Source organism: Pseudorhodoferax aquiterrae, from assembly GCF_014652235.1.
GTDB classification, from domain to species: Bacteria; Pseudomonadota; Gammaproteobacteria; order Burkholderiales; family Burkholderiaceae_C; genus Pseudorhodoferax; species Pseudorhodoferax aquiterrae.
This window is the reverse complement of sequence record NZ_BMYK01000013.1, coordinates 56,614-112,819: the sequence shown is the minus strand read 5'-3', so window position 1 is coordinate 112,819 and position 56,206 is coordinate 56,614. Positions and strand designations below refer to the sequence as shown.

Sequence of the window (56,206 nt, the reverse complement as noted above, 5' to 3'; positions counted from 1 at the left end):
CATCGTGGCCGGCCTGGGCCAGGCGGTGCGCCTGCGGCTTGGTGATCGCCGCGTCGGTGGCGATCACGGCCAGCGTGGTGTTGGTGCCGGCCAGGATGGGGCGGGGCGCTTCGCCGGCCAGCAGCGCGCGGCGTGTGTCCAGCAGCGCGCGGCCATCGGCCGTGCGTGCGCCGGCGACCACGCGGCCCGTGGCCGGATCGACCACGTCACCGAGCGGGTTGGCCGCCACCAGCGCGCCCACCGTCACGCCGTCCACGCGCACGCTGGCCGTGCCGATGCCGCCCTTCATGGCGCGCGCCGCGCCGAACACCTTGCCGACCATAGCGCCGGCTCCGGCGCCCACGTTGCCCTGGGCCGGCACGTCGTGGCTGGCGGCGGCGCAAGCGGCATAGCCGGCGGCGGCGTCGGGGCGGATGCGCGCGTCGCCCAGCGGCAGGTCGAACAGCACGGCGGCCGGCACCAGCGGCACGGTCGCGAAGCGCACGTCCAGCCCCACGCCTTGCTCCTCGAGCCAGCGCATGGCGCCGTCGGCCGCGGCGAGGCCGAAGGCGCTGCCACCGGCCAGCATGACGGCGTGCACGCGCTCGACCAGGTTGGACGGCGCCAGCAGGTCGGTCTCGCGCGTGCCGGGTGCGGCGCCGCGCACGTCCACGCCGGCCACGGCACCGCCGCGCGCCAGCACCACGCTGCAGCCGGTCGGACGGCGGAAATCGGTGAAATGACCGACCGCGATGCCGGCCACGTCGGTGATGGCGCCGGCAGGGGCCGGCCAGGTAGGCGAAGACATGGGCGGCGATTATGGGCGGGTCCGCACCGGGCATTCGTCCTCAAATTGGTGATAAATGCGCGGATGAATAGAACGGTAATGGCAATAATGAAGCCTTCGCCACATGCGCCCGGACCGTACCGGGCGGCACGGTTCGATGCGCTTTCTTCCCACCTCCTACGATGTCTGGGGCGTCCTGGCCTCGGTGCTGATCGCCAGCGTGGCGTCCTATGTGACGCTGGACCTGGCGCGGCGCGTGCGCCAGCCCGATCGGCTGGCGGCGCTGCTGTGGTGGAGCGGTGGGTCGCTGGTCATGGGCACCGGCATCTGGTCCATGCATTTCGTCGGCATGCTGGCGTTCTCGCTGCCGATTCCGCTGGGTTACACGCCCGGACTGACGGCGGCCTCGTTCGTGGCGGCGGTGTTCACCTCGGGCGTGGCGCTGGGCATCGCCAGCCTGGGGCGGCTGGGCCTGGCGCGCGTGCTGGTCGGCGCGGGCGTGATGGGCCTGGGCATCTGCGCCATGCACTACACGGGCATGGCGGCGCTGGACATGGCGCCCGGCATCGTCTGGAACATGGGCTGGGTGGCGGCCTCGGCGGCGATCGCGGTCGGTGCCTCGGGCGTGGCGCTGTGCCTGTTCTTCTGGCTGCGCGGCTTCCAGGGCCTGCGCGGCTGGATCTACCAGATCGTGGCTGCCGCCGTGATGGGTCTGGCGATCGCCGGCATGCACTACGCGGGCATGGCGGCCGCCTCCTTCCCGCTGGACGCGGTCTGCCTGAGCGTGGACGCGCTGGGTGGCCGCGGCCTGGCCATCGCGGTGGGGGTGGCCTGCGTTCTGTTGCTGCTGCTGACGCTGGCAGTGTCTTCCTGGGACTACCGCGTGCAGCGCCGCACGGCCCGGCTGTCGTCCTCGCTGCAGGCGGCCAATGCCGAGCTGCAGTCGGCCAACGATGAATTGCACCGGCGCGCCTTCAGCGACCCGCTGACCGGCCTGCCCAACCGGCTGCTGTTCGAGGACCGGCTGGCCCACGCCCTGTCGCGCCACGAGCGCGCCGACGAGAGCATCAGCCAGCGCAAGGCCGAGCGCATCGGCGTGCTGTTCATCGACCTGGACGGCTTCAAGCCGGTCAACGACATCTTCGGCCACGCCGCCGGCGACGCCGTGCTCAAGGCCGCGGCCGGCCGTCTGCAGCAGCTGGCGCGCAGCAGCGACACGGTGGCGCGCGTGGGCGGCGACGAATTCCTGCTGCTCGTGGAGGACGCCGGCAGCGTGGCCGACTGCATGACCCTGGGCGGCCGCGTGGCGCAGGCGCTGAGCCAGCCCTTCGAGGTGGCGGGGCGCAGCGTGCAGATCGGCTGCTCCATCGGCGTGGTGGTCTACCCGGACCAGGGTGAGCGCAACAAGCTCGTGGCGAACGCGGACGCCGCGATGTATGTCGCCAAGCGCAATGGCGGCAACAGCTGTGCGCTGTTCGAGGCCCACATGGACCGCAGCGCGGGCGAGCAGCTGAGCCTGCTCAGCGACCTGCGCCAGGCCCTGGCGCGCGGCCAGCTGGTGCTGCACTACCAGCCCAAGATCGACGGCAAGCGGGGCCAGGTGCACGGCGTGGAGGCCTTGCTGCGCTGGCAGCATCCCGAGCGCGGCCTGGTGGAGCCCGAGGAGTTCATCCCGCTGGCCGAGCGCTTCGGCCTCATCAACCAGCTGGGCGGCTGGGTCATCGACGAGGCCTGCCGGCAAATGCATGCCTGGGCCGACCAGGGCCTGCGCATGCGCGTGTCGGTCAACCTGTCGGTGCACCAGCTGCGCGAGAGCGATCTCGTGCGGCGCATCGAGCAGGCCTTGCAGCGCAACTTCGTGCCGCCCTCGCAACTGCTTTGCGAGATCACCGAATCCGTGGCCATGGAGGACATCAAGGCCACGCAGCGCACCTTCGACAACCTCGCGCGCATCGGCGTGTACCTGTCGATCGATGACTTCGGCACGGGCTACTCCAGCCTGAGCTACCTGCGCCAGCTGCCGGCGCGCCAGCTCAAGATCGACCGCAGCTTCGTGCAGGACCTGGAGCACAGCAACGACGCGCGCGCCGTCGTCGACGCGGTGATCCGCCTGTCGCACGCGCTCGGCCTGCGCGTGGTCGCCGAGGGGGTGGAGACGGCGGCGCAAAAGGACATCCTGCTGCAGATGGGCTGCGACGAATTGCAGGGTTACCACTTCGCGCGACCGATGTCTGCGCAGGCCCTGCAGTCCTGGGCGCAGGACGGCGACGACGACCGCACGCCCGGCAAAGGCCCGCTAGCGTTCTCCGACTCCGTGCTCGGCCATGCCTGATGCGATGTGCTCGCGATCCGGCACCAAAGTTGCACCTGAAAGGCACGATTTCAGTAACAATTAGAAACTGCGCCCTGCGCTGCGCGCGGGCGCACGAGGAGGAGTGTGCCGATGCTCTATCTCCCGACTTCGTACGACCCCTGGGGTGTGCTGACCTCGGTGGTGATCGCGGCCCTGGCGTCCTATGTCGCGCTCGACCTGGCCTCGCGCGTCCACCGCCCGGAGCGCCTGGCCGCGTTGCTGTGGGGAGCGGGGGGCTCGCTGGTGATGGGGGTGGGGATCTGGTCCATGCATTTCATCGGCATGCTGGCCTTCTCGCTGCCGATCCGGCTCGGCTACAGCTATGGCCTGACCCTGGCCTCGCTGTGCGCCGCCGTGCTGACCTCCGCCGTGGCGCTGGGCGTCGCCAGCCAGGGACGGCTGGACATCGCCCGTCTGGTGGCCGGCGCGCTGGTCATGGGCATGGGGATCTGCGCCATGCATTACGCGGGCATGGCGGCGCTGGACATGTCGCCCGCCATCGTCTGGGACATGACCTGGGTGCTGGCTTCGGCGACGATCGCCGTGGTCGCCTCGGGCGTCGCGCTGTGGCTGTTCTTCTGGCTGCGCAGCTTCGACGACCTGCGGCGCCGGCCCTACCAGATCGGCGCCGCGGCCGTGATGGGCCTGGCGATCTCGGGCATGCACTACACGGGCATGCAGGCCGCCGCCTTTCCCGAGGGCACGCTGTGCCTGAGCGCGGATGCGCTGGGCGGCTCCGGCCTGGCCCTGGCCGTGGGCGTGGTCTGCGCCGTGCTGTTGGCGGCGACGCTGGTGCTGGCCGCGCTGGACAGCCGGGTGCAACGCGACAACGCTTCGCTGGGCGCGGCCCAGGCGCGGCTGCGCTCGGTGGAGTCGGACAACGATGCGCTGCACCGGCGCGTGTTCAGCGACGCGCTGACGGGCCTGCCCAACCGCCTGCTGTTCGAGGACCGCTTGCAGCACGCGCTGCAGCGGCACGACCGCGCGGCCGAGCGCGGCGGCGGGCGCAAGCCGGAGATGATCGGCGTGCTGTTCATCGACCTGGATGGCTTCAAGCCCGTCAACGACACCTACGGCCATGCGGCCGGCGATGCGGTGCTCAAGGAGGCGGGCGAGCGCCTGCAGCGGCTCGCGCGCAGCAGCGACACCGTGGCCCGCATGGGTGGCGACGAGTTCCTGATGCTGGTGGAGGATGCCGGCAGCGTGGTGGACTGCATGGCGCTGGCCGGCCGCGTGGTGCAGGCGCTGGACGCGCCCTTCGTGGCAGCCGGACGCACGGTGCGGGTGGCCGGCTCGGTCGGCGTGGCGGTCTATCCGGAACATGGGCAGCGCGACAAGCTGGTGGCCAATGCCGATGCGGCCATGTACGCGGCCAAGCGCAACGGCGGCAACGGCTGCGCACTGTTCGAGTCGCACATGGACCTGAACGCCGGCGAGCAGATGAGCCTGCTGGCCGACCTGCGCCAGGCCGTGGCGCGCGGCCAGCTAGTCCTGCATTACCAGCCCAAGGTGGACGGGCATCGCAGGCTGGTCCATGGCGTGGAGGCCTTGCTGCGCTGGCAGCACCCGCTGCGCGGCATGGTCGAGCCGGACCGCTTCATTGCATTGGCCGAGCGCTTCGGCCTCATCAACCAGCTGGGCGCCTGGGTCATCGAGGAGGCCTGCCGGCAAATGGCGGCCTGGGCGCGCGAGGGGCTGCACATGCGCGTGGCCATCAACCTTTCGGTGCACCAGTTGCGCGAGAGCGATCTCGTGCAGCGCATCGCTCAGGCGCTGCAGCGGCACGCCGTGCCGGCCGCGCAGCTGCTGTGCGAGATCACCGAGTCGGTGGCCATGGAAGATGTGCAGGAGACGCAGCGCGTGTTCGACGACCTGGCGCGCATCGGCGTGTTTCTCGCCATCGACGATTTCGGCGTCGGCTACTGCAGCCTGAGCTACTTGCGCCAGCTGCCGGCGCACCAGCTCAAGATCGACCGCAGCTTCGTGCAGGATCTGGAGCAGAGCCAGGACGCGCGCGCCGTCGTCGATGCGGTGATCCGGCTGGCGCATGCGCTGGGCCTGCGCGTGGTGGCCGAAGGCGTGGAAACCGCCGGGCAGAGCCAGATCCTGGTGCAGATGGGCTGCGACGAACTGCAGGGCTACCACTTCGCCCGGCCGATGCCGGCGGAGGCGCTGCTGGGCTGGGCCAGGAGCCAGGAAGCGGCACCGGCGCCGCTGCTGTTCTCCGCATCCGTGCTGGGCGCGCTGTAGCGCGCGGCCCGGGCGGCTTCAGCGGTTGCGCGACTTCATCGCCCGTTCGACCTCGCGCTTGCCTTCGCGGTCCTTGATGGTGTCGCGCTTGTCGTGCTCGGCCTTGCCCTTGGCCAGCGCGATCTCGCACTTGACCTTGCCGTCCTTCCAGTGCAGGTTGAGCGGCACCAGCGTGTAGCCCTTTTGCTCGACCTTGCCCGTGAGGCGCTTGATCTGCTCCTTGTGCAGCAGCAGCTTCTTGGTGCGCACGCTGTCGGGGTTCACATGGGTGGAGGCGGACTTGAGCGGGTTGATCTGGCAACCGATCACGAACATCTCGCCGTCGCGCACGACCACGTAGCCGTCGGTCAGCTGCACCTTGCCTTCGCGCAAGGCCTTGACCTCCCAGCCTTCCAGCACCATGCCGGCCTCGTACTTCTCTTCGAAGAAGTAGTTGAAGGCGGCCTTTTTGTTGTCGGCGATGCGGGAGGAAGTTGCTTGCGGTTTCTTGGCCATGGCCTGTACAGATGGGGACGAAGGCCCGCCAAGCAAGCCTGTCTAGAATCCGGCGGAATCCGCGATTCTATGAAAACCGTCCAGAAGTCCGTCCTGATCTGGTACAGCGCCGAACAGATGTTCGATCTGGTGGCCCAGGTCGACCAGTATCCCCAGTTCCTGCCCTGGTGCGACCGCGCCGCCGTGCTCGAGCGGCACGCCGACGGCATGACGGCCGAAGTCGGCATTGCGTTCGCCGGCATCCACCAGAGCTTCACCACGCGCAACACCCACGTGCCGGGCCGGCAGATCGGCATGCGGCTGGTCAAGGGGCCGTTCTCCAAGCTGGAGGGCGACTGGACCTTCCAGCCCGTGGGCGACGGCACGCAGGGTGCCTGCCGCGTGGGTCTGGAGCTGCGCTACGGCTTTTCCAGCATGGCGCTCGCGGCCGTCGTCGGCCCCGTGTTCGACCGCATCGCCGGCAGCCTGGTCGACGCCTTCGTCAAGCGCGCCGAGCAGGTCTACGGCGGATGAGCGCCGCTCCTACCATCACCGTGGAGGTGGTGGCGGCCGCCGGCCCGCGGCAGGTGATCGAGGCCCGTATGCAGTTGCCGGCCGGCGCCTGCCTGGCCGATGCCCTGCGTGCGGCGCAGGCGCTGGCGGCCTTCGAGGGCCTGGCGCTGGCCGACATGCCCACCGGCGTCTGGGGCCGCAAGGCGACGGCCGCGCAACGCTTGCGCGAGGGTGACCGCGTCGAGTGCTACCGGCCCTTGCTGGTGGATCCCAAGGTGGCGCGGCGCGACCGCTTCGCGCAGCAAGGTGCCCGCTCCACGGGCCTGTTCGCCAGGCGCCGGCCCGGCGCCAAGGCCGGTTACTGAAGCTGCGCGCTGGGCGTGCAATCGCGCGCGATGATGTCCTGCGTGCGGCGCTGCTCGGCGGCACGCTGGGCATCGTCGAGGAACTCGCGCTCGCCCTGGGCGTTGGTGCGCGTGATGCGGATGCCCGAGTCCAGGCTGGCCTTGTTCTGCCGGGCGCGGGCGCAGTTCTCGGCGCGGGCCTTGGCCTGCACCTCCTGCGCGGCTTTCTGCCGGGCGGCTTCGGCGGCCTCGGCCTGCTGGCGGCGCTGCTCGAGTTCCTTGTCCTGGCCACTGGGCGGCGCAGGCGTGGCGGAGGCGGCTGGCGCCGATGCAGGAGCAGGCGGCGCAGCGCGTGCCGCACCGCTGGGACGCTGCACGATGTTCCGGTCGGGAATGTCGGCCGGCGGCGGCCTGTCGCTGAACACCGGCTTGTTATTGGCGTCGCGCCACATCCACTGCGCCGCGGCCGGCCAGGACAGGGCCGTTCCCAGGATCATCAGCAGAGCAACCACGGAGCGCATCGGGCCAGTGTAGCGGCCGGCTTCCGCGCAAATCGCACGCGGGTACAATCTTTTTTTTGGAGCTTTCTCATGCGCCTCCTCGGAAAAGCGCTCACCTTCGACGATGTGTTGCTGGTGCCGGCGTACTCCCAAGTCCTGCCCAAGGACACCTCCCTCGCGACCCGTTTCTCCCGCAACATTGCCTTGAACCTGCCCCTGGTGTCCGCCGCCATGGACACGGTGACCGAGGCGCGATTGGCGATCGCCATCGCGCAAGAGGGCGGCATGGGCATCGTGCACAAGAACCTCACGGCCCAGCAACAAGCGGCCGAGGTGGCGCGCGTCAAGCGCTACGAATCCGGCGTGCTGCGCGACCCGGTCGTGATCACGCCCGAGCACACGGTGCTGCAGGTCATGCAGCTGTCCGAGGAACTGGGCATCTCCGGCTTTCCGGTCATCGAGGCCGGCAAGGTCATCGGCATCGTGACCGGCCGCGACCTGCGCTTCGAGACGCGCTACGACGTGCCCGTGCGCGACATCATGACGCCGCGCGAACGCCTGATCACGGTGCCGGACGGCACCACGCTGGTCGACGCCAAAGCCCTGCTGAACAAGCACAAGCTCGAGCGCCTCCTGGTCGTCAACGACGCCTTCGAGCTCAAGGGCCTGATCACGGTGAAGGACATCACCAAGCAGACCAGCTTTCCGAACGCCGCACGTGACGCCTCGGGCCGTTTGCGCGTGGGCGCGGCGGTCGGTGTGGGCGAGGGCACCGAGGAGCGGGTCGAGGCCCTGGTCAAGGCCGGTGTGGACGCCATCGTCGTCGACACCGCCCATGGCCACAGCAAGGGCGTGATCGAGCGCGTGCGTTGGGTCAAGCAGAACTATCCGCAGGTCGACGTGGTCGGCGGCAACATCGCCACCGGCGCGGCCGCGCTGGCTCTGGTGGAAGCCGGCGCCGACGCGGTCAAGGTCGGCATCGGCCCGGGCTCGATCTGCACCACGCGCATCGTCGCCGGTGTCGGCGTTCCCCAGATCATGGCCGTGGACAACGTGGCCACGGCGCTGGCCGGCTCGGGCGTCCCGCTGATCGCCGACGGCGGCATCCGCTACAGCGGCGACATCGCCAAGGCCATCGCCGCAGGCGCCTACACCGTGATGATGGGCGGCATGTTCGCGGGCACGGAAGAGGCCCCGGGCGAGGTCATCCTGTTCCAGGGCCGCAGCTACAAGAGCTACCGTGGCATGGGCAGCATCGGCGCGATGCAGCAGGGCAGCGCCGACCGCTACTTCCAGGAGTCGTCGACTGGCAACCCCAACGCCGACAAGCTCGTGCCCGAGGGCATCGAAGGCCGCGTGCCCTACAAGGGCTCGATGATCTCCATCGTCTACCAGATGGCCGGCGGCGTGCGCGCCAGCATGGGCTACTGCGGCTGCGCCTCCATCGAAGAGATGCGCAACAAGGCCGAGTTCGTCGAGATCACCACGGCCGGCATCCGCGAGAGCCATGTGCACGACGTGCAGATCACCAAGGAAGCGCCGAACTATCGGGCAGAATGATCCGCGCCCTCTAACCGTATACAAGGAGCGATCCATGGGTCTGATGTCTTTCATCAAGGAAGCCGGCGAGAAACTGTTCGGCAAGAAGCCCGAGGTGGCCGCGGCCGCCGCCGAGCCCACCAGCCAGGAAAAGCTGGCGGCGGCAAATGCGGTGGCGTCCAAGGCCATCGGCGACTACATCCGCGCGCAGAACCTGCCGGCCGACGCGCTGACCATCGCCTTCGACGGCGCGACCCAGATCGTGACCGTGTCCGGCACCGTGCCCACGCAGGAGATCAAGGAAAAGATCGTCCTGTGCTGCGGCAACGTGGAAGGCGTCGTCGGCGTCAACGACGAGATCGTCTCGACCGAGCCGGCCGACCTGAGCCAGTACCACACCGTGGTGCGCGGCGACACGCTGTCGGCCATCGCCAAGAAGTTCTACGGTAACGCCAACGCGTACCCCAAGATCTTCGAGGCCAACAAGCCCATGCTCTCGCACCCGGACAAGATCTATCCCGGCCAGGTGCTGCGCATTCCGCCGCAGGCCTGATTCCAACCGCATCTCCACGGCACGGGCAGCACACGCTGCCCGTTTCACTTTCGCAAGCCATGAACCACGACAAGATCCTCATCCTCGATTTCGGCTCCCAGGTGACGCAGCTGATCGCGCGCCGCGTGCGCGAGGCCCATGTGCTCAGCGAAGTGCATCCCTGCGACGTGACGGACGAATGGGTGCGCGCCTACGCGGCCGACGGCCATCTCAAGGGCGTGATCCTGTCGGGCAGCCATGCCAGCGTCTACGAGGACACCACCGACAAGGCGCCGCAGGCCGTGTTCGAGCTCGGCGTGCCGGTGCTGGGCATCTGCTATGGCATGCAGACCATGGCCCACCAGCTGGGCGGCAAGGTGGAGGGCGGCCACAAGCGCGAGTTCGGTTTCGCCTCGGTGCGTGCGCGCGGCCACACCAGGCTGTTCGAGGGCATCCAGGATTTCGCCACGCCCGAAGGGCACGGCATGCTGGACGTCTGGATGAGCCATGGCGACAAGGTCACCGAGCTGCCGCCCGGCTTCAAGCTCATGGCGAGCACCGACAGCTGCCCCATCGCCGGCATGGCCGACGAGGCACGGCGCTTCTATGCCGTGCAGTTCCACCCGGAGGTCACGCACACCAAGCAGGGCCACGCGATCCTGGAGCGCTTCGTGCGTGGCATCTGCGGCGCGAACGCCGACTGGATCATGAAGGACCACATCGCCGAGGCCGTGGAGCAGATCCGCGCGCAGGTCGGCGACGAGGAGGTGATCCTGGGCCTGTCCGGCGGCGTCGACTCAAGCGTGGCTGCGGCGCTGATCCACCGCGCCATCGGCGACCAGCTGACTTGCGTGTTCGTGGACCACGGCCTCTTGCGCCTGAACGAGGGCGACATGGTCATGGATATGTTCGCCGGCAAGCTGCACGCCAAGGTCATCCGCGTCGATGCCAGCGATCTGTTCCTCGGCAAGCTGGCCGGCGTCAGCGACCCCGAGGCCAAGCGCAAGATCATCGGCGGCGAGTTCGTCACGGTGTTCAAGCAGGAGGCGGCCAAGCTCGTTGGCACTGGTGCCAAGGGGGCGAAATGGCTGGCCCAGGGCACCATCTACCCCGACGTGATCGAGTCCGGCGGCGCCAAGAGCAAGAAGGCCGTCACGATCAAGAGCCACCACAATGTCGGTGGCCTGCCCGAGCAGCTGGGCCTCAAGCTGCTGGAGCCGCTGCGAGACCTGTTCAAGGACGAGGTGCGCGAACTCGGCGTGGCACTGGGCCTGCCGCCCGAGATGGTCTACCGCCACCCCTTCCCGGGCCCTGGCCTGGGCGTGCGCATCCTGGGCGAAGTGAAGAAGGAGTACGCCGACCTGCTGCGCCGTGCCGACGCGATCTTCATCGAGGAGCTGCGCAACTTCCGCGACGAGGCCACCGGCAAGACCTGGTACGACCTGACCAGCCAGGCCTTCACCGTATTCCTGCCCGTCAAGAGCGTGGGCGTGATGGGCGACGGCCGCACCTACGACTACGTGGTCGCGCTGCGCGCCGTGCAGACCAGTGACTTCATGACGGCCGACTGGGCCGAGCTGCCGTATGCCCTGCTCAAGAAGGTGTCCAGCCGCATCATCAACGAGGTGCGCGGCATCAACCGCGTGACCTACGACGTGAGCAGCAAGCCGCCTGCGACGATCGAGTGGGAATGAAATCAGGTCCTTCGGGGACTATCGTGATCTATCGAAAAACTGACGTAACGTGTTGATTTAAAAATAAATACGTCACGGCAGCTATCGGTGGCTATCGCCGGCCAGCAAAACGGATTGGCGGTAGAGGTGACGGTAGAAACCGGAGGCCGGATTAAGACCCTCCCGTTTACTATCCAGACCAAACCGGTCTTTGACGGTAAATCGCTCCTCAGGAAAGCTTGTTTCATGCGGCTTTCCGAGCATCAGCAGGTCTCCTGGCCCCTGACGGTAAAAGCCGTCACGAACAGGAGGAAAAACCTCGATGCTTACCGACACCGCACTGCGCAACCTCAAGCCTAAGCCCAAGGTTTATAAGGCTTTTGACCGCGATGGCATGTACGTGACGGTATCGCCCGTCGGTACCGTCACCTTTCGCTACGATTACCGTCTCAACGGCCGCCGTGAGACGCTGACCATCGGCCGCTACGGGCCGGCAGGCATCTCGCTGGCCCTGGCCCGCGAAAAGCTAATCGACGCCAAGAAGGCCGTCGCCCAGGGTAAATCCCCCGCGCTGGAAAAGCAGCGCGAGAAGCGTCGGCTGACCGCAGCCAAGACCTTTGGCGACATGACCGAAAAGTGGCTGGCGGGCGCCCGGATGGCCGACAGCACGAAGGCGATGCGCAAGAGCATCATCGATCGGGACATCCTGCCGGCGTTCCAGAATCGGCAGCTCAACGAAATCGCGGCCGATGACCTGCGCGCCCTCTGCAACAAGGTGAAGGCGCGCGGTGCGCCTGCCACTGCGGTCCACATCCGCGACATCGTGAAGCAGGTCTACGCCTTCGCCATCCTGCACGGCGAGAAGGTGGACAACCCGGCCGACGACGTGGGCGCGGCGTCGATCGCGACCTTCGTGCCGAAGGATCGTGCCTTGTCACCGCAGGAGATCCGGCTGATGTCGCGGCAGATGGAGTCGGTGGCCACCTATCCAACCATCCGGCTGGCGTTGCGCATGATCGTCCTGACGCTGGTGCGCAAGAGCGAACTGATCGAGGCCACCTGGGACGAGGTTGATTTCGAGAGCGCGACCTGGACGATCCCGAAGCAGCGCATGAAGGGGCGCAATCCGCACGTGGTCTATCTGTCGCGCCAGGCACTCGACATCTTCGTGGCGCTGCATACCTGCGCAGCCGGCTCCAAATTCGTGCTGCCGTCGCGCTACGACTCCGACCATTGCATGTCCCACGCGACCCTGAACAGGGTCACGCAGATCGTGGCAGAGCGGGCCAAGGCCGCCGGCCTGCCGCTGGAACCGTTCACCGTGCACGACCTGCGTCGCACCGGCTCGACGCTGCTGAACGAGGTGGGCTTCAACCGCGACTGGATCGAGAAGTGCCTGGCGCATGAGGAAGGCGGGCGCTCCTCGCGTTCGGTCTACAACAAGGCCGAGTATGCCGAGCAGCGGCGCCACATGCTGCAGGAGTGGGCCAACATGGTCGATGCCTGGATCGACGGGCAGACCTACGTGCCGAAGCTGATGCCGGACAACGTGGTGGTGCCGGTGTTGAGCGCGACGGTATGAAACGGCGGCAAGGTTGTCGCTTGACAACCTTGCCGGTCATCCCGATACTGGAGATCACTGATGGCCCGTCCCTCTCATCCGAAGAAAGAGGTCGAGGAAGCTCTCAGGCACGCCGAAGGGCAGGGCTGGCGCGTCGAAGTCGGCGGCAGCCACGCCTGGGGCCGGATTTATTGTCCGTACAACGATGAGGAGTGTCGCTGCGGCGAGTTCTGCATCACCAGCGTATGGAGCACGCCGAAGAACCCTGGCAACCATGCACGCGCTCTGCGGCGCGTCGTGGACAACTGCACCACGCATCGCAAGCAGCGCGAGGCTGAAGGCGGCGCCGAGGAGTAGCACGATGGAATACACCTTCACCCTGAAATACCAGCTTGCCGACGATGATCACGCCCCCGATGCGCTGGTAGAGCGCTTGGGCGAGGCCGGCTGCGACGACGCCTTGATCGGCATCGGGCAGCCGGGGCGGCTGGCCTTGGAGTTCACCCGAGAGGCGGACAGCGCGGACGCGGCCGTGCTCAGCGCGTTGGCCGACGTGCGCAGCGCCGTACCGTCGGCCAGGTTGATCGAGATGGCGCCGGATCTAGTCGGGTTGACCGATGTGGCCGAGATCGTCGGCGTGTCGCGGCAGAACATGCGCAAGCTGATGCTGGCCCATGCGGGCAGCTTCCCGGCGCCGGTGCATGAAGGTAGTGCGTCGATCTGGCACTTGGCGGACGTGCTGGCCTGGTTGCAGGCCAAGGGCAGCTATTCGCTGACCAGGGACGTTCAGGAGGTGGCGCGGGTGGCCTTGCAAGTCAACGTGGCGAAGGAAGGCCGCCGGTTGCTGCGCTCGGCGGCCAAGGAGCTCGAAGCCTTGGTGGGATAAGTGCTGTGGCTCGGCTTTATTCCTCGCTTGAACCCGCCCGGACAGGGCGGGTTCTTCGTAAGTGGACATCGGGCTTCGAGACGCCGGTGCGCGGAGCATGCTTTCGTTCTTCGACCCACGCTTCCACTTCAGCCAAGTCCCACACGACACAACGCTGCGTCAGGTTGAAGCGACGCGGGAACTCGCCGCGGCGCTCCATTTCGTAGATCGTCGTTTCGGCCAAGGGGACGATCAGCCGCAGCTCCTGGCGGCGAATGGTGCGCCGGAAGGGAAGGGGACTGCGCTTCGGGAATTGCGGCAACTCCTCGTAGGCTCCCGTTCCCGGCAAGGGGAGCGCGTCGGATGTTTGTGAGAGCTGTTCCACCTCGGACTCCATGGGTACGCTGCATGGAGACATGGTGAAGTTCAGTACCTATCGAGACAACTTGTTGTAGCGTAGAAGGGCAATTTCCATGCAGCCAAGGCCGATCGCTTCATGAATACATTGCTGATCCTGCGGACCAACGCGGTTCTGCTCAGCGCGACGGCGACGTTCAAGAAGTATCTCTAACCGATCACTGGAGTGGCGCTACACACTACGAGCTTCATCGACCCCCGGGTCATGGCGACGTAGAGGTTCTGCGCACTTATGCCCTCGATATTTAGCAGCACCGCGACTTCGGCTTCCAGCCCCTTGAGCAACAGCGTGCTGCCGACGGCGCGCTTTGGTAGCGGGCGCCCCAACAGCCGGTTTTCTTCCCGCACGCGCCGGGCCGCTTCTGTCAGAGGGACGGCCCCCGACGAGGCTTCTCGGAGCGCCTTGAGCACCCCGTAGAGGATGGCCGGCCGATGCACACGCACGTTCGGCAGTGCCCGCAGCTCCGACAACAGCGCGGCGGCCGCAGCGAGAGAGGGCGCGCGCCCGAACGCCAGTGCGCGGCTTTCTGCCTCGTTCGGAGGATTCCTTGCAGTTCCCTTTGCCAACGACTCCAGGCGCCGCGTCAACTCCGCCACGCCCACATTGGTCATGACGCTCTGCGCCAGCGCCAGCAACTGCGCGAGGGCATTCTGTGCCCCCGCATCAAAGTTGCTGGCGAAGGCGATGAGGTCTTGCAGATCGACGGCCTCGACCGTCGAAGCGCCTGGCGTCTGGCTCGCAAAGTTCTGCTGTGCTGCTCGGTTGCGGCTATCGGCGATGATGAGCACGCGCCCGTCAGAGGTTGGCGATGCCGTCCTCGCAGCGGCTAGGCGCTGGGCATGGTCGTTGGGTGGTACGGCCTGCATCCAGGTCACATGCTCCGGTGGCCCACTACGCAGATCCACCGACTGCCCCACCGCCAACAACCGGCGGGCCTCCAGCAACCATTGTCCCAGCGCTTCCGCGCCGACGTTGCGCCATCGCCAGGGCGTTGCCAGTTCCCCGACGACAGGAAAATGCGCGCACACCTGCTGGTTCCAGTCGGCCAGCGCATTGCCCCGGAATCCGAAGATCGCCTGCATGGGGTCGCCCAGCACGCAGGTCGGCAAGATCAACGAGAGGAAATAGACGATGTAGTGCTGGGGCACCGAACAATCCTGGTACTCATCCACGATCAGATGCGCATATGAGGCTTTTAGCACCTCACTGACGTGCCCGGCTTGCAGGAGCTTCCAGGCGGCGTCGCGGATTGCCGGGTAGTCCCGCGCAGGTGTAGCCAACCGCAGAATCTCCGGATCGTGGGCGCTGCGGCCGGGAAAGGTCGAGATGAGCCGGATGGCCCAGCCATCGATCGTGCTCAATCGATAGGCGCTGGCTGGCACACCGGCGCCGTCCAGCCGGCCACGCAGGGCCGCGACCCCGGCATTCGTGTGTGTCAGCACGAGGATGGGCTTGTTGCCCCGATGCCCGGCAAGCGCGTGGGCAATCAACTGTGTCTTGCCGCAGCCGGCCGGTGCGGTGACGGTTCCGCGTTCGATTGCACGAAGGTCGATTTCAACGTGGTCCATCAGTGGCCCACCCGAATACCTGGTCCATCAGAGCACGGAAGCCCTGATCGCAAAGATGCAGGTCCGGTGCAACGATGGTCCTAGCCACATCCTCCATCCACGAGATGGACTTGAACCAGCCCGCCTTTCGGATGCGCGCCGCCTGACCAAGGATGGCCCGGCATTCGGCCGACAGGTGGCCGGTGTTCTGGATCTCGTCCCAGACCTGCTGGAACGTGAGCGTGTTGTTCGAGACGGTGCGCAGGTGTTCGACGATCAGGTCGCCATGCAATTCGTTGGCGTAGCCGATCAGCCTCTGGCAGGCTGCCGGCGTGAGACTGCCGAACAGCTCGTCCTCCAGCGCCCGGCCCGCTCGGTAGGCGACGACGGTGCCACCGTTCTGGACAAAAGCCTGCTCGATAGCAGGTGTGGGCTTCTTGTCGTCGTCGCGCAGCACCATCACCCGGTAGCCCAGAGACTGGAACGCTGCGGCGCGGGCATACGGTCGATCCGGCTCCCCGCCACCGCAGTCGACGAGGGCCACGCCCAATGCAGCCAGTGACGCATTCCCCTGGTCAAGCCTGTACAAGTCCAGGCCGCGCAGCAGGCCGATCTCGCTGGCTCCCTCGCACACGACCACGGAGCCAGCCAGGAAGGCCTCGGGGTAGAGGCGGATCGTGCTCTGGATGTCATTGTCGGCGCCGACCAAGCGAGCCTCATGGCCGAGGGGGCCGCGGCGCAGCACGAAGAGCTGGCCGCCCGACAGTTCTCTCAGCGCCACGGGTGAGTGGGTGGTGAGGAACACCTGCAGCGGAGCAGCGGCCTCCTTGGCGCCGAGGGAGCCCAAGAACCTCGCGATGCGGTGCGGCTCCAGCCCGTACTCCAGTTCGTCCGTGAGGACGATCGACGCCTGACCGGCCGCCTTGCGCTGCAGGCCAGCGACAAGCAGACGCGTGGACCCGACGCCCAGGCTGCGAAGCGGGATGCCGCTTTCGTTGTGCAGGGAGATGGTGCCACCACCGAACGACACCGAATGCGAATCCAGCAGCGCCTTGGCCTTAGCGCCGATGTTGACGCCCAGCTGCTGAGCAGTGGTGGTGACGATCCCCAGCGCTTCTCCCAACTGTTGTTCGGCCTGGTCTCCGAAGGCACTGCGCGCATCCCTTGCGGCCTTGACCAGAGCGGCTGAAGCGTCGGCTCGCTCCTCCGAGATGCGGTTCAGTACGGAGCCGCGCTGCCATCCCAGGTTGAAGTCCGCTAGGGCGCCGATGCGAGTGGGCGCCAGGGCGACGCGATCCTTCCATGCGAGTGTCTTGATGATGCCTTGCTGTGCGGCGCGGTCGGAGACAAGGGTCCACGAGGGCTCCAGGTCACTGGCGACCGTCAGGTTCAAGCAGAGCACAACCTCCGCGTCGGCAGAGGGCTCGTCCTCGACGACGCCAGTGTTGGCGTGGTATCCGCGCAGGTATGCACCAAAGCCCTCCAGCGTCCGCATGCTGTCATCGAGGTCGCCGAGCGTCAGCGTGATGCTGATTGGGGTCGTGATGTCCAGTCCGAAGAAGTCCGCATCAGAGAACTGGACATTGCGCCTGGCTCCCAGGCATAGATCGATCGCGTCCAGTACCGTGGACTTGCCGCTGTCGCCCGGGCCGATCAGGCAGTTGATGCCAGGCGTCGGGCACCAGGCCAGCAACTGGATGCCGCGGAAGTTGGCGATTTCGATCTTTCTGATTCGTGCCATGGGCTGCTTCTCTGTGATCGTGCGGCCGTGGCCACGACGGTTGCGCACCGAAGTGCCCGGCGAAGTCCATCATTCCCTTCGCCTGGGTGCCTCGCCGGAATCGGTCTTGCTCACCAAAATCGGTCGAGGGCATCTCAATTAGCCTTGACCTCAAAGCGCAGGTAGTCCGCGAGCCGTTTCGACTCGCTGACTTCGTCATGGGGCACCAGCAGGTACCTCCAGGGCTTGGTGCCTACGCTCGCCGCGTGATCAGATGCGTGCTTGCACCAGCGCATGGCGGCAGCGGCCTTGGCCTGAACCTCTTGCGTGTTGATGTCGGCACGCGCCTTGGTCTCCACCATGAAGATGATCGCGTCCGTCTCGGCAACGAAATCGGGGATGTATTCCGGCTGCTCTGTGCCGAGCTTGTAGTAAATCTGGAACTGCCCCTTCGCGGGCTTGAACCACTTCGATGTGTCGCGCTCCAGAATGACGGCAAAGCGCCGCTCGGTGTCTGAATCGAACTTCTGCAACGGGTACAGGCAACGCGAGAAGCCACCGAAGAGCATCTGCTTGATGCGACTGGTCTCGGTCACGGTCTCCCGGAAGTGGCGGGCGGTCTGGCCGGCCGTGGCGGTGTAGTTGCAGGGCTTGAGTTCGGTGAAGCCGCGGCTCACCTGCACCTCGTACTCGGTCGCCTCCTCCCAGAAGTGGGTCATCATCTGCGCGTGAATCTCGCGCGCGATCAAGCGGCGGTCCCGATCCAGCACGCTGATGGCTTCTTCCTCGGACAAGTAGCTCCTCAGATGCTGCACCATCTGGCCCGCAAGGTCATAGAGCAGGTCCGCGTGGGTGAAGTAGTCAATGTCATCGAAGTCCACGAGGGCATGGACGATGTAGTCCTCCGGGCGTTGTTCCCGCAACCCGATCTCGGCGGCCAGGGTGAACTGCTCGTTCGTGCGGAGCATCTGTCCGACGATCTCCCGTTGGCCAGGCTGGAGGTGAAGTTGGCTCACGTCCAGCTTGAAGGCATGGAAGCCCGTCGTGACCTCACCAGCGGGCACAACCGCGATGCGTGGGATGTCGATGGTCTGCTGAACCACGATTTCTGTAGTTCTGGCGACGACGGCAGAAAGGTCGAGCACCGGAGCGACTTCATCCACGCCGGCCAGCAACTCGCCCTGGAGCGGCTTCAGGCGCTCGGCCACCTCCGCCAGGATTTCCTGCTGCACCTCGGGCTTGAGCAACGCGCTGCTGGTCGGCACAAGGTCTCGATTGACCTCGTACTTGCCGATGACGTCCATCACTACGCGCGCGGCCTGCTTCTCCGCTTCGGTAGTGAAGATCGGGACTGGCACCACTGTGGCCTCGACAGCGTGCGTTGTTCCGGTGGCGCCTGTTTCGGCAATCGGTGCACTGGTCAGGCCAAGGCGAGCGGCAATGCCAGACACGACCTGAACACTGACCTTCTTCTCCTCTGCATTCGGCGCATCGAGGATGACACGCGCCAGGCGGATCGGCGAATCACCCCGGTTGGCCTCGTCGATGATCTCCTGGAACTTGTCGTGGGCGACGATGTTCAGGCGATCCACCGCCGCCACGCCGGTGCGTTTGCCGTAGGGCAAGCGCAGACCGCGACCAATGCTCTGCTCGATCAGCGTGCGTGCATTGGCGGCACGCAGCGGCACGATGGTGTAGAGGTTGGTCACGTCCCAGCCTTCTTTGAGCATGTTGACGTGGATCACGATCTCGGTCGGCTCGTCCACGCTCTCGACGGCCAGCAGACGGGTGATCATCTCTTCTTCTTCAGCACCTGTGCGGCTGGAGTCGACCTGGATCACCTTGCCGGCATAGCGGCCCTCGTAGAACTGCACGGATTCGATCAACGCCTTCAGCTGTGCCGCGTGCGTGGTGTCTCGCGCGATGACGAGCATGAAGGGCTTGACCGGCTTGACGCCATTCTCGCGAGCGTAGGTGAGCAGCTCCACCTTCGTGGTTTCGTGCAGGCGCACACCATCTTCCAGCTTGGTCTTTTCGACTTCCTCCGGCGTGTGATCGCTGGCCTTGAAGTTGCGCTGGGTGACGACCGCCGGCTCCTTGACGAAGCCATCGTCCATCGCCCGTGCCAGCGGGTAGTCCATGACCACGTTCTTGAACGGCACCGGGCCCTTGCTCGATTCCACGAACGGCGTCGCCGTGACTTCGAGTCCGAACAGCGGCTTCAGCTCATTGATGGACCGGACGCCTGCACTTGCTCGATAGCGGTGCGACTCGTCCATTAGCAGCACCAGGTCGGGAAGATTCGCGAGATGGTTGAAGTAGCTGTCGCCCAGCACCTCACGCATGCGCTTGATGCGCGGCTCCTTGCCGCCGCGCACTTCGGAATTGATCTTCGAGATATTGAAGATGTTGATGCGCACGTCGTGCGCGAAGCCCTGGGGCTGATCGTCAACCGCCGCGCCGCTCTGGTCGTAGTTGTCGCCTGTGATGATCAGCGGTGGCTGTTGCGCGAACTCAGCGATGCCCTTGAACACATACTTGGGCGTGTTGCGCGTGAAGTCCGTGATCAGCTTGTTGTAGATCGTGAGGTTGGGTGCGAGAACAAAGAAGTTGTTGATGCCGTGTGCCAGATGCAGGTACGCGATGAACGCGCCCATCAGCCGCGTTTTGCCCACGCCCGTAGCCAGCGCAAAGCACAGGGAGGGAAACTCGCGTTCGAAATCCTCCAGGGTGGTGAACTCGGCTTTCAACGTGGCGAGGATGGAAGCGACATCCCGCTCGTGGCCCAGCAACTCAGGCGCAGCATCGATCGCGCGCGCCAGCTTGGTGAGGGATTCCGCCTGAGGCGGGCGAAGGGACAGGCGACCAGTGACGGCATGCAGTGCGCGGCTGTTCATTATTCGTTCTCCCCGAACAGACCGCCTTGCCCAGCAGCCACTTTTCTGATCTTTGATTTCTTGGCCACATCGGCTGGCAATGGCAGCTCAATCGGGTCAGGCTCTGCCATCGGCAGGTTTGCAACGTTGAGGCTGTAGTCGTCGTGGCCCCATTCGCAGCGGGCCAGCACCATCCTGGGAATCTTTTTCAGCGTCAGGTTCGGCCACCGTTGTGCGGCTTGCGCCGCAGTCACGCCGCGAAACGCAGAGCAGCAGACCAGTAGGCTCTGATCGGAGCCAACTTCATCCGACAAGGCTTGCAACTGATCGGCGGACAGGTTCTGCGTGGTGACGCAAATGAAGTCCCGTTCGCTGGAGTAGCCGTGCCGCCACCAAAGCGTTTCCGACGGCGCGTAAGTAAACCCCTCCAGCTTGGCCAAAGCCTCGGCCAGCTGCGCTCCGTTGTATTCGGGATTGATCACAGGATTGCCCCAGCGATCATTGACGATCAGGCTAGGCGCGAGGCTGTAGTAGCGGAAGCCGCCGCCACCTTGCCATCCAACGGCCTTCGAGATGCCGCCTTGATCGTCGCCGTTGATGACAGCTTTAAGGCGAGGAATGACGTGGGTGTGGCAATGGTCGCCCAGTTCAACCATGATCCACCGACGCCCCATCTTGTGGGCCACTGCACCAGTTGTTCCCGAGCCTGCAAAAGAATCAAGGACGATGTCCCCAGGCTTGGTGGCGAGGTCAAAGCATCGCTTGATAAGCGCCTCCGGCTTCTTGCCCTTCGGGAATTCAACGCCACCTTCGTTGTGTAGGTTGTTGGAAAGGATGTCGTCCCACAGGCTGGTGAGCGGCTCGCCGGCCACATACTGGCCATCAATCAGCTTTAGCTTGTCCGAGTAGAAAAGGATTCGCTCCCCGTTGCTGAAGTACATATTTGAATGTGCTTCACGTTCAAGTAGCAATACTTCGCCGGGCGTTGTCTTGGATTGGTCGATCATGCCGCGAGCCTCACTACTCACGGCGTTGTAGTCAGGGCGCGCGAGACGAACCACCTGCTGAGCGTGCCTCATAACGAAATCCGACAGGAGGTCTTCGTACTGATCACCAAGAGCCTTCTTGATTCCCTTTTCGGAGATTCCGAGGCTTTGCGCAAATGCCTTTGTTAGTGTCGTGAAGCGCCACCCTGAATACGGTTCAGCGAAGTTTTCAATGAATTGCCCGTATCGCTTGTCTCGTTCTGCGCGAGCCGTGAATACGCGATTTGGAGCCCACGCCGACTTATTCTTGGCGTAGATGAGGATGAAGTTCGTGGTGCTTACGACTCCAGGGTTGATCGACTTGTGTCCGGTTGCAGATCCCTGTTTGAATGAGACAACCGACACTCGGTTGGCGCGACCGAAGACTTCGTCAAGCAATACGATCAGGTACCCCAACTCGTTATCGTCGATGTGGACGAACAAGGTGCCATCGTCAGACAGCAAGCGCCGGAGTGCTTCAGCACGATCTCGAATCAATCCGAGCCAAATGGAGTGTTCGTATCCATCATCGTAGTGCTCAAAAGCCTGCTGTGTATTAAACGGAGGGTCAATGTAGATGCACTTCACCTTGCCTGAGAACTCCTGTTCCAACGCCTTCAGCGCCAGCAGGTTGTCTCCGTAGATGAGTCGATTGTCGAAAATGTCGTTATCCGCGACGCGACGTTTGGCGTGGTACGACTTCTCCGGATCTTCGAGCAGGATGCGCGGTTCCAGCTTTGGCCGCTTCTCCTTTCCGATCCAGGTAAGTTCTAGTTTTTGCTTGCTCATGGTCATGCCACCTTAATTCTTGTGCAGGCCAAGCTTGTCAAACAGGATGCGATTGCGGCGTTCTGCATCCTTGATCAGCTTGTCGTAGGAGAGGATTTCGATATACCCGTTGCCAGTCGCCAAGGGAGAGAAGTAGCCCTCGTTGTCAGCGGTCCGGTGATAGCGGCCGAACACTTGCCGATGCAATGACGGCGTCAGGTCGGCAATGAGATAGCCGGTGTATCGCAGGTTGGCGGGATTGATCTGGCGCCCATCAACGTCCGTGACGCCACCCTCGGCGATTTCTCTGAACCGTTGGATGACCTGATCGGCAGGGTCTTTGTCGTAGTTGTCCCGCCCCGGCCGCTTGAACTCGATGATGACGACGCCACCGCCCGGCAAGTTGTCGGCCTCGGCAACGCCGATGGGCGTGTCATAAAAGAAGGCAAAGATGTCCGGCTCGCGGCCGGAGGTTTCATCCAGGCCCGCAACGCTTTTCAACTTCTTGTCCGAGGTGAGCAGCGTGTGGTAGCACAAGCGCTCGTCGATTACCCAAAGGTTTTGCTGCTCGAAGAAGATGTCCTTCGAAGTCACCCCCATGGGGAAGATCATCTTGTGCAAGACCCGCTCCAGCGGATACTTGTCGTCGGTGCGCTTTTTTCTGAGGCTGTTGTTCACCAAGTCAAGAATCGTTCGACGGTGCGCGATGTAGGCGGCGAGCTGCGCCTTCCCGATCTCGTTGGCCTTTTCGGCGATGTCCTTGAACTTCTCTTGGTACTGCTCAAAGGTTTCGGTTTCGAACAGCGCGGCGACGTGCCTGGCCTCTTTGCGAACTTCGTCTTCAACGGTTCGCTTCACGCGCAGCAAGGCTTCATCCAGCTTGTCTTGTGACAGGCCGGGTTGAATCATCTGCTCGATGACCTCCTTGTAGCGGGGGTGGGTGAGCGCCCGGTACTCGGGAGCCTGTTCGACAAACTTCTCGATCTGGGCGCGTTTCTCGTCATTGGTGGACTGCAGGTCGCCCGTCAGCAGTGGCCGCAACGCGCCAGCGATGCCTTGATTCAGGGCTCGCCTTGATACGAGGGTCTGCTCCAGTTCCGGCTCTTCATCGCTCTGGAAGGCGATGCGCGTTCGTTCCTGGTTGGCGTGGTCATCCAGATACTCCCCGGTGACCAGCACAATGAGGGTGTAAGGCGCCTGTTCCTCATCAAGAAACTTCTCGGGCAGTTCCGGCAGGAGGTCCCGCAGTTTCGTCGTGGTGACTTCGCGCCCGTTGGCGCACAGGTTCAGCTCGTGGCGCGAGCGCCCATCGCGATGACGGTAGGCTTGCAAAGCAAAGGTGTGGCCGGAAACCTCGAAGAACTGCTCTTCGATGTGCGCTAGCACCGTGGACTGGAACAGGGCGTGCAAGTCGATCGGTGCGTGTCCAGGCGACTCCAGCGTCATTGGTGGGCAGGACCGCGCCGCAAACCGGATGAGGAAGTGCGCAATGATGCGTTCGGCGATGGTTTCGGGGTGGGTGGGCCACCCAGCACGATATTTGTCGTCCATACCTCGTAAGGACGTCTGGGTGCCGCACGCTTCGTGGACCTCCGACGTGACGTCCGCTCCCTTCAGTTCGTCTTCGATGCTGAAGTCGAACTCGCGAAGCAGATTCTTGCCGTCGCTCTTGAAGACGCTGCGGATGCGCACGGACGAAAAGACCTTCAGGAAGGTGAAGCGGCCAACACCTCGGCCGCCAACCTTTACCTTGGACAGCGTGTGGGCCTCCTTGAACGAGGCCAGGTTCTTGTGATTGAAGCCAACGCCGTCATCGATGACATCAAAGCCGTCCACGACCAGAGTGCCGTCCCCGGCTTGATGGGCAAGATCGTTGGCTGCCACCAGCCGGATGCTAATCGAGTGATTGATGAAACCATCCTGATGCTCTTCGATTGCGTCGAGTGAATTTGAGATGGCCTCATAGAGAGGCATCATGGCCTTGGCCTGGGAAAGCTCCAGTCGGTCGACAAGACCCTTGATGTTCGCCAGCACTACGGATTACCTCCCTGGTTATGTTGCGCCAAGGCCGCCATCAGTCGACCTTTCACGGATCGACAGTCCGCCTTGTTCTCGAAGACACTGCGCGCTTGCTTGTTCCATTGGACGGCCTGCGCAGCGTTGACCAACCGATCTGCGACCAGGTCGATCTCGCGAGAGAGCGTCGTCAGTTCATCCGGACTGAGATTCAGCTCGGGTCCGTTCTGCAACTGCAGCCTGATGAAGATCACGTGCAGGACCAGCCAGGCGCCGTGGCTGAGAATCTCTTTGGCGGGCAGCGTGCCTGCAGGCAGGCCTAGCGGATCGGCCTCGGCGCTGGCGCGATCACGAACCTTGCCGACAACCGCCCGACCAATCTGCGCGATGCGCCACATCTGCTTGGCCGTCAGCGAGTCGGCAAACAGACGCTCGTAGGACTGGCGCAACGGATCGGTTGCAGGCACAAGGCCTTCTCGACCGAAGAGCTTCTTCTTGTCCGACTTGGCTGCGACCAGGTAGTCGGGCCAGTCGTTGGTGGTCACTGTGCAGGCCAGGTAGGGGGCCAGCTCGCGAGCACCGAAGCTTGTGGGAGATGGGGGAGGATCATCCTCGCCATGCTTGACGACGTAATTGATGCCGGCCATCTGCAGCGTCTGCTGCCACATGGTCTGCCGCTCGTCCAGCGCAGCGAAGTCCTCCAGGTCAACTGCGTTCTGCCGGTTGCGGGACTGTGTTACACGGTCGCCGAATCCGTCGGGTGCATTGTCCAGACATACAAAGGTCGCCATGACCATGGCTGGATTGGCGTCGTAGTGCGCTATCGGTTCCTTGGCGATGGCACCAGCAGTCTGGGCACCATTGATGATGGAAAGCCCGCGGACACGAAACCTCCCAGTCTCCCGATGGGGATCGCGAGGATGCTGCTCGTTGATGGCCTCGCAGAGGAAGGTGACGCCGTTGTTGAAATAGAAGAAGTGTCGGGCTTCCTGCTGCAACGTCTCGGTCAAGCCGGCGTTGACCGTCGTCGTTCCTTTGAAGCGCCGGATATTCCTGTCGACCAGACGTTCTTCGTGCTGCACCCACAACTCTGCCAGCCGTTTGGCGTCCATGCGGCCATAGAAGACCCGATAAGGCTCTTGCGTATGGCCGAAGTCCTTTAACTCGATATCGGCCTCGATCGCCTGGGCCGATACGCCGTCCAGATGGAGGTCGTGCAGGGTGGTCAGCCCATAGGCATGACAGCGCAGAAAGCCGGGATTGGTGCCATTGAAGGCGCGCTCAAGGTCGGAAAAGATGTCTCGGCGGTCATCGGATACGGCTGTGCCGGAATAGGCGAGGACGACTTTGATCTTGCAGATGCCGCTGTTCAACGCATCGGTAATTGCCAGGCTGCGATTCTGGAGTGCGTTGTTGAAGCGCTCCCAGCGACCTCGGACAAGGTCGGTCACGCCATCGCGAAACTTGGAGACATCGCCAAGTTCGGGTTCACCGGAACCTGTGTCTTTGTACTTGGACTGGACCAGCCAGATGGTCTGATCATTGGCGACGAACACCGAGTCAATGCCGTGATCAAGGCCCCCGTCGATGCTGGCCGCAACGGACTCTTCCAGCGTTGCTCCGGCCGCTTCATGCAGTACAAATGCCGCAATGGCTTTGGACAGAAAGTTGCTACGACGGGACTCAGGGCTTGTGCCCGATCCGGTGATGAGGGCTGCGTAGTCCGCGTCCAGCTTCTGGCACAGCAGGTCCAGCTCAAGAGGACGAATGGGTGCTGTCGCCATCAGATCAGCTCCCATTCCACGGTGAAAAGCGTCTGCTCGACCACGTGTTGCTGGAGCTGGATCTCCAGTTGGCTGATGAGGGAATTGCGCTGTTCCTCCACCTCGTCCTGCCGGGCGAACAACTCCCGCCGCAGCTTGCTTCGCTTGCCCTCAAGCTCCCGTTGCTTCTTTTGCCAGGACAGCTTTTCTTCCAACGTCGGCGCGATGGCGGCAGTGCTGCGCACCTCCTTGATTTGCCGGTCAATCTCTCTGATTTCCTGCTCAAGGCCTAGCTTCAGGTCGTCGGCCCACGCATCCAGCTTCTGTACTTCTTGCTCGAAGTAGCCGAGATTGCGCTGATTGATCTCACGCAGCAGGTCGGTCTTGCGGACCTCGACGTTGGACGACAGCGCGGAGTCCGCCGCGCTGCGGAACAGGCTTGGCGGCTGGGCAACGGCGGGCAGGCGCAGGAGCTTCCTGGGATCGTCTTCCAGCAGAGTGATGCCGTCCGACGTGATGGCCGTAACCAGCAGGTGCTGCTCCTGGTTGCCCAACGCATCGACTTCAATTAGCTTCAGCGTGAGCCATCCCGCTTTGCCGCGATAAGGCTCCAGGGTGCTCACCTTGGTGCCGTATGCGTCGTAGTCGAAGACGAGCTTGGCACCGTCAAGCGTGCGGGCCTTGGCCTTCTCGGTGACCCACGAAGCCAGCGGGTGATGGATTCGGTACAGGTGCGCGTCGCCGGAGCGACGGGGCAACTCATAGCGCCCCAGTTCGATACCAGCGCGCGCGCTGGCATCGATGCCGTCCGGCACTCGCTGCAGGTGGAATCCGTCGTCATCGAAGCTTGCGAATTCGCTCAGTTCCGCCCGGCTCAGCTCCATCAGCATCCGTTCGAATCGACTCCGGGCGCTGCGGCTGTCTTCGGCACGGACGCGGAGCTTGTCCTGCACTTCCTCGTCGAAGTTCTCCAGGAGGAGTTGGCGCGTCTTGACCATTGCCTCGTTGATCTCGCCAGAGAGGTCGAGTTGAAGCTGCTCGAAACTGGCCTTGATCTCGGCAGGCTCTCGACAGTTCTGATAGATCTCGGCAATGCGTCGTTCGAAATCGACGCCCGAGCCGATGGCACCGAGCACCTCGTCGCTGGCGCCAAACACGCCTTCGAAGAGCTGAAACTTCTGCGCCAGCAATTCATACACGCGGGCGTCGGCCTCGTTACTGCGATCCACGAAGTTGACCACCACCACGTCATGCTTCTGCCCATAGCGATGACAGCGGCCGATGCGCTGTTCGATGCGCTGAGGGTTCCAGGGCAGGTCGTAGTTGATGACCAGCGAGCAGAACTGGAGGTTGATCCCCTCGGCCCCGGCCTCGGTGGCGATCATGACCGTTCCTCGCTCCCTGAAATGCTCGACGAGGGCAGCGCGAGTATCTGCAGTCTTGGAGCCGGTGATGTGATCCGTGCCCTCGTGCCGCTTCAGCCAGTCCTTGTAGATGGCCTGTGCACGCGGGTCGCTATTGGTGCCGTTGAAGAGGACAATGCCATCGCCGTAGGTCGTCTCACCCAGCAGGCTCAGCAGGTAATCCTGTGTGCGCCGGGACTCGGTGAAGATGATGGCCTTCTTTGCAGCGCCAAGCCGATCTAGTTCGACGAAGGCGCGGTCGAGCGCCGTCAGTAGCGCCATCCCCTTGGCGTTGTCGCGAATGCTGGTGGCCAGGGTCTTGAAATGGCGCAGCTCGTCAATCTCGCTTGCGATGGCATCCCGCTCGCCTTGGCTCAGTGCCGCGGCATCCAGCACCGCGCCGTTGTCGCCATCGGAGAATTCTTCTGCAGTCTCGTCGAGCGACTCGTAGTCCTCGTCCAGCTCCTCGGTCAGATCGACCACCGGGGACGCTGCGAGCACGCCTTGCAGGCGCTTTGACATCGTTTCCAGCGCGCCGGCGATGGCGTGCGTGCTGGACGCCAGCAACTTCCAGAGGACGAGCGAAATCAGTTGGCGTTGGCTCTGCGGAAGCGCCTGAAGATTCGGGCGCCGCAGGTAATCAGCGACCAGCCTAGACAGTTCCTGCTCTTCGGCGGACGGCGTGAATTCCTGAACGATGGCTTTGCGCGCGGTGTAGGAAACGTAGGGCTGCACCTGCTTGCGCAAAGTGCGCTTGCAAACCGCCGAAATCCGCTCGCGAAGGCTTTCAAATGATTGCCCTCGGCCGGTGAACTGGGAACGGAAACTGTCCAGGTCGCCGAAGACGCGGTCATCGATGATGCTGACCAACCCATACAGTTCCAGCAGCGAGTTCTGCAGGGGCGTGGCTGTGAGCAGCACCTTGGAATGGACATGCGCCATCGCCTCCTTGAGCGTCTTGCCGATGACGTTGCTGGTCTTGTAGACGTTGCGCAGGCGATGCGCTTCGTCCAGCACGACCAGATCCCAGGGGATGGCCTTGATGTCGTTGGCCTTGGTCTTGGCGAACTGATATGAGCAGATGATGGGACCTGACTCCGCCAAGAAGGGATTCAGCTGCCCCTGCTTGCGCGCCGTGTTGTAGCTCTTCGCTTCGAGAATCAGTGCCTGCAGGCCAAACTTGTCCTGCAGCTCCTGATGCCACTGCTTGCGGAGGTTGGCCGGCACGATGATGAGCATCTTGCGTCGCCGCTCGGCCCAGCGCTGCGAGATGACCAACCCCGCTTCGATGGTCTTGCCGAGCCCCACCTCGTCAGCGAGGATCACTCCGCGTGACAGGGGGTTATGGCAGGCGAAGAGGGCCGCATCGACCTGATGCGGATTGAGATCGACTTGGGAATCGACCAATGTCGAAGCCAGCGATTCCACGGAATCGCCCGCCGCGCGGCGTGTGAGCAGCCAGGCAACGTACTGCCGCTGGTGCGGTGTCAGAAGCTGTGGTGTCGTCAACGCCGGTTCTCCCCTTTGTGTTCCATAAGCGACTGGCCCCGATCCAAAGCTCAGTCTGCCTCTGGTTTCTTTTTGCCGATGCTGTCAGCGATCCAGGCATCCAATTCAGACCGCCGGAAACGCCATGTCCCTCCCAACTTGAACGCCGGAATCTCTCCTTTCTGAGCCAGGCGATAGACCGTTCGTTTCCCGGCTTTGAGATAGGCCGCGACCTCTTCGAGCGTGAGGATCTCGCTGTCGACTTCAGTCATTTGGAATCCATGAAGGGCGGCCATATTCGATTGCCAAGTCTGGCCAATTCTACCAGTTAGCCTCACACTCAGGCCAGGTGTGACCGCGGTTGGTACGGCTCGACGGGGAAATATCTCGAAGAATGCCGTTTTCGAGAGTCCCCAGCCGGGCCGTGCTGTCGTGCTCCGTATCGAGCCCCGCTGCGCGGGGCTCGCCCCTTTGGGGCTTCCATCGCCCTCTCGCTCCACTTGGCTCACGCCTCCGGCCCTGGCGGGCCTGCGCGCTCCGCTTGCCAAGGGCCGGGGTGCGAGGGAGTGGGGCGGTCTTGCTGTTTCCCTTCACCGTACCACGGCGTTCTCGCCGTCAAGGGCGGCGCGCGCGGTGCGCGCTGGCGTCCTGGCGGCCGGCTTCGCCCCCTGACTGCTTGCGCTGCGCCGTGCTGGCGCCGGTTTCGGGCAATTCCGCCCGAGCAACCGGAGCACGATCATGTCGCAACTTTCCCTCTCTTCCGATGCCTCGCTGCTGGTGCGTGACGGCCGTGGCCGCTACCTGCCGGCGTCGGCCGACCAGATCCTGGACGCTGCGCGTCGGGTCATCGACCAGAAGATGCAGCGTGGTGCCGAGTTCAGTTCGCCGGCGACGGTCAAGGAGTACCTGTGCACCAGGCTCGCGGGCTTCGAGCACGAGGTCTTCGCGGTCCTGTTTCTCGATACGCGCCATCGGCTGATCGAATACGTCGAGATGTTCCGTGGAACAATCGACGGCACCGAGGTTCATCCACGCGAAGTAGTCAAGGAAGCGCTGCAGCACAACGCGGCAGCAGTGATCTTCGCTCACAACCACCCAAGCGGGAATCCCGAGCCGAGCGCTGCTGATCGAGCGCTGACCCAGCGGCTCAAGCAGGCGCTGGCGTTGATCGATGTGCGCACGCTGGACCACATCATCGTCGCAGGGGGCCAGACGACGGCTTTCGCCGAACGCGGCTGGCTGTGAGAAAGGGGGCTGCGCCCCCCTTTCTTTGCTGCGCCCAGCGGCGCAGCTCCAGCCCGTGCCTGCCCGCGCTCTGCGCTTGTCGAAAGCCGGAGTGCGCGGAGGTGCGGGGGGTGGCGGTCTTGCTGTTCCCTTCATCGTGCCACGGCGTGCTCGTTGTCAAGGGCTGCGCGCCGATGGCGCTTGCGTCCTGGCGGCCGTCGTTGACCCCTGACTGCTTGCGCTGCGCCGTGCCCCGGAAGGGTCGGGCAATTCCGCCCGGCAACCTTTCAGGAGTTCATCGTGAACAACGCACTCATCACTGACGAGCAGCGCATCGTGCTGCTGGCCAACGGCCGAGAATCCTTGGAGAACGCGGACTTCGATCCGGCGCCCGTGGTCAAGCTATTCACGCCGGATGCCGGCGCGACCTGGCTGCTGACCGAGATTGATCCCGACGACCACGATCACGCCTTTGGCCTTTGCGACCTGGGCCTGGGGATGCCGGAAATCGGCTGGGTCAGCCTGGGCGAGTTGGCGACGGTGCGCGGCGGGCTGGGGCTGCCGATCGAACGCGACCTGTCGTTCCGTGCCGAAAAGCGGTTGAGCGCCTATGCGCGCGATGCGCGGCTGGCCGGGCGAATCATTGAATGATCTCGCGCGGGGCATCGCAAGATGCCCCGTTCAAGGTCTCAGCAGATCCGGCAGGCAGTCGGCGAATGCCGGCTGGATCTTGCTCACCGGCTTGGCCACGGCTTCGTCGCCGGTGAGGACTGCCATCGTCATGCCGGTCATGGTCGTCAGACCGTTCGAGCTGCGCAGCACTTGCAGCGCAAGATCGACTGGGAAGCCGTCGGCACTGCGCCGCAGCGGATGAATGCCGCCATGCACGAATGAGTTCATGCCGTGCCAGGTCACATCCTTGAAGTGCGACAGCATCTGGTGCGCGGCTGCCGGCGCGCCTTGTCCGACTCGCTTGCCGATCTGTTCGATCATTTCGCTGGCGCCAGGCAAGTTCTTGGCTGCCTGTTCGCTCTGCTGCGTCAGTGGCGCCAGCAACTTGTCGATCGCTGCGTCGCTGGCCGCGTAGAGCAGCCACATTGCCCGCGTCAGGGCCTCGAACTGCAAACGCATGAGGCCGACCGCGGACGTGGGCAGTCGCAGCGACATCAATGCTCGCATTGCCGCCGCATGCTCCATAGCGACCAAGCACATGCCGAGGGTTGATTCACCACGGGGCGATCCATCGAACTCGGCATCGCGCAGCAGTTCGTCCAGCCGTTCGTGCAAGGCATTGGAGCGGTGGAGCATGTTCTCCAAAGGGGCGTCGTTGTTGATGATGGTTTCCTCCACAGTGGGATGGTAGGACGATCGTGCGTCCCCGGCCAAGCAGACATGGCCGGTCGCGCTGTCGTGCTTCGCATCGAGCCGCCTGCGGCGTCTCGCCCCTGACGGGCTTCCATCGTTCCCTCGCTCCGCTCGGCTGACGCCTCCGGCCCGGCTTCCAGCTTCGGGCCTGCGCGCTTCGCTTGCCGTGCGGTCAGCGCTAGGGGAGGGCCGTTGCCATGTTCAGCCGTCCCCCTGACTTCATCACCTTCACCGCGACTGTAGCCCGCGGCCGGGTGCCGTCAAGGCGCGCAGGGCCGTGTCCTCGACTGCGCCTGCGGGCCGCACCAACCCCTGCGCTTGCCTCCTTGACGGTCCCCGTCTGCGCGCTCCTGACCGTCGCGGGCGATGAACTCAGGAAAGACGGTGGCAACAGGGCCAACCGGGTTCCTCGTGCCGACCGCACCGAACAGCCGAAAGGCTGGGCTCCGAATCTAGGAATCCGGTGTGCGGTGAACAGCAAACCCTTCTTTCTTTCTCAGGAGAAATGCCATGCAACTCGCATCCCGCTTCGCTTCCCGTTCCCCGGTGCTGCGTTCGGAACGTCCCTTGTCCGATGACCAAATTCGGGCCGTGGCCCCGTCCATCTTCGCGGACGCCCCGCACGAAAGCCGCTCCGAGCGGTACAGCTACATCCCCACCGCGACCGTGCTGCAAGAACTGCGCGGGGAGGGTACGAGCCTTTCATGGTGACGCAGACCCGCGTGCGCCACGACGACCGCCGCGATTACACGAAGCACATGATCCGGCTGCGCCACGCCAGCCAGATCAACGGCCGCGAGGCCAACGAAATTATCCTGCTGAACTCCCATGACGGCACCAGCAGCTATCAGATGCTGGCCGGAATGTTCCGCTTCGTTTGCAGCAATGGCCTTGTCTGCGGCGACACCGTGGCCGACGTGCGCGTGCCGCACAAGGGCGACGTAGCCGGGCACGTCATCGAAGGCGCTTACGAAGTCCTGCACGGCTTCGACCGGGCGCAGGAATCGCGCGATGCCATGCGCGCCATCACGCTCGACGCCGGGGAATCGGAAGTGTTCGCCCGCGCCGCGCTGGCCTTGAAGTACGACGAGGACAAGCCCGCGCCCGTCACGGAATCGCAAATCCTGATGCCGCGCCGCCATGACGACGACCGCCGCGACCTGTGGAGCGTGTTCAACCGCACGCAGGAGAACTTGACCAAAGGCGGCCTGTCCGCCCGCGCCGCGAATGGCCGCCGCCAGACCACCCGGCCCGTGCAGGGCATCGACCAAAGCGTGCGCCTGAACCGCGCCCTGTGGCTGCTGGCCGATGGCCTGCGCCAGTTGAAAGCCTGAATCCCCACGCGGCAGGGGCAGGCAGCAGCCCTTGCCGCTTCTCTCGCTGCTGCATCCCAACCGCAAGGAGTTATCACCATGAACGCCGTACTCAAAACCGAAACCGTCGCCATCGAAACCGCCGCACCGCTGGAACTGGCCGACCCGACCAAGAACCTGATCTTGGTTCCCCTCTCGCAGTTGCTGCCGCGCCGCTCAAAGCGCAATGCCCGCAAGATGCCGCGCCTGTCCATCCCCGAACTGGCCGCGAGCATTGCCCGCATCGGCCTGCTCCAAAACCTTATCGTCATCCTTTCCGCCGATGGCGAGACTTACGAGGTGGTGGCCGGTGAACGCCGCCTGACCGCCTTGAAGCTGCTGGCGAAGAAGAAGCGCATCCCCGCCGACTACGAAGTGCCGTGCCTGCTGGTGCCCGATGCTTCGGCCCGCACCGTCAGCCTCGCGGAAAACCTGATGCGCGAGCAGATGCACCCCGCCGACCAGTTCGAGGCGTTCGCCGCGCTGGTCAAGGAAGGCCGGCCCATCGAGGACATTGCCGCAGACTTCGGCGTGTCCCCGCTGGTGGTGCAGCGCCGCTTGAAGCTCGCCCACATCGCGCCGCGCCTGATGGCCGACTACCGGGTCGGTGGCGTGACGCTGGAACAGTTGATGGCCTTGACCATTACCGACGACCACACCGCGCAGGAAGCCGCGTTCTATGGCGCGCCGGAATGGCAGCGCAGCCCGTCCAAGCTGCGCGAGCGCCTGACCGAGCGCGAAATCGACGCCACGCACCCGCTGGTGCGCTTCGTCGGGCTGGACACCTACCGACAGGCAGGCGGTGGCGTCCGCCGCGACCTGTTCGCCGAAGGCGATGCCGGAACCTACCTCACCGATACCGCAATGCTGGAAACGCTGGTGCGCGACAAGCTGACAACGCTGGCCGAGGACGTGCGCGCCGAGGGTTGGGCATGGGTGGAGGCCGTACCGCATCTGGCCTACGAGGAACGGCACGCGTTCCAGAACGCCCCGCACCACCGCCGCGAGCCGACGACCCGCGAGGCCCGCCGCATCGCCTCGCTGGAAACCCGCCTCGAAAAGAACGACGCCGAACTGGAAGATGCTTGCGACGCCGACGCCGACGCCGACGCCGACGCCGACGCCGACGCCGAGGACGAGGCCAAGGCCGAGAAGCTGGAACAGTGGCGCGATCAGGTGGTCGGGGAATTGCAAGACGCGGAGGACGCCTTGCAAGGCTATGCGCCCGAGGTGCGCGACGTGGCCGGGGCCATCGTCACCATCGACCGCAACGGCGAGGCCGTCATTCATCGCGGCCTGCTGCGCGAGGCCGAAGCGAAGGCGCTGCGCGCGCTCGACAAGCTGCGGCGCGGTTTCGGCAGCACCGAAGGCGAAGCCGCCAACGACGAGCGCGAGGACGACGACAACGACGCACCCAAGGCCGCGAGCCTGTCCGATCGCCTGGCGCAGCGGTTGAGCGCCCACCGCACCGCCGCGCTGCAAATTGAAGTCGCCCGGCATCCGCAAGCCGCGCTGGCTGCGCTGGTGCATGGCATGGTGCAGACCGTCTTGCAGCCCGACGCCTACGGCGATGGCCTGCCGTTGGGCTTGCGCCTCACCGTGCAAGACCGGCTGGAAGGCATGGCCCCGGACTGGCCGGAATCGCCCGCCGCCGTGGCGCTGCGCGAACTGCAACAGGTGGCAGGTGTTGCCTTGCCGGACGACAGTGCCGAAATGTTCGCCGTGCTACTGGCGAAGCCGCAAGACGAACTGGTGCGCCTGCTGGCGGTATGCGTGGCCGCAACGGTGGACGTGGTGACGCCCCGCGCCACGACGCACCAGCGCGGCGAGGAACTGGCGCAGGCCGTGGGCCTCGACATGGCTGCATGGTGGAAGCCGACCGCAGAAGGCTACTTCAAGCACATTTCCAAGGCCGCGATTCTGGATGCCTTGGGCGAGTACGCGCCCGAGCAGGTCAACCGGCTGGCGAAGCTCAAGAAAGCCGACATTGCCAGCGAAGCCGAGCGGCTGGCCGATAGCACGGGCTGGATGCCCGCCATCTTCAAGGCCGCAGGCCCGCAGGACGCCGTGCGGGAAGCAGGCCCAAAGCAGGACGCCCCGGAGGATGCCGACGCCGTGGCGGATGAACCCGCCGAGGCACTGGCCGCTTGACCCGCGCCGAAGGCAAGCGCCCCGGCCTCGACCGGGGCGCTTCGCTGGAAGGAGAGCCGCCCATGACCCGCACCACGACCAGCCGCCCACGCATGGCGGCGACCTATGCCCCCGGCACGGTACGCGCCCGCCGCTGGCACGGCGAAGGTGACGTGCGCGGCTACCGTCCGCCCTCGGGCTGGACGGCCTGCGCCGACCTCACCGACATTCACCTCATCACGGGCCGCGCCTTGCCGCGTGCCGTGTGGTGGCTCATCGAGACGAAGGAATAGCAGCAGCATTCCCCGGCACATTGAGCCGGGGGATGTTCCAAAATCCGGGCGCGGCGGTGGCCGCGCCCGGCTCCAACATCCAAAACAAAATCGCCCGGTCGCCGCCTTCAGCCAGGCGGCGACCGGGCGAGCGCGCAACAGCCTTGCGCGCGGCACGGCAATCGGTGCCCGCTGGCGCGGGCGAGGTTTCGATGGCGCCCCGCCGCGATGGGCAGTGCTTGTGGGGCTGCGCCCCGGCTTGCTGCGGCAGGTTGTGCGAAAGCGTGCCGTCCTCGACGCTGGCGATTCGTTGCCTGTCCATCACGAAGGACGGTTCACCGACAGCCGCGCAGCCTCGCTATGGAGCTTCCATGCCACGCCTCAAGCATGTGGCCGCAATCTGCGGCAGGGACGTTCTTGCCTTGTCGTCGGGGCATTGACCTGGCCCGTGTCAGGACGCGCGCCGGTGCAGCCTTCGTGCGGGGATGCCGAGTCGGCCCTGTCTCCTTTCGCGGGTGGGTCGGCCCAAGGCGTCCTTGTCTCGTTGTGAATCCTGGCGGTGGCGCGGCTGCGCCTCGGGCTTCATGGCTGCAACCGTCCGGCGAAAACAATTTCCCCTGCGCTGCGCGCATTCCTCACGGGGCAAATTCTTTTCGCCTCCCGGTTCTCCACTACGTTGCGACCGCAAGCGGTGCAGCCAGCCCGTCCCCCGCCGGCCGGATTACAACAAGGACGCGATGGGCGCGACCCTTGTTCAACCGAAAGGAGAAAACATCATGGCCAACATCGGCACCTTCACCGCAGATAAAGACGGCTTCACCGGCACGCTGCGCACCCTGACGCTCAACGCCAAGGTCAAGCTGGTTCCCAACGACAAGGGCAGCAGCGAGAACGCCCCCGACTTCCGCCTCCAGGCCGCAGGCCACGACATCGGCGCGGCATGGAAGAAGACCAGCGAGGCCGGCCGCGAGTACCTGTCCGTGACCCTCGACGATCCTTCGTTCCCGGCAGCGGTCTATGCTCGCCTGATCGAAGGCGAGGACGGCACGCACGACCTGATCTGGTCGCGCAGCAAGCCCCAGGCGGCGTGACCGCAGCAGCGCCCCGCCCATCGCGGCGGGGCGCTGTGCTGCTGGTCGCAGCAAATCATGCGCGCGGCTTCGCCGCGTCGCGTTCCTTCAGCACCGCCTCCAGCTCCCGGCGCACCTGCGCCAGCAGCTCGTCGGCCTTGCGCGGGCTATCGCCCGCGTAGGCCAGCGTCAGCAGCGTGAGCGGGTGGATCTCCATCACCTCGCACAGCTCGGCCAGCTTGTGCAGGGTCGGGCTTTTGAGGTCGCGTTCCAGGGTGCTCATGTAGGTGCGGCTGGACACGTCAGAGAAGGCTTCCTGGCTCAAGCCACGCGCCTTCCTGACCGTCTTCAACGCCTTCGCCAATGAGTTCCCAGCCGCCACCTATGGTTTCCCTCGAGAAACCAAGATGACAGCCCATTGCGCCCTATAGAGCTACAATCTATAGTGTTCATTTGATGTTATTCTTCGTCTCTGTGCCTTTACGGAAGTCCGCATCAGCGGGTTTCAGCAAAGCCACGAAACCGCATCCGCGCTTGCGCACGAAGGCGCAAATCCGGCTTAGCGGTTCCGCGCTTCGGCGTGAAGCCGCATTCGTGCATCATTGGATTTGTGGGATTGCCGACCATGCCCCAGTCACTCACCACCGCCCCGGAGCGCGCGCAACTGCTCGCCAACGGCGCGGCCCGCGCCGCTGGGCAAGCCATCGACCCGGTGCCCGTCGTGCGTCTGTTCACGCCGGACGCGCATGTGACCTGGCTGCTGGCCGCGCTCGATCCCGCCGATGGCGACACTGCCTGGGGCCTCATCGACCTAGGGATCGGGATGCCGGCGCAGGGCACCGTCAAGCTGTCCGAGCTCGCCGGCATCGTCGGGCCGCGCCAGCAGCCCGTACTACGCGACCTCTATTTCCGACCCACGCGCACGCTGTCGGAATACACCTGCTTGGCCGAGCAAGACGGGGCTATCCCGGACTGAGCACAGCCTACTGTGACTTTTTCAGTCTGGTGTCATACCGGGCAGGTCTCAATCAGCATTCTTGCGGCGCAGCCGCACCAGTCTGATTCAAATAGACATGATGCCCGACGCGGGCTGCGGCAGGCTGGTCTGTACGGCGCCCCATTTCGGGGCGTTGCCGCCGCAGCATTGAGACGAATACCGCAACGCATCGGAGCCAATCGGTCTTGACACCCACCAGCCACCTTGCAATCCCTGATGTTCTGACGATGTAGCGCGTAGTCCTTTCGTGGCGGCCAGTCCTGTTCGCAGGGAGATGGCGTCATGGTCGATCGCAGCGCCGAGCCTTGGTATCCGACAGCCGCGTACCTGTACGCGCTGCATCTGGACGACCTTGCGCTCGCTTGGGAATACCTGCGCAGGAACCCCGACTACCGGCTCGACTGGCTGCGTCGCTATCGCCGGCCACAGACGGCACAGGGAGCGGCGCATCGCTGGGGCCTGCGCTTGCTGGAAGACCCAGCCCTGGATGCGCGTGACGCGCATCCGGCTTGGCTGCCTGGCCATGCGGCCGTGGTGCAGCTCTATCCCGATGCCGACCCGCCGCAGGATACCGCCACCTTCGCGTTCTGGCGCATCCCCGGCCACAAGCAACTGCTGCACGACGGTAAGGGGCTGGCGCTGATCGCGCGCAGCCCTGGCCGTTGCCTGCGCTTCGCGCTGGCGCCCGGCCTGGAAGACGGCATGGCCGTGGCTTATGCCCATCGCGGCGGCGCTGCCGCGCATGCGCGTCGCCATACGCCCGGCACAGCTTTGGCCGACGCCAAGCCCAGGCCACCACCTGCCGCGCTGCTGGAGCTGCATACCTTGCAGGCGCTCGACGCGACCCTGGCGGGCGCGTCCTTGCGCGATGTAGGCGAAGGGCTGTTCGGTGCCGACGCCGCGGCCGATTGGTACAGCGACGGCGGCCTGCGCTCCAAGGTGCGCCGCCTGGTGCGGCGCGGCGATGCGCTGATGCGTAGCGGCTATCGCCGGTTAGCACAGCTTCCGCCGCTTGAGAAGGGTCGTTTTGATGCGGACGCAAAACGGCCCTGATCGGAAACCCCTCGCTTCTTGAGACTGCCTCCATCCGGTCGCGCTGTGTGGCCGGGCGTTTTCAAACGATGGAGGTTCACACCATGCGTCCCGCTCCTTTGCGGCCTGCCGCCACTGTCTCGACCGCTGCCGCGCAACCTCAACGCTATCTCACCAACGACGAAGCCGCCGAGTACCTACGCCTATCGCCGCGCACGCTCGAAAAGCAGCGCGTGATTGGCGGTGGCCCGCGCTTTCGCAAGTTCGGCCGCCGTGTCATGTACGCCGTGGCCGACCTCGATGCCTGGGCCGCCGACCGCAGCTTCGAGACGACTTCCGATCCCGAATACGCCGAGCACCACTCGGCCGACAGCCGTGCGCGCTGATCGGCGGCGCGCGGCAGGCCATCGCCATGTCCAGCACCGCGCTGCCGTCCCGGCAGCGGCCGTTGCAAGAACGCGAACAGCTCGACCTGTTCCGCGCCTTGCCCGGCGACATGGCGCCGCGCGACAGCCAGGACTTGATGGCCTATCCGTTCTTCTCGCTGGCGAAGTCCAAGCGGGTCAAGCCCATCGACTTCCGTGCCGGCAACGTCACGATCCGCGTGGAGGGCACGGCCGAGCACGGCATCGCCACGATTTGGGATGCGGACGTACTGATATGGGCGGCCTCGCAGATCGTGGAGGCGCAGGACGCGGGCCTGCGGCCGTCGCGGCTGATGCGCGCCACGCCCTACGAGATCCTGCGCTTCATCGGGCGCGGCAAGTCGCTGCGCGACTACCAGCGCCTCAAAGCCGCGCTGGATCGCCTGCAATCCACCACGGTGGCCACGTCCATCCGCGAGACGACCGGGCGGCGCCTGCATCGCTTCTCGTGGATCAACGAGTGGAAGGAGCTGGCCGACGCCAGCGGCACGCCGCTGGGCATCGAGCTGATCCTGCCGGACTGGTTCTATGCCGGCGTGCTCGATGCCGCCCTAGTGCTGACCATCGACCCAGCGTACTTCCGGCTGACCGGCGGCATCGAACGGTGGCTGTACCGCCTGGTGCGCAAGCACGGCGGGTGGCAGGAGCACGGCTGGCAGTTCGACTTCCGCTACCTGCACCAGAAATCCGGCAGCACCGCCAAGCCCTACGACTTCGCCTGCGACCTGCGCGCGCTCGCCGCGCGGCAGTCGCTCCCCGGCTACGTCTTGGGCATCGAGCGGATGCCGGACAGCGGTGCGGAACTGCTGACGTTCCGGCCCGTGCCGCCCACGGCACGGGGATAACTCCGGGACAACCTGTGAATGGTGTCGTGCTATCAGGCGTGCGGGGTATCGTGCTATCAGGCGTGGCACTATCGTGCTATCAGGCGTGCCAATCGACTGCAAACCCGCGCCAGCATTTGGTTTGCGCGTCCTCTAACTACCTAACTTCAAAATCTCTAACTTGTAGTAGAGCAGCGCCGTTTCGGTGGACAACTTCCGAAAGGCAAAAAGCGCCGCAGTCTCGAAGGCAAGAACAGCCCCAAAACCAACCCCGTTCGGCAGGGCAAGAACAGCCCGGTTCTCCAAACTGGAGGGCCGCGCCATGATCCTCGCGGTTCTCACGCTCGCCACGCACATCGCGGGTGAACTCGCGCTGCGCGGCCAGCACGTCATCCTGCTCGATGCCGACCCGCAGGGTTCATCGCTGGACTGGACGCAGCGCAGAAGCCAGCAGGGCTTGCCACGGCTGTTCAGCGCCGTAGGGCTGGCCCGCGAGACGCTGCACCAGGAAGCGCCGGAGCTGGCCCGACGCGCCGATCACGTCATCATCGACGGCCCGCCGCGCATCGCCGCCCTGGCGCGCTCCGCGCTGCTGGCGGCCGAGCGCGTGCTGATCCCGGTGCAGCCCAGCCCCTACGACGTGTGGGCCAGCGCCGAGATGGTGGCGCTGATCCGCGAGGCGCAGGTGTTCCGGCCTGCGCTGCGCGCAGCCTTCGTCATCAACCGGCGCATCAGCACCACCATCATCGGGCGCGAAGCGCGGCAGTCGCTGGCCGAGCAACCGCTGCCGGCGCTGCACGCCGAGGTGCGCCAGCGCATCGTCTTCGCCGACAGCGTGGCCGCCGGTCGGCTCGCACGCGAGACGGCACCCGACAGCGCCGCCGCACGCGAGATCGCCGTGCTCACCGATGAACTGCTGCGGTGGCCGACATGACAGCGAAGCGGCCACCGAACAGCAAACGCACGGCCAAGCGCGTCGGCATCGGCGCGCGTCCGCCTGCGAATCCGCACGCCGAGGCGTGGATTCGCCAGGGCGACGCCGATGCACTCAACAAGGGCGACCTCTACACGGCCCGCCTGACGCTCGACATCACGCCCGCCATGCGGGCGCGCATCAAGGTATCGGCATTCATGCGAGGCGTGACCGTGGCCGAACTCTTGCGCGCTCTGCTGGAACGGGAATTCCCCCCGGAGAGCACGCCATGAACGTATCCGCTTTACCTGCGGCGCACGCGCCCACGGCTACATCGCAGCCCGCGCTTTCGACACTCGCCGTACAGGCCGGCAACGTGCCGCTGACGCGCGTCTCGCTGGCCTACATCGAACCGCGCTTCAAGCTCTACCTGCGCTTCGGCGAACCGGCCCGCACGCTCCAGCTCGACCGCTGGCGGCGCTGCGCCGTGTTCCTGCCGAACGCGATGCTCTGCCGCATCCGCTGGCAGGCCAACGACTACGGCAGGATTCGCTGGCAGCTCATGGTGATGCAGGCCGCCACGCCGCTCGATGCGGTGCAGCGCATCCCCGGCGTGCAGCCGGGCGCGCGCCTGCTGCTGCACGCCGAAGGCGATGCCAACGTGCGCGCCGTGCTGAAACGCATCGACGGCATCGAGGCGCTGGGCATCGCACCCGCCGCCACGTCGCCCGCGTACTGGCACACGCTCGCCAACCGGCTCGCGGCGCGCTCGCCGCTGCCCGAATACACGGCGGAACGGCACGCCGCCTGGCTGGCTGGAAAGGTGTTGTCATGACCGTCCCGACCACCACGGCCAACGCGCTCGCCGTTCCGCCGCGTCCTCGCCCGCGCCTGCGCGCTCGCATAGTCGTGGCGACACTGGCCGCCATCGGCTTCGCTGCGCTCGCCTGGGCGGCTTTCGTGTCGCCGCTGCCGCGCCTGACCTACAACCCGTCCGACAGCGTGGCGGTCGGCTGGTATCGCATCGAACAGTTCGCCCCGCGCACCGCCTCGCTGCCAAGTCCGCTGTCCGTGGACAGCATCGTGTTGGTGCCGCTGCCCGCCAAGGCCGCCATGCTGGCTGCGCAGCGCGGCTACCTGCCGACGCGCGTGCCGTTGCTCAAACGTGTGGGCGCGGCCGCGCCACAACACGTCTGCATCGTCGCCGGTCAGGTTCACATCGACCGCGTGCCGGTGGCCGCCGCGCTGCTTGCCGACCGGCAGGGCCGGCCGCTGCCATCCTTGCAGCTTTGCCGCCGCCTCGAACCGGGCGAGCTGTTCCTGTTGAGCGCGACCAACCCGGCGTCGTTCGACAGCCGCTATTTCGGCCCGGTCAGCGCATCCGCCGTGATCGGCATCGCGCATCCGGTCTGGCTGGAGTCGCGCCCATGATGGCCGACTCGCTGCACGTTGCCGTGCATCTTGTCGTGCCATCGGGCGTGTCGTTCTACTGTTCGTCGCCGTGTCGTCGCGCGTGCAGTGCGGGTGCATTCGCAACGCACTTCGCGCTGCCTTCGGCGCAGCCGTCCAGTGTGCAGGCGTCTTGCCTCGAACGTGCCTGGCCTGCGGCCATCGGCGCGTTCGCCGGCGGGCTGGCTGCAAGCAGCGCAGCGCCACCGGGCCGCCGACGCCCGGAGCGACAGCGAGGGGCAAAGGCGGAAGGCAAGACAAAAGGACGCGGCACCGGGCCGCGTCGAAAGCCAGTCTGCACGTGGGGGTTGCGCGGCACGCAGCGGCTTCGCCGCCGTGCCGCTTGTGGCGCGAGGCCCGCGCCAATGCAGGCATGTCCGCGTGCTTCACACGACCGGACACGCCAGAGCTTGCAAGGAGCGCAGCCATGACCGACCGCCGCGACGACGATTTCCGGGTGCGCCCCAGCGCTCCGAAGAACCGGGGCAAGGGCCAGGGCCAGAGCTTCGTCTCCAAGGTGCTCAAGCAGGCGGGCAAGGCCAGCAGCGGCAAGTCCTCGTTGCGCCGTCCGGTATCGGCGCGTGGCACCGGCCAGCGGCCCGGCTCGCGCCTGGGGCGCGGGCACACGGCGGCGCGCTTCGCGGGGGCGAAGCTCACTCCCATGTCGCGGCGCGTGACCATCAAGACGCTGCTGGTCAACCAGCGCCAGGCCAGCCCGCAATCGCTCGCCAAGCACCTGCGCTACATCGAGCGCGATGGTGTGGGCCGCGATGGCGAACCGGGCCAAGCCTACGGGCCGCAGACCGATGCGGCTGACCTCGACGCCTTCAAGGAACGCTGCGCCGACGACCGGCACCATTTCCGCTTCATCGTCTCGCCCGAGGACGGGGCCGAACTGGACGACCTGCGTACCTACACCCGGCATCTGGTGAACCGCATGGAGGCCGATCTGGGCACGCGGCTGGATTGGGTTGCGGTGGATCACTGGAACACCGACAACCCGCACACCCACCTGATCGTGCGCGGGCGCGACGACACCGGCAAAGACCTCATCATTGCCGGCGACTACATCGTCCACGGCTTCCGCCACCGGGCCGCCGAGCTGGCGACCGAATGGCTGGGGCCGCGCACCGAACTGGAGATCCAGCAGACCTTGGGGCGCGAGGTGGAGCAAGAACGGTGGACGGGCCTCGACCGGACTCTGCAACGCGAGGCCGGCGATGACGGCCGAGTGCAGATCGAACGCTTCAATGAACCGAGGCTGCAACGCCAACGCCTGCTGCTGATCGGCCGCCTGCAACGCTTGCAGCGCCTGGGCCTGGCCGACGAGATGCAGCCCGGCACCTGGGCCATTCATGCCGATGCCGAGAAGACCTTGCGCGCCCTGGGCGAGCGTGGCGACATCATCCGCACCATGCAGCGCGCCATGAGCGGCCAGCCGCGCGAGCTGGCGGTGTTCGAGCCGGGCGACGACGGCCGCACCATCGTCGGCCGCGTCGCTGCCAAAGGGCTGGCCGACGAGCTGCACGACCGCGGCTATCTGGTCATCGACGGCGTGGACGGCAAGGCCCACTACGTCGCGTTGAACGCCCGCGACGAGCTGGCGAACTATCTCACCGGAGCCGTGGTGGAGGTACGCGGTTCCACCGAGGTGCGAGCGGCCGACAGGAACATCGCCACGCTGGCGAGCGATGGCCTGTACCGCACCGATCATCACCTGGCGATCGAGCAGGGCCGGGCCAAGCCCGGCCGCGACCCGCAGGAAGTCGTGGCGGCGCACGTCCGCCGGCTGGAAGCCCTGCGCCGGGCCGGCATCGTGGAGCGCGTGGCCGATGGGCTCTGGAAGGTGCCGGACGACCTGGCCGAGCGTGGCCGCCAGTACGACGCGCAACGGCTGGGCGGCGTGGCCGTGGAGCTGAAATCGCATCTGCCCATCGAACGGCAGGCCCGCGTGATCGGGGCCACCTGGCTGGATCAGCAATTGATCGGCGGCGGCAAGGGCCTGGGCGAGTTGGGCTTCGGCGGCGAAGCCCGACAGGCGCTGCAACAGCGCGCAGACTTCCTCGCCGAACAGGGGCTGGCCGAGCGGCGTGGGCAGCGCGTGATCCTGGCGCGCGACCTGCTAGCGACGCTGCGCAATCGGGAATTGGCGCAGACCGCGAAGGACATTGCTGCCGAAACCGGCCTGGAGCATCGGCCCGTCGCCGACGGTCACCGCGTGGCCGGCATCTACCGGCGTTCGGTCATGCTCGCCAGCGGTCGCTACGCGATGCTGGACGATGGCATGGGATTCAGTTTGGTACCGTGGCGGCCGGTAATTGAACAGCGGCTGGGGCAGCAGATCTCTGCGATGGTGCGCGGTAATGGGGTGTCTTGGGAAGTCGGACGGCAGCGTGGAATTTCGATTTAACAGGTCGGCTGTATAGCGACTAATACCGCTACAGGAGGAGCAACGAATCAGGGGCTGGGATGTCGTTGCTGGTTGCTGGAATTCGGTGCGTGCTGCTGCATCAGCTCAATGATCCAATCAATAAAAACTCGCAGCTTGGCACTGACATGGCGGTTCGGTGCAAATGCCAAGTACAGCGGCATTGGATTGAACCGCCATTGTTCAAATAGCGGAATCAAGGCGCCACAAGCCTGATGTGCTGCCGCCATATAAGTGGGCAGCGCAATCACTCCTAACCCCGCTAACCCCGCTTCGAGGTAGGCATTTCCATCATCCACTGCGAGCACATAGCTGCTCCTGATTTCAATACGCTCACTCTCACGATGCATTACCAAAGGATCAATCTTACCGGTACGTGAGGACAGAAATCCCACTATGCGATGGTTGGTGTTTTCCAACTCTTGCGGATTCGCGGGAGTGCCGAGGCGTTTCACATAACTCGGTGCGGCGTAGGCGGCGATTTGCAAATCGCCGACATGGCGTGCGATCAGGGATTGATCGTTGATTTCACCACCACGCAAGACGCAATCCACGTTGTCGCTGATCAGATCCACCGCTCGGTCGCTCACGCCCATGTCGAACTATCAGGGTAGCGCGCGTGGAAATCCGGTAGCGCCGGCACCAGGACGAGGCGGGCCAGCGGACTGGGCACATCCACACGGAGGCGCCCTCTGGGCGTGATCGTCGCACTGGACAAGCTGGTTTCGGCATCCTCCATGTCTGCCAAAAGGCGGACAACACGCTCGTAGTACGCCACGCCATCGGGAGTAACACCGAGCTTGCGGGTGGTGCGATGGAGCAACTTGACGCGCAGGCGTGCTTCCAACTGCTGGATGAGCTGCGTCACCGTGGTTTTGCTCATATGAAGTGTTTGGGCAGCCTTTGTGAAGCTACCCGCCTCCACCACACGAGCAAAGGCGCGCATCGCGTCGAAGCGATCCATTCTTCATCCTCTCTTTCCGCAGATTGTTTGTATTTTACAAACAATGATGAACAGAGTCGCCTGTTTATTCACCCGAGCCAGCACCTGTAAAGTGCCTTTTTTTCATTGGCCAGAGTTCGCTATTGCAAAGGCACAAACATGACAACACGCGAAGCAGTTTTCCCCCTCGATCGGCAGGCGCTTTATGAGCGCAACCGATATTCACCGGCCATCAAATCCAACGGATTCTTGTTTGTTTCGGGCCAGGTTGGCAGCCGTGAGGATGGTTCGCCTGAACCTGACCTCAAAGCGCAGATCAGGCTGGCATTCGATAACCTTAGTGCTGTTCTTATGGCGGCGGGCTGCACATTCAGTGACGTGGTTGACGTCACCCTCTTTGTCGTCGATCCGGAGTCCAACCTCGACGCTATCTGGAGTGTCCTTCCAGAATACTGGGGAGAAGCGCCTTATCCCACTTTGACTGGGATTGGCGTGACGTGGCTTTACGGATTCCAGTTCGAGATTAAGGTGATTGCCAAACTACCCTGACTCCCGCACCCGTAAGGCTTGCTGCCCAACTATGCATCAGCGCTTGTTGGTATCGTAGGTTTGACGCAATTGCTTTACACGCGGAAGGTTTTCTCTGATCCACAAGTTGATGCCTTCCAGCGCACGGAACATGCTTTTCCCCATATCCGTGATCTCATATTCCACACGCGGAGGTACTTCGGGAAAATAGTGGCGTTCTACCAAGCCATCTCGTTCCAGGTTTCTCAAGGTCAGCGTCAGCATGCGCTGTGTGATGCCTTCCACCTCGCGCTTGATCTCGGAAAACCGCAGGCGACGATCATCTGCGATGGCCAGACGCCAGATAACCTGTACGGTCCATTTATCACCGAGTCGCGTGCAGATTCCGTTGGAGGGAATCGGCTGGAATGATGAATCGTCTTCAAGACGTTCACTGAGGTAGTCCGGTCCTGCTTGGTCCAAGAGTTTCATTTTTGTGCCTGAGGTTAAAAAAAGTGCCGTCTTCCGTAATTCAGAGATAGAGGAAAGAATACGACATTCTCATTTTTTTCCGAGCTGAATCATGAACGAAGTACATCGCCCTATCTTGGTTTTCGGAGCCACCGGCCGGCAAGGCGGATCAGTGGCCAAGGCGCTGCTGAAGGTCCACTGGCCTGTTCGCGCTTTTGTGCAAGACCCGTTCGAACCTGCCTCAGTTGCGCTGCATGAGGCAGGCGCCGAGCTCGTGCAAGGATCATTGGAAGATGCCGACGTCATCGCGGCAGCCATGAAGGATGCGCACGGCGTTTTCAGTGTGATGCCAGCCAACCTGTCGGCAGAAGATGAAGTCCGTTATGGAACACGCGTCGCTGACCTTGCAGCAAAGAGCCACGTCGATCATTTCATCTACTCCTCGGGCGCAAGCGCTGGCGACGCACCGACAGGCGTCTCGCGCTTCGACGCTAAGCCGCGTATCGAAGCATACATCCGCGAACTGCCGCTGACGACCACCATCATCCGTCCCATGATCTTCATGGAGATGCTTGTTCGACCTGGCTTCGGCCTCGATGAAGGGCGGTTGGTCTCCCTGATCCACCGCGATCATTCGATCCAACTCACCGCCGTGCAGGACATCGGGAAAATCGTTGCCGCCATGTTCGCGGACAAGGCGCGGTTTGCCGGCAAGACGCTGAAGATCGCCAGTGATCGTGTGACGGGCCTTGAGCTGGAGGCTGTGTTCTCGGAAGCGGCAGGTAGGCCCATCAACTATTTCCGTTTCCCGGACGAGGTTCTGGCCTCCAACGCCGATCTGGCCCATATGGCGTCAAGCCTGCAAGATGGCCCTCTCTCAGAGGAAGTAGACCTCGATTTGATGCGGGAGATCAATCCTGAACTTGTCTCGTTGCGTGCATGGTTGATGGGAGTGGGACGAGAGAAGCTTGAAGAAGCGCTGTGCAGGAAGCAAGCATAGATAGGCTGCACCAGAAAGATAGGAGGATGCACATAGATGGAATTTCGCCACCTTCGCTGCTTCCTGGCCGTTGCTGAAGAGCTCCACTTCGCCCGCGCCGCCGAGCGATTGCATATCGAGCAATCTCCGCTGTCGCGTGCGATCAAGGAATTGGAAGAGGAGCTGGGCGTGCTGCTGTTTGCTCGCACCACACGCAGCACTAGACTGACCCGTGCGGGCAAACGGTTCCTGGATCATGTGCCGCGTGTCTTCGCAGCCTTGCAACAGGCGCGTGACAGTGTGAAGGCGGTAGCCAATGGTTTCGATGGACAATTGCGTGTCGCCTTGTCGGACGGGATCACGCCGTCGCGCTTGCCGGCCCTGCTAGCGCTGTGCCGGCAGGAGGAACCTGAAGTCGAAATCCGCCTGACCGAAGTGCCGCTTTCGCAGCAGATCAAGGGCCTGCATGACGATCTATACGATGTAGGATTTTCCCGCTCCAATGAAGGCGACGATGGCATCGTTGTCTCGCCTGTCTGGAATGATCCGCTGATGGTCGCTGTACCGGAGCGTCACCCCTTGCTGGTCCATAAGCGCATCCCATTGGAAGAATTGCTGCGCTATCCCTTGGTGTTGGCCGATCCGCAGTCATGCGAGGGCCATGCGCGGCAGGTGGATAGCGTTCTGCGCGGTGTGGACATGGAACCGATGGTGGTAGAGCGCGTATCGAGTTGCGACTTAATGATGGCGCTGGTATCGGCCGGCTTCGCGCTGGGACTTACTGGTGCCGCGCTCATCACCGCAAGCCGAGAGCAGGGTGTCGTCGTGAGACCATTAGCTGGTCGTTCGCCAATGCTAACGACCTACCTGCTGCGCTTGGATGCACAGCCCTCAGAGACGCTGGCTCGCTTCATCGAGCGTGTGCAGGCCATCGAGTCATCCGAAATCATCAGACCAACGCCAGGAAATATGTCTGATCCTGATGAGGAATCAGAACTATGAAGAAGGCGATGCAACTCTTGCCAACCATGGCGCTGACCGTGATGTGGCCGCCCGCACAGGCATCCATCGTCGTGGCGATCTATCCGGTAGAAATCGAAGCCTCCAGTAGCAAGCGCAACGACACCATTGCCGCTATTGACCAAGCTGCTGTCATGGCGGTGACGCCGTGAATGGATCAGGGTTGCCAGAGATCGCTATCGCATTAATCAGCTACCTGTTGCTGCTTCTGCTGATCGCATTGTTACTCGTGCTGATGCCGGACGAACAGTCCGCTTGGCGTGGCATCGTGGGGATGGCTGCCAATGGTGTTGCTGGCATGCTCGCCTTATTGGCTGCATATGCACTGCGCATTCGAGACTTTCAGGCCTTCGGGTTCAAAGCCGCGAGGTCGCGTTGGCTAGCCATAGGTGTTGTGCTTGGTATTGCCGCATTCGGGTTGAGCGTTCTGGCAGAGCACGTGTACTTCCTGTTCGTCACCGAGCAGAACACGCAGGGCGACTTCCAAGCTGCGGCACGGGATGGCCCGATGATGCTCCTCACCTTAATCCTCATGGGGGGCATACTAACGCCGCTGGGTGAGGAAGCCTTATTCCGTGGCGTTATCGCCAATGCACTGAACCGATACGGCGCATGGGCCGGAGTGGTGGGCAGTGCAATGATCTTTGCAGTCGTCCATGGATTTAGCGTTGTCCTGCTAAATGCCTTTATCGTTGGCCTCTTAACCGGGTTCTTGTTTCGCAGGACTCAATCCATCTGGCCTGGGTTCGTTGTACATGCCATCTTCAATGGTATTTGGTTGTTGATCTACAGTTTCTGATAATGCTTGGATAAAAATCGTATTAGGCAGCAAGAATGCGGAGAAAAGAATGAATCAAGAGGAAGTTAAGGCGCTATTCGATCAACAGGCCGCCAGCTACGAGATGCAGTGGGCCAAAACGGCAGCGATCAAAGATTGCTTGTACCTCCTTCTTGAGTCGTTGTTTGCCGAGTTGCCTGCTGACGCACGAATTCTCTGTGTCGGAGTGGGAACAGGAGCGGAGTTGGCCCACCTTGCTCGGAAGAATCCTGCATGGCGGTTTACTGCAGTAGAGCCTTCCGGCCCTATGCTTGATGGTTGCCGACAACGGGCAGAGGAGGACGGGTTTACGTCTCGTTGTTATTTCCACGAAGGTTATCTTGATTCGCTCCCTGCCATTGGGCTTCATGACGCGGCCACTTGCTTTCTGGTGTCTCAATTCATTCTCGACCAGCAAGCGCGATCAGGATTCTTTCGGGAAATATCTAGCAAACTCAAGCCGGGAGGAATTCTTGCTAGTTCTGATTTGGCTTCGGATGTGGCATCGCCAGAATATGAAGTATTGCTTCGCGCCTGGATGAGCATGATGGCATCGTCAGATATTTCACCTGAGGGGATAGACCGCATGCGCAAAGCGTATGCCAATGATGTTGGCGTTCTTCCGCCAATTAAGATTGCATCAATAATTGAGGCTGGAGGTTTCGAACCTTCCGTGCAGTTTTTTCAGGCCGGATTGATTCATGCATGGCTGTCAAAACGTGCCCTGAGCAATGTCGCCTAACAATTCAAGCGTTCGCTCGCTACTGATCAAACGCATCGACGACAGAGATGAACCATTATGAAAGCAGCAGTTTATGACGCGGCGGGAGCTCCCGGCGTCTTGAGGTATGCCGATATTCCCACCCCAACGGTCGGACCTAACGACGTACTGATTTCCGTTGAGGCGATCTCAATTGAAGGTGGCGACCTGATCAACCGCCGCTCGACTCCGCCACCTCAGTCTTCCTGGGTTGTCGGATACGCGGCGGCGGGCACAGTGGTGGCGACTGGATCGAATGTCACAAGCCGCAGAGTAGGGGATCGGGTCACGGCATTTGACATGCAGGGCTCGCATGCTGCGCTCTGGGCTGTGCCAGCGGGGCGTACATGGCGCATACCCGATGGAGTGGATGCAACGGATGCGGCGGTATTGCCGATCTCGTTCGGGACGGCGCATCACTGCCTTTTCGCGCGCGGCGGACTCGCACGCGGAGAAACTGTCCTCATCCAGGCGGCAGCCGGCGGCGTGGGCCTTGCCGCCGTCCAACTTGCCGCGCAAGCCGGTGCCACGGTTATCGCCGTGGCCAGTGGAACGCAGCGAAGCAGCCGGCTGATTGAACTCGGCGCCAGCCATGTCGTGGATCGTACTGCCCATGACGTCGTAGACGCCGTCCGGCAGATCACCCATGGCGTTGGCATCAACCTCGTCGTCGATCCGGTGGGAACAACGCTGCAGGATTCTCTTGCTGCGCTGGCTCCCGAGGGACATCTTGTTTTCGTCGGCAATGCTGGTGGTGGCAACTTGGCTGTCGATCTGTGGCCAGCCATGCAGGCCAACCAGACGCTCTCGGGCGTGTTCATGGGGCCGCTTTTTGAGAGACTTGCTGTCCGTTCAACCGTGGACGAGCTTTTGCAGGCTGTTGCCGACGGACGTATACGCACCGTCATTGACCGAACATTCCCCTTGGCGGAGGCCGCTGCGGCCCATGCCTATGCGGAAACGGCCAAGCCGCTGGGCCGCATTGTCATGAGACCGTGAAACCTGTTCGCAGCATGTTGCCATGCATGCGAAGGACTGCTGCTCATCGAAAACTGGAATGCTGTTGACGTGGGCTGCGTTTCGTCAGCCGAGGTCCGAATGTTGGTATCCAAATCAATCGTCTGTTGCCCGCTCGTCCGGCTGAAACGCCGGCTCAGTTCATCGAACGGGTGCAGGCCATTGGCTCGCCCGAAGCTGACAAGCCGATGCCGTACGACGATCCCGAATCCCTGGAGAAGCCTGAATCATGAAGACGGCCTTTGCGTTCGCGCTGGTTGTGGTGCTGACAGGATGCGGCCCGAAGGATGGGGCAGAGAATAAAGACGTGCAGAGTGTTGAAGAACTGGCATCCGATCCCGTACGCCTGAAAGAGCTGCGCCAGCAGTGCAGGACTGATCGTGCCACGTTGGGCGACGTGTTGTGCAACCGGGTGGCCGAAGCCACCCGTAAGCGGTTTTATGGCGACGGCGATACGCCCTACACGCCGCTGAAGGAGCCGCCCAAGTTCTGATTGCAGACAATTCGACACAAAACTTCTGTTTTTCCGCTCAACACGCCGCAATGCGCCTTTGCTTGCGGCGTTTTTCTTTGGTTCGACACCGCGCGAACTCTGTCTTGTTGCTCGACCTTTCTGCTGAAAGCGGTCTTTGACCGGCACTGACCCGGCACCGAACCTGACGCCTGCGGCACGTCCTTGTGCCGCTCTTTCCATGAGGAAAAAGCGCAGTAGAAATCGGAGGCCAGGTCATGCAAGGGACGAACGTGCTGTTCGGTCAGATCGCCGTGGTATTCGGCATCGTGATCGCCGGAGTGTGGGGCGGCACACAATGGACAGCAGCGGCCCTTGGCTATCAAGTACGCCTTGGCTCGCCCTGGTTCGATTTTCTTGGCACGTCGATCTACCACCCGTGGAAGCTGTTTGAGTGGTGGTTCTTCTTCGGCGCGTATGCGCCGGAGGTGTTCGACACCGGCGGCGCCATTGCCGGCGCCAGCGGCATGGTCGCCGTGGGCGTTGCCATCGCCATGTCGGTATGGCGCTCGCGCCAAGCGCGCCTGGTCACGACCTACGGCTCTGCGCGCTGGGCCAACGCGCAGGACATTCGCAGGTCTGGCCTCACGCAGCCTGCCGGCGTGTTCCTGGGCCAGCACGATCGCCAGTACCTGCGGCATGAAGGCCCGGAACACGTCCTGACCTTCGCGCCCACGCGCTCGGGTAAGGGCGTGGGCCTGGTAGTGCCCACCCTGTTGAGCTGGCCCGCGTCGGCCGTCATCCACGACATCAAGGGCGAGAACTGGCAGATCACCGCCGGCTGGCGCTCGCGATTCTCGCATTGCCTGCTGTTCAACCCGACCGATGCGAAGTCGGCGGCCTACAACCCGCTGCTGGAGGTGCGGCGCGGCGCGCATGAGGTGCGCGACGTTCAGAACATCGCCGACATTTTGGTCGATCCCGAAGGCGCGCTGGAGAAGCGCAACCATTGGGAAAAGACCTCGCATGCGCTGCTGGTCGGCGCCATTCTGCATGTGCTCTACGCGGGTGAGGACAAGACGCTGCGCGGCGTCGCCAACTTCCTGTCCGACCCGGCCAGCCCCTTCGAGCTGACCTTGCACCGGATGATGACTACGCCCCACCTCGTGAACGTGGGAGGTGGTGGCCCGCATCCCGTCGTCGCTTCGGCGGCGCGCGAAGTGCTCAACAAGTCGGACAACGAACGCTCGGGCGTGCTCTCCACGGCCATGTCGTTCCTAGGGTTGTACCGCGATCCCACCGTTGCCGAAGTCACCTCGCGCTGCGACTGGCGCATCGCCGACCTGATCGCGGCCGAGCATCCGGTGTCGCTGTACTTGGTGGTGCCGCCTTCGGATATTTCGCGGACGAAGCCGCTCATTCGCCTGATCCTCAACCAGATCGGGCGGCGCCTCACCGAATCGCTCGATGGCTCCGACGGCATCGCGCGCCGCCACAAGCTGCTGCTGATGCTCGATGAGTTCCCGGCGCTGGGGCGCCTGGACTTCTTCGAGACGGCGCTGGCCTTCATGGCGGGGTACGGCATCCGCAGCTTCCTCATCGCCCAAAGCCTGAACCAGATTGACAAGGCATACGGGCAGAACCATTCCATCCTCGACAACTGCCACGTCCGCGTGACGTTTGCGACGAACGACGAACGCACGGCCAAGCGTATTTCCGAGACGCTCGGCACCGCGACCGAGCTGCGCGCGCAGCGCAACTATGCCGGCCACAGGCTCGCCCCGTGGCTGGGGCACCTCATGGTGTCGCGTCAGGAGACGGCTCGCCCGCTGCTGACGCCGGGCGAGGTGATGCAGCTTCCGCCCGACGAAGCCGTGGTGATGGTGTCCAGCGTGGCGCCGATCAAGGCGAAGAAGCTGCGCTACTACGCGGACAGCAATTTCAAGCGCCGCGTATTGCCACCGCCTGCACTGGCGGACGGGCAGTACGCAGATGCGCCGCCATCGCGGCCTGACGACTGGAGCGGCCTGGCAATTCCCGCCGTGCCCGTCGCGCCTGCGGCCGATACCGCCAGGGGCTTCGCTGCCTCCGCCGACGACGGAGGCCAGCGCCGTCAGCCCGAACTCTCCGAAACCGTCGCCTATGCCCCCGAGCTGGCCGCGCCTGCGGCCGACCTCGCGCTGCTCGACGACGACGACCTGCCGCTTCCTCTCCCGCGCCAGTTCGATCCGGCCATGCAGCGCACGGCCCGGCTGGCTTCCCTCGACCCCAACGACGGAATCGAGCTATGAGCCACTACCGCCTGAACCTCTTTATCCAGCCCGAGCACGCCAAGCGGCTCGATGAACTGGCCGCCAAGAAAGGCGTCTCCAAGTCCAGCATCGTCGCCGCTGCCTTGGCGTCCTGGCTGTCGCCGGACGCAGCCGACCAGCGCGAGGCGGCTATCGCTAAGCGCCTGGATCGCCTGTCGCGCCAGGTCGAGCGGCTGGAACGCGACCAGAACATCGCCATCGAGACGCTGGCCCTGTTCATTCGCTACTACCTGACCGTGAGCACGCCTGTTCCCGAGGCGCACCAAGACGCCGCTCGCGCCCAGGGCAAGGCGCGCTTCGAGCAGTTCGTTGAGCAGTTGGGCCGCCACCTGCTGCGCGGGCGCAGCCTGGTGCGCGACGTGGTGGAAGAACTGCACCCCGACCCGATGCGAATGGAGGACGCGGCGGCAGCCGCGCAAGCGCAGGAGCGTGCGTCATGAGCGCCCCCCTTCCCATTGGAGGGCAGTCCATGAGCGCCACGTCGCTCGATCGCCGCATCCAGATGCTGCGCACGGCGATGGGGCCGCTGATCGCCGCCGCGCTCGAAGACCCGGACGTGGTGGAAATCATGCTCAACCCCGATCGCACCCTTTGGGTGGATCGGCTGTCGTCGGGCCGCGCGCCGATGGGCGTGGAGCTGTCCGAAGCGGACGGCGAGCGAATCATCCGCCTCGTGGCCGCCCACGTCGGCGCGGAGGTACATCGCGGCCAACCGCTGCTGTCGGCAGAGTTGCCCGAGACGGGAGAACGCTTCGAGGGCATCTTGCCGCCGGCTGCGCCGGGGCCGGCCTTCGCATTGCGCAAGCGGGCTACCGGCGTAATCCCGCTGGCGCGGTACGTCATCGACGGAATGATGACCAGCGCCCAGGCGGGCTTTCTCGTTCGCGCCGTGCGCGAGCGGCAGAACGTCTTGATCGCCGGCGCCACCAGCAGCGGCAAGACCACGCTCGCCAATGCCTTGCTCGCGGAAATCGCCGCCACCGGCGACCGCGTGCTGGTGCTCGAAGACACGGTGGAGCTGCAATGCGCCGCCCGCGACCACGTTCCGCTGCGCACGCGCGCAGGCGTGGTGTCCATGACCGAGCTGGTGCGCTCGTCCATGCGCCTGCGCCCGGATCGCGTCGTCGTGGGCGAGGTGCGCGGCGCCGAGGCGCTGGATCTCATCAAGGTGTGGGGCACGGGCCACCCCGGCGGCATCGCCACGATCCATGCCGGCTCCGCGCTCGGCGCGCTGCTGCGCCTGGAGCAACTGATTCTCGAAGTGGCGGTGAATCCGCCCCGTGCGCTGATCGCCGAGGCGGTCGACGTGGTGATCCACATCGGTGGGCGCGGGCGCAAACGCCGCATCGAGAGCATCGTCCGTGTCGTCGGCTTCGACGGTGTGGGCTACCGATTGGCCGATTGGGGGGCGGACGCGCTGGACACGCCGTTTCCCGAGTTGTCGCCAAACCCCGATGCCGCACCAGCTGCGGCGACTTCCCCATCCCCTGACTCACTTGGAGAACTGCCATGACGCAGACGACCGTTCCTGCTTTCCGTGTTTCCGTAAATCCGCTTTCGCACCCGTCCAACCTGGCGCGGTTGCGCAGCCTGGCCCGCCCTGCGGGGCAAGGGCTGCTGCTGGCCGCGCTGCTGCTGTTCCTGGCCGGAACCGCACAGGCCGCCGGTTCCTCGATGCCGTGGGAAGGCCCGCTGCAATCCATCCTCGAATCCATCCAGGGGCCGGTGGCGCGCATCGTCGCGGTCATCATCATCATCGCCACCGGCCTCGCGCTCGCCTTCGGCGACACGTCGGGCGGATTCCGCAAGCTGATCCAGATCGTGTTCGGTCTGACCATCGCATTCGCGGCTTCGAGCTTCTTCCTGTCGTTCTTCAGCTTCTCCGGCGGGGCCGTCGTATGAGTGCCCCGGACACCTTCGCGGTCGGCTTCGAGGTGCCGCTGCATCGGTCGCTCACGGAGCCGATCCTGCTGGGCGGTGCGCCGCGCACCGTGGCGATTGCCAACGGCACGCTGGCTGCCGCTGTCGGGCTGGGCCTGCAACTGTGGATTCCGGGCGTGGCGCTCTGGATCGTCGGCCATTCGCTGGCGGTGTGGGGCGCGCGAGTCGATCCGCAGTTCATGGCCGTGTTCGCCCGGCACATCAAGCACCGCCCGCTGCTGGACGTGTGAGGGGACGCCGCCATGCTGAACCTCGCCGAATACCGCCAGCGCCCGGCGCTGCTCGCCGACTGGCTGCCCTGGGCCGGGTTGGTCGCGCCGGGCATCGTCTTGAACAAGGACGGCAGTTTCCATCGCACGGCCCGGTTTCGCGGGCCAGACCTCGACAGCGCGACGCAAGGCGAGCTGATCGCCACGTCGGCGCGATTGAACAACGCACTGCGCCGCATGGGTTCGGGCTGGGCGCTGTTCATCGAAGCCGAGCGCCGGCTTGCCGCCGACTATCCGCACTCGGAGTTCCCCGAGCCGCTGTCGTGGCTCGTGGAGGAAGAACGCCGGGCCACGTTCGAGGAATCGGGCAGCCACTTCGAGAACGGCTATCACCTGACGCTGGTGTACCTGCCGCCCGAAGAATCCCGCGCTCGTGCAGCCAAGATGCTCTACGAGAACACGCCGACGAATGGCGTGGACTGGCGCGAGCGGCTGCAAGCCTTCGTCGCGGAAACCGATCGCGTCTTCGACCTTCTCGATGCCGTGATGCCAGAAATTGCCTGGCTCGATGACAGCCAGACGCTGACCTACCTGCACGCCACTATCTCGACGCGGCGCTACCGCATCGGCGTGCCCGAAGTGCCGTTCCACATCGACGCGCTGCTGACCGACTCCGCGCTGGTCGGTGGCCTGGCGCCCATGCTGGGCGACCAGCACCTGCGCGTGGTGTCGGTGCGGGGCTTTCCGACCTCGACCTGGCCGGGGATTCTGGACGACCTCAACCGCCTCGGCTTTGCCTACCGCTGGAGCACGCGCTTTCTCTGCCTGGACAAAGCCGAGGCGGAACGGGAGTTGGGACGCCTGCGCCGCCAGTGGTTCGCCAAGCGCAAGAACGTCATCGCGC

Annotated in this window: 55 protein-coding genes and 2 pseudogenes (2 of these 57 running past the window's edge); 40 read left to right on the top strand and 17 right to left on the bottom strand. The window is 64.4% G+C overall.

Translation table 11 applies throughout. The features are described from left to right. Window positions 1-787, bottom strand: the 5' portion of a protein-coding gene (locus IE209_RS19560; RefSeq protein ID WP_189688587.1) for a P1 family peptidase. Its footprint begins 224 nt before the window's first position; the window shows 787 of its 1,011 coding nt (coding positions 1-787); its start codon is at window positions 785-787; its stop codon lies off the left edge, out of view. Window positions 788-923: 136 nt separating this feature from the next. Here IE209_RS19560 and IE209_RS19555 point away from each other — a divergent pair, with 136 nt between their 5' ends. Then, window positions 924-3,098, top strand: coding sequence for a putative bifunctional diguanylate cyclase/phosphodiesterase (locus tag IE209_RS19555; protein ID WP_189688586.1), 2,175 nt, complete (start codon window positions 924-926; stop codon window positions 3,096-3,098). Window positions 3,099-3,209: 111 nt separating this feature from the next. Then, window positions 3,210-5,369, top strand: coding sequence for a putative bifunctional diguanylate cyclase/phosphodiesterase (locus tag IE209_RS19550; protein ID WP_189688585.1), 2,160 nt, complete (start codon window positions 3,210-3,212; stop codon window positions 5,367-5,369). Between the two features lie 18 nt (window positions 5,370-5,387). On the opposite strand, the gene smpB is transcribed toward IE209_RS19550, so the two are convergent. Then, the gene (smpB, locus tag IE209_RS19545) at window positions 5,388-5,864 is read right to left on the bottom strand and encodes an SsrA-binding protein SmpB (RefSeq protein WP_145548561.1); all 477 of its coding nucleotides are present in this window, start codon (window positions 5,862-5,864) and stop codon (window positions 5,388-5,390) included. A 69-nt stretch (window positions 5,865-5,933) separates the two neighbouring features. On the opposite strand from smpB, the gene IE209_RS19540 reads away from it, so the two are divergent. Together IE209_RS19540 and IE209_RS19535 are read left to right on the top strand one after the other, a co-directional pair. Next, on the top strand, window positions 5,934-6,377 hold the full coding sequence (locus tag IE209_RS19540) for a type II toxin-antitoxin system RatA family toxin (protein WP_145548559.1): 444 nt from the start codon (window positions 5,934-5,936) through the stop codon (window positions 6,375-6,377). Continuing rightward, window positions 6,374-6,721 (top strand): RnfH family protein, encoded by a 348-nt coding sequence (locus IE209_RS19535; protein ID WP_189688584.1) that lies wholly within the window; start codon window positions 6,374-6,376, stop codon window positions 6,719-6,721. Before IE209_RS19540 ends, IE209_RS19535 begins: the two co-directional genes overlap by 4 nt. Here the strand turns inward: IE209_RS19535 and IE209_RS19530 are convergent. Continuing rightward, window positions 6,715-7,221 carry a DUF4124 domain-containing protein gene (locus tag IE209_RS19530; RefSeq protein ID WP_189688583.1) on the bottom strand — a complete coding sequence of 169 codons (507 nt, stop codon included), beginning with the start codon at window positions 7,219-7,221 and terminating at the stop codon, window positions 6,715-6,717. The two genes, IE209_RS19535 and IE209_RS19530, sit on opposite strands and share 7 nt — an antisense overlap. Before the next feature lie 69 nt (window positions 7,222-7,290). On the opposite strand from IE209_RS19530, the gene guaB reads away from it, so the two are divergent. The 6 genes from guaB to IE209_RS19500 all read left to right on the top strand — a co-directional run bounded on the left by guaB (window position 7,291) and on the right by IE209_RS19500 (window position 13,391). Then, complete coding sequence (gene guaB / locus IE209_RS19525; RefSeq protein ID WP_189688582.1) at window positions 7,291-8,760, top strand: IMP dehydrogenase; 1,470 nt, start codon at window positions 7,291-7,293, stop codon at window positions 8,758-8,760. Between the two features lie 34 nt (window positions 8,761-8,794). Next, a complete protein-coding gene (gene lysM / locus IE209_RS19520; RefSeq protein ID WP_189688581.1) occupies window positions 8,795-9,292 on the top strand; it encodes a peptidoglycan-binding protein LysM in 498 nt (165 codons plus the stop codon). A 59-nt stretch (window positions 9,293-9,351) separates the two neighbouring features. After that, window positions 9,352-10,965, top strand: a complete 1,614-nt coding sequence (gene guaA, locus IE209_RS19515) for a glutamine-hydrolyzing GMP synthase (protein ID WP_189688580.1) — start codon at window positions 9,352-9,354, stop codon at window positions 10,963-10,965. 301 nt (window positions 10,966-11,266) lie between these two features. After that, the gene (locus IE209_RS19510) at window positions 11,267-12,526 is read left to right on the top strand and encodes a tyrosine-type recombinase/integrase (protein WP_189688579.1); all 1,260 of its coding nucleotides are present in this window, start codon (window positions 11,267-11,269) and stop codon (window positions 12,524-12,526) included. A 60-nt stretch (window positions 12,527-12,586) separates the two neighbouring features. After that, the gene (locus IE209_RS19505; RefSeq protein ID WP_016448862.1) at window positions 12,587-12,862 is read left to right on the top strand and encodes a hypothetical protein; all 276 of its coding nucleotides are present in this window, start codon (window positions 12,587-12,589) and stop codon (window positions 12,860-12,862) included. Between the two features lie 4 nt (window positions 12,863-12,866). Beyond that, the gene (locus IE209_RS19500) at window positions 12,867-13,391 is read left to right on the top strand and encodes a helix-turn-helix transcriptional regulator (RefSeq protein WP_189688578.1); all 525 of its coding nucleotides are present in this window, start codon (window positions 12,867-12,869) and stop codon (window positions 13,389-13,391) included. A 16-nt stretch (window positions 13,392-13,407) separates the two neighbouring features. On the opposite strand, the gene IE209_RS19495 is transcribed toward IE209_RS19500, so the two are convergent. From IE209_RS19495 to mads1, 9 genes are all read right to left on the bottom strand, one after another. Beyond that, the gene (locus IE209_RS19495; RefSeq protein ID WP_189688577.1) at window positions 13,408-13,767 is read right to left on the bottom strand and encodes a helix-turn-helix transcriptional regulator; all 360 of its coding nucleotides are present in this window, start codon (window positions 13,765-13,767) and stop codon (window positions 13,408-13,410) included. Between the two features lie 170 nt (window positions 13,768-13,937). Then, complete coding sequence (locus IE209_RS19490) at window positions 13,938-15,356, bottom strand: UvrD-helicase domain-containing protein (RefSeq protein ID WP_189688576.1); 1,419 nt, start codon at window positions 15,354-15,356, stop codon at window positions 13,938-13,940. Next, a complete protein-coding gene (locus IE209_RS19485) occupies window positions 15,343-17,076 on the bottom strand; it encodes an ATP-dependent nuclease (RefSeq protein WP_189688575.1) in 1,734 nt (577 codons plus the stop codon). The genes IE209_RS19490 and IE209_RS19485 overlap by 14 nt, the downstream gene beginning before the upstream one ends. A gap of 134 nt (window positions 17,077-17,210) precedes the next feature. Beyond that, the gene (locus tag IE209_RS19480; RefSeq protein ID WP_189688574.1) at window positions 17,211-19,952 is read right to left on the bottom strand and encodes a DEAD/DEAH box helicase family protein; all 2,742 of its coding nucleotides are present in this window, start codon (window positions 19,950-19,952) and stop codon (window positions 17,211-17,213) included. Continuing rightward, window positions 19,952-21,745 carry a site-specific DNA-methyltransferase gene (locus tag IE209_RS19475; RefSeq protein WP_189688573.1) on the bottom strand — a complete coding sequence of 598 codons (1,794 nt, stop codon included), beginning with the start codon at window positions 21,743-21,745 and terminating at the stop codon, window positions 19,952-19,954. The genes IE209_RS19480 and IE209_RS19475 overlap by 1 nt, the downstream gene beginning before the upstream one ends. A 12-nt stretch (window positions 21,746-21,757) precedes the next feature. Beyond that, entirely contained in the window at window positions 21,758-23,758 is a 2,001-nt protein-coding gene (locus IE209_RS19470; protein WP_189688572.1) for an ATP-binding protein, read from the bottom strand. Further along, window positions 23,758-25,524 carry an AIPR family protein gene (locus IE209_RS19465; protein WP_189688571.1) on the bottom strand — a complete coding sequence of 589 codons (1,767 nt, stop codon included), beginning with the start codon at window positions 25,522-25,524 and terminating at the stop codon, window positions 23,758-23,760. The genes IE209_RS19470 and IE209_RS19465 overlap by 1 nt, the downstream gene beginning before the upstream one ends. After that, window positions 25,524-28,415, bottom strand: a complete 2,892-nt coding sequence (locus IE209_RS19460) for an SNF2-related protein (RefSeq protein WP_189688570.1) — start codon at window positions 28,413-28,415, stop codon at window positions 25,524-25,526. Before IE209_RS19460 ends, IE209_RS19465 begins: the two co-directional genes overlap by 1 nt. Before the next feature lie 50 nt (window positions 28,416-28,465). After that, window positions 28,466-28,666, bottom strand: a complete 201-nt coding sequence (gene mads1 / locus IE209_RS19455; RefSeq protein ID WP_186130341.1) for a methylation-associated defense system helix-turn-helix domain-containing protein MAD1 — start codon at window positions 28,664-28,666, stop codon at window positions 28,466-28,468. Between the two features lie 466 nt (window positions 28,667-29,132). On the opposite strand from mads1, the gene radC reads away from it, so the two are divergent. After that, window positions 29,133-29,639: a RadC family protein gene (radC, locus tag IE209_RS19450; protein WP_189688569.1), complete on the top strand. Its 507-nt coding sequence runs from the start codon at window positions 29,133-29,135 to the stop codon at window positions 29,637-29,639. A gap of 279 nt (window positions 29,640-29,918) precedes the next feature. Beyond that, window positions 29,919-30,269, top strand: coding sequence for a DUF2958 domain-containing protein (locus tag IE209_RS19445; protein ID WP_189688568.1), 351 nt, complete (start codon window positions 29,919-29,921; stop codon window positions 30,267-30,269). A 30-nt stretch (window positions 30,270-30,299) separates the two neighbouring features. On the opposite strand, the gene IE209_RS19440 is transcribed toward IE209_RS19445, so the two are convergent. After that, window positions 30,300-30,968, bottom strand: a complete 669-nt coding sequence (locus IE209_RS19440; protein WP_189688567.1) for a DUF6988 family protein — start codon at window positions 30,966-30,968, stop codon at window positions 30,300-30,302. A 525-nt stretch (window positions 30,969-31,493) separates the two neighbouring features. Between IE209_RS19440 and IE209_RS19435 the strand changes: the two are divergent. The 3 genes and pseudogenes from IE209_RS19435 to IE209_RS19425 all read left to right on the top strand — a co-directional run bounded on the left by IE209_RS19435 (window position 31,494) and on the right by IE209_RS19425 (window position 34,758). Further along, window positions 31,494-32,317: pseudogene (locus IE209_RS19435) on the top strand (DUF932 domain-containing protein). A gap of 78 nt (window positions 32,318-32,395) precedes the next feature. Continuing rightward, window positions 32,396-34,486, top strand: a complete 2,091-nt coding sequence (locus tag IE209_RS19430; protein ID WP_189688566.1) for a ParB/RepB/Spo0J family partition protein — start codon at window positions 32,396-32,398, stop codon at window positions 34,484-34,486. A 62-nt stretch (window positions 34,487-34,548) separates the two neighbouring features. Continuing rightward, on the top strand, window positions 34,549-34,758 hold the full coding sequence (locus IE209_RS19425) for a hypothetical protein (protein ID WP_189688565.1): 210 nt from the start codon (window positions 34,549-34,551) through the stop codon (window positions 34,756-34,758). Here IE209_RS19425 and IE209_RS19420 read toward each other — a convergent pair. Further along, window positions 34,739-35,059 (bottom strand): hypothetical protein, encoded by a 321-nt coding sequence (locus IE209_RS19420; protein ID WP_189688564.1) that lies wholly within the window; start codon window positions 35,057-35,059, stop codon window positions 34,739-34,741. The genes IE209_RS19425 and IE209_RS19420 overlap by 20 nt on opposite strands. Before the next feature lie 454 nt (window positions 35,060-35,513). Between IE209_RS19420 and IE209_RS19415 the strand changes: the two genes are divergently transcribed. Continuing rightward, window positions 35,514-35,828, top strand: a complete 315-nt coding sequence (locus IE209_RS19415) for a DUF736 domain-containing protein (RefSeq protein ID WP_019396536.1) — start codon at window positions 35,514-35,516, stop codon at window positions 35,826-35,828. Window positions 35,829-35,883: 55 nt separating this feature from the next. Here the strand turns inward: IE209_RS19415 and IE209_RS19410 are convergent, their stop codons facing one another. Then, window positions 35,884-36,189, bottom strand: a complete 306-nt coding sequence (locus IE209_RS19410) for a helix-turn-helix domain-containing protein (RefSeq protein ID WP_026088574.1) — start codon at window positions 36,187-36,189, stop codon at window positions 35,884-35,886. A gap of 243 nt (window positions 36,190-36,432) precedes the next feature. On the opposite strand from IE209_RS19410, the gene IE209_RS19405 reads away from it, so the two are divergent. The 9 genes from IE209_RS19405 to IE209_RS19365 all read left to right on the top strand — a co-directional run bounded on the left by IE209_RS19405 (window position 36,433) and on the right by IE209_RS19365 (window position 43,857). Next, the gene (locus IE209_RS19405; protein ID WP_189688563.1) at window positions 36,433-36,783 is read left to right on the top strand and encodes a DUF2958 domain-containing protein; all 351 of its coding nucleotides are present in this window, start codon (window positions 36,433-36,435) and stop codon (window positions 36,781-36,783) included. A 303-nt stretch (window positions 36,784-37,086) separates the two neighbouring features. Further along, on the top strand, window positions 37,087-37,857 hold the full coding sequence (locus IE209_RS19400) for a DUF2285 domain-containing protein (RefSeq protein WP_189688562.1): 771 nt from the start codon (window positions 37,087-37,089) through the stop codon (window positions 37,855-37,857). Between the two features lie 83 nt (window positions 37,858-37,940). Further along, window positions 37,941-38,222, top strand: coding sequence for a helix-turn-helix transcriptional regulator (locus IE209_RS19395; protein ID WP_003107109.1), 282 nt, complete (start codon window positions 37,941-37,943; stop codon window positions 38,220-38,222). Window positions 38,223-38,248: 26 nt separating this feature from the next. Next, complete coding sequence (locus tag IE209_RS19390) at window positions 38,249-39,106, top strand: replication initiator protein A (RefSeq protein WP_189688561.1); 858 nt, start codon at window positions 38,249-38,251, stop codon at window positions 39,104-39,106. A 301-nt stretch (window positions 39,107-39,407) separates the two neighbouring features. Next, on the top strand, window positions 39,408-40,019 hold the full coding sequence (gene parA / locus IE209_RS19385; RefSeq protein WP_189688560.1) for a ParA family partition ATPase: 612 nt from the start codon (window positions 39,408-39,410) through the stop codon (window positions 40,017-40,019). Next, complete coding sequence (locus IE209_RS19380; protein ID WP_189688632.1) at window positions 40,016-40,291, top strand: chromosome partitioning protein ParB; 276 nt, start codon at window positions 40,016-40,018, stop codon at window positions 40,289-40,291. The genes parA and IE209_RS19380 overlap by 4 nt, the downstream gene beginning before the upstream one ends. After that, window positions 40,288-40,833, top strand: a complete 546-nt coding sequence (locus IE209_RS19375) for a DUF2840 domain-containing protein (protein ID WP_189688559.1) — start codon at window positions 40,288-40,290, stop codon at window positions 40,831-40,833. Before IE209_RS19380 ends, IE209_RS19375 begins: the two co-directional genes overlap by 4 nt. Then, on the top strand, window positions 40,830-41,429 hold the full coding sequence (locus tag IE209_RS19370; protein WP_189688558.1) for a S26 family signal peptidase: 600 nt from the start codon (window positions 40,830-40,832) through the stop codon (window positions 41,427-41,429). The genes IE209_RS19375 and IE209_RS19370 overlap by 4 nt, the downstream gene beginning before the upstream one ends. Before the next feature lie 445 nt (window positions 41,430-41,874). Then, on the top strand, window positions 41,875-43,857 hold the full coding sequence (locus IE209_RS19365) for a relaxase/mobilization nuclease and DUF3363 domain-containing protein (protein WP_189688557.1): 1,983 nt from the start codon (window positions 41,875-41,877) through the stop codon (window positions 43,855-43,857). Between the two features lie 47 nt (window positions 43,858-43,904). Here the strand turns inward: IE209_RS19365 and IE209_RS19360 are convergent. Beyond that, a pseudogene (locus tag IE209_RS19360) lies at window positions 43,905-44,839 on the bottom strand (LysR family transcriptional regulator). Window positions 44,840-44,977: 138 nt separating this feature from the next. On the opposite strand from IE209_RS19360, the gene IE209_RS19355 reads away from it, so the two are divergent. After that, entirely contained in the window at window positions 44,978-45,367 is a 390-nt protein-coding gene (locus tag IE209_RS19355) for a RidA family protein (protein ID WP_189688556.1), read from the top strand. A gap of 36 nt (window positions 45,368-45,403) precedes the next feature. On the opposite strand, the gene IE209_RS19350 is transcribed toward IE209_RS19355, so the two are convergent. After that, the gene (locus IE209_RS19350) at window positions 45,404-45,817 is read right to left on the bottom strand and encodes a winged helix-turn-helix transcriptional regulator (RefSeq protein ID WP_189688555.1); all 414 of its coding nucleotides are present in this window, start codon (window positions 45,815-45,817) and stop codon (window positions 45,404-45,406) included. 91 nt (window positions 45,818-45,908) lie between these two features. On the opposite strand from IE209_RS19350, the gene IE209_RS19345 reads away from it, so the two are divergent. From IE209_RS19345 to trbE, 14 genes are all read left to right on the top strand, one after another. Further along, window positions 45,909-46,796: an NmrA/HSCARG family protein gene (locus IE209_RS19345; RefSeq protein WP_189688554.1), complete on the top strand. Its 888-nt coding sequence runs from the start codon at window positions 45,909-45,911 to the stop codon at window positions 46,794-46,796. A gap of 36 nt (window positions 46,797-46,832) precedes the next feature. Next, window positions 46,833-47,777, top strand: a complete 945-nt coding sequence (locus tag IE209_RS19340) for a LysR family transcriptional regulator (protein ID WP_189688553.1) — start codon at window positions 46,833-46,835, stop codon at window positions 47,775-47,777. Continuing rightward, window positions 47,774-47,947, top strand: coding sequence for a hypothetical protein (locus IE209_RS19335; protein ID WP_189688552.1), 174 nt, complete (start codon window positions 47,774-47,776; stop codon window positions 47,945-47,947). The genes IE209_RS19340 and IE209_RS19335 overlap by 4 nt, the downstream gene beginning before the upstream one ends. Before the next feature lie 11 nt (window positions 47,948-47,958). Next, the gene (locus tag IE209_RS19330) at window positions 47,959-48,594 is read left to right on the top strand and encodes a CPBP family intramembrane glutamic endopeptidase (RefSeq protein WP_229882946.1); all 636 of its coding nucleotides are present in this window, start codon (window positions 47,959-47,961) and stop codon (window positions 48,592-48,594) included. Window positions 48,595-48,643: 49 nt separating this feature from the next. After that, the gene (locus IE209_RS19325) at window positions 48,644-49,354 is read left to right on the top strand and encodes a class I SAM-dependent methyltransferase (protein ID WP_189688551.1); all 711 of its coding nucleotides are present in this window, start codon (window positions 48,644-48,646) and stop codon (window positions 49,352-49,354) included. Window positions 49,355-49,411: 57 nt separating this feature from the next. Continuing rightward, a complete protein-coding gene (locus IE209_RS19320) occupies window positions 49,412-50,371 on the top strand; it encodes a quinone oxidoreductase family protein (RefSeq protein WP_189688550.1) in 960 nt (319 codons plus the stop codon). A 125-nt stretch (window positions 50,372-50,496) separates the two neighbouring features. Beyond that, a complete protein-coding gene (locus IE209_RS34235; protein WP_257721455.1) occupies window positions 50,497-50,622 on the top strand; it encodes a hypothetical protein in 126 nt (41 codons plus the stop codon). Then, a complete protein-coding gene (locus tag IE209_RS19315; protein WP_189688549.1) occupies window positions 50,619-50,882 on the top strand; it encodes an EexN family lipoprotein in 264 nt (87 codons plus the stop codon). The genes IE209_RS34235 and IE209_RS19315 overlap by 4 nt, the downstream gene beginning before the upstream one ends. A gap of 236 nt (window positions 50,883-51,118) precedes the next feature. After that, a complete protein-coding gene (locus IE209_RS19310) occupies window positions 51,119-53,131 on the top strand; it encodes a conjugal transfer protein TraG (protein WP_189688548.1) in 2,013 nt (670 codons plus the stop codon). After that, window positions 53,128-53,592, top strand: a complete 465-nt coding sequence (locus IE209_RS19305; protein ID WP_189688547.1) for a ribbon-helix-helix protein, CopG family — start codon at window positions 53,128-53,130, stop codon at window positions 53,590-53,592. The genes IE209_RS19310 and IE209_RS19305 overlap by 4 nt, the downstream gene beginning before the upstream one ends. Then, window positions 53,589-54,665, top strand: a complete 1,077-nt coding sequence (trbB, locus tag IE209_RS19300) for a P-type conjugative transfer ATPase TrbB (RefSeq protein ID WP_189688546.1) — start codon at window positions 53,589-53,591, stop codon at window positions 54,663-54,665. The genes IE209_RS19305 and trbB overlap by 4 nt, the downstream gene beginning before the upstream one ends. Continuing rightward, complete coding sequence (locus IE209_RS19295; RefSeq protein ID WP_189688545.1) at window positions 54,662-55,054, top strand: TrbC/VirB2 family type IV secretion system protein; 393 nt, start codon at window positions 54,662-54,664, stop codon at window positions 55,052-55,054. Before trbB ends, IE209_RS19295 begins: the two co-directional genes overlap by 4 nt. Continuing rightward, window positions 55,051-55,323, top strand: coding sequence for a VirB3 family type IV secretion system protein (locus IE209_RS19290; RefSeq protein WP_189688544.1), 273 nt, complete (start codon window positions 55,051-55,053; stop codon window positions 55,321-55,323). Before IE209_RS19295 ends, IE209_RS19290 begins: the two co-directional genes overlap by 4 nt. A 12-nt stretch (window positions 55,324-55,335) precedes the next feature. After that, window positions 55,336-56,206: the 5' end (the start) of a conjugal transfer protein TrbE gene (gene trbE, locus IE209_RS19285; RefSeq protein WP_189688543.1), read on the top strand. 1,589 nt of this gene lie beyond the right edge of the window; only the first 871 of its 2,460 coding nucleotides appear in the window; it begins with the start codon at window positions 55,336-55,338; its stop codon lies beyond the right edge, outside the window.

Coding starts and splice junctions, on each gene's coding strand:
- lysM (WP_189688581.1), top strand. CDS start 8,795: ATGGGTCTGATGTCTTTCATCAAGGAAGCCGGCGAGAAACTGTTCGGC.
- IE209_RS19355 (WP_189688556.1), top strand. CDS start 44,978: ATGACAACACGCGAAGCAGTTTTCCCCCTCGATCGGCAGGCGCTTTAT.
- IE209_RS19425 (WP_189688565.1), top strand. CDS start 34,549: ATGACCCGCACCACGACCAGCCGCCCACGCATGGCGGCGACCTATGCC.
- IE209_RS19310 (WP_189688548.1), top strand. CDS start 51,119: ATGCAAGGGACGAACGTGCTGTTCGGTCAGATCGCCGTGGTATTCGGC.
- IE209_RS19550 (WP_189688585.1), top strand. CDS start 3,210: ATGCTCTATCTCCCGACTTCGTACGACCCCTGGGGTGTGCTGACCTCG.
- IE209_RS19505 (WP_016448862.1), top strand. CDS start 12,587: ATGGCCCGTCCCTCTCATCCGAAGAAAGAGGTCGAGGAAGCTCTCAGG.
- IE209_RS19375 (WP_189688559.1), top strand. CDS start 40,288: ATGAACGTATCCGCTTTACCTGCGGCGCACGCGCCCACGGCTACATCG.
- IE209_RS19475 (WP_189688573.1), bottom strand. CDS start 21,745: ATGAGCAAGCAAAAACTAGAACTTACCTGGATCGGAAAGGAGAAGCGG.
- IE209_RS19555 (WP_189688586.1), top strand. CDS start 924: ATGCGCTTTCTTCCCACCTCCTACGATGTCTGGGGCGTCCTGGCCTCG.
- guaA (WP_189688580.1), top strand. CDS start 9,352: ATGAACCACGACAAGATCCTCATCCTCGATTTCGGCTCCCAGGTGACG.
- IE209_RS19400 (WP_189688562.1), top strand. CDS start 37,087: ATGGTCGATCGCAGCGCCGAGCCTTGGTATCCGACAGCCGCGTACCTG.
- IE209_RS19335 (WP_189688552.1), top strand. CDS start 47,774: ATGAAGAAGGCGATGCAACTCTTGCCAACCATGGCGCTGACCGTGATG.
- IE209_RS19395 (WP_003107109.1), top strand. CDS start 37,941: ATGCGTCCCGCTCCTTTGCGGCCTGCCGCCACTGTCTCGACCGCTGCC.
- IE209_RS19465 (WP_189688571.1), bottom strand. CDS start 25,524: ATGGCGACAGCACCCATTCGTCCTCTTGAGCTGGACCTGCTGTGCCAG.
- IE209_RS19315 (WP_189688549.1), top strand. CDS start 50,619: ATGAAGACGGCCTTTGCGTTCGCGCTGGTTGTGGTGCTGACAGGATGC.
- IE209_RS19500 (WP_189688578.1), top strand. CDS start 12,867: ATGGAATACACCTTCACCCTGAAATACCAGCTTGCCGACGATGATCAC.
- IE209_RS19390 (WP_189688561.1), top strand. CDS start 38,249: ATGTCCAGCACCGCGCTGCCGTCCCGGCAGCGGCCGTTGCAAGAACGC.
- IE209_RS19295 (WP_189688545.1), top strand. CDS start 54,662: ATGACGCAGACGACCGTTCCTGCTTTCCGTGTTTCCGTAAATCCGCTT.
- IE209_RS19345 (WP_189688554.1), top strand. CDS start 45,909: ATGAACGAAGTACATCGCCCTATCTTGGTTTTCGGAGCCACCGGCCGG.
- IE209_RS19305 (WP_189688547.1), top strand. CDS start 53,128: ATGAGCCACTACCGCCTGAACCTCTTTATCCAGCCCGAGCACGCCAAG.
- IE209_RS19510 (WP_189688579.1), top strand. CDS start 11,267: ATGCTTACCGACACCGCACTGCGCAACCTCAAGCCTAAGCCCAAGGTT.
- IE209_RS19480 (WP_189688574.1), bottom strand. CDS start 19,952: ATGAACAGCCGCGCACTGCATGCCGTCACTGGTCGCCTGTCCCTTCGC.
- IE209_RS19540 (WP_145548559.1), top strand. CDS start 5,934: ATGAAAACCGTCCAGAAGTCCGTCCTGATCTGGTACAGCGCCGAACAG.
- IE209_RS19490 (WP_189688576.1), bottom strand. CDS start 15,356: ATGGACCACGTTGAAATCGACCTTCGTGCAATCGAACGCGGAACCGTC.
- IE209_RS19495 (WP_189688577.1), bottom strand. CDS start 13,767: ATGGAGTCCGAGGTGGAACAGCTCTCACAAACATCCGACGCGCTCCCC.
- mads1 (WP_186130341.1), bottom strand. CDS start 28,666: ATGACTGAAGTCGACAGCGAGATCCTCACGCTCGAAGAGGTCGCGGCC.
- IE209_RS19535 (WP_189688584.1), top strand. CDS start 6,374: ATGAGCGCCGCTCCTACCATCACCGTGGAGGTGGTGGCGGCCGCCGGC.
- IE209_RS19405 (WP_189688563.1), top strand. CDS start 36,433: ATGCCCCAGTCACTCACCACCGCCCCGGAGCGCGCGCAACTGCTCGCC.
- IE209_RS19350 (WP_189688555.1), bottom strand. CDS start 45,817: ATGAAACTCTTGGACCAAGCAGGACCGGACTACCTCAGTGAACGTCTT.
- IE209_RS19365 (WP_189688557.1), top strand. CDS start 41,875: ATGACCGACCGCCGCGACGACGATTTCCGGGTGCGCCCCAGCGCTCCG.
- smpB (WP_145548561.1), bottom strand. CDS start 5,864: ATGGCCAAGAAACCGCAAGCAACTTCCTCCCGCATCGCCGACAACAAA.
- parA (WP_189688560.1), top strand. CDS start 39,408: ATGATCCTCGCGGTTCTCACGCTCGCCACGCACATCGCGGGTGAACTC.
- IE209_RS19370 (WP_189688558.1), top strand. CDS start 40,830: ATGACCGTCCCGACCACCACGGCCAACGCGCTCGCCGTTCCGCCGCGT.
- IE209_RS19380 (WP_189688632.1), top strand. CDS start 40,016: ATGACAGCGAAGCGGCCACCGAACAGCAAACGCACGGCCAAGCGCGTC.
- IE209_RS19325 (WP_189688551.1), top strand. CDS start 48,644: ATGAATCAAGAGGAAGTTAAGGCGCTATTCGATCAACAGGCCGCCAGC.
- trbB (WP_189688546.1), top strand. CDS start 53,589: ATGAGCGCCCCCCTTCCCATTGGAGGGCAGTCCATGAGCGCCACGTCG.
- IE209_RS19290 (WP_189688544.1), top strand. CDS start 55,051: ATGAGTGCCCCGGACACCTTCGCGGTCGGCTTCGAGGTGCCGCTGCAT.
- IE209_RS19320 (WP_189688550.1), top strand. CDS start 49,412: ATGAAAGCAGCAGTTTATGACGCGGCGGGAGCTCCCGGCGTCTTGAGG.
- guaB (WP_189688582.1), top strand. CDS start 7,291: ATGCGCCTCCTCGGAAAAGCGCTCACCTTCGACGATGTGTTGCTGGTG.
- IE209_RS19530 (WP_189688583.1), bottom strand. CDS start 7,221: ATGCGCTCCGTGGTTGCTCTGCTGATGATCCTGGGAACGGCCCTGTCC.
- IE209_RS19415 (WP_019396536.1), top strand. CDS start 35,514: ATGGCCAACATCGGCACCTTCACCGCAGATAAAGACGGCTTCACCGGC.
- IE209_RS19485 (WP_189688575.1), bottom strand. CDS start 17,076: ATGGCACGAATCAGAAAGATCGAAATCGCCAACTTCCGCGGCATCCAG.
- IE209_RS19340 (WP_189688553.1), top strand. CDS start 46,833: ATGGAATTTCGCCACCTTCGCTGCTTCCTGGCCGTTGCTGAAGAGCTC.
- radC (WP_189688569.1), top strand. CDS start 29,133: ATGTCGCAACTTTCCCTCTCTTCCGATGCCTCGCTGCTGGTGCGTGAC.
- IE209_RS19430 (WP_189688566.1), top strand. CDS start 32,396: ATGAACGCCGTACTCAAAACCGAAACCGTCGCCATCGAAACCGCCGCA.
- IE209_RS19420 (WP_189688564.1), bottom strand. CDS start 35,059: ATGGACAGGCAACGAATCGCCAGCGTCGAGGACGGCACGCTTTCGCAC.